55 protein-coding genes and 4 pseudogenes (1 of these 59 only partly in view) are annotated in these 55,938 nt (G+C 67.9%); 30 read left to right on the forward strand and 29 right to left on the reverse strand.

Features of this window, described 5'->3' with window-relative positions:
* Positions 1-467 carry the 5' portion of a lanthionine synthetase LanC family protein gene (locus tag F1D05_RS26175; protein WP_185443140.1) on the reverse strand. The gene continues 109 nt to the left of window position 1, outside the view, so 467 of the gene's 576 nt are visible here — the first part of the coding sequence; the start codon lies at positions 465-467; the stop codon falls past the left edge of the window.
* Between F1D05_RS26175 and F1D05_RS26180 the strand changes: the two genes are divergently transcribed.
* On the forward strand, positions 433-861 hold the full coding sequence (locus F1D05_RS26180) for a hypothetical protein (protein ID WP_185443141.1): 429 nt from the start codon (positions 433-435) through the stop codon (positions 859-861). The genes F1D05_RS26175 and F1D05_RS26180 overlap by 35 nt on opposite strands.
* Before the next feature lie 323 nt (positions 862-1,184).
* Here the strand turns inward: F1D05_RS26180 and F1D05_RS26185 are convergent, their stop codons facing one another.
* The 3 genes from F1D05_RS26185 to F1D05_RS26195 all read right to left on the reverse strand — a co-directional run bounded on the left by F1D05_RS26185 (position 1,185) and on the right by F1D05_RS26195 (position 3,791).
* The gene (locus F1D05_RS26185) at positions 1,185-1,742 is read right to left on the reverse strand and encodes a DUF6886 family protein (protein ID WP_185443142.1); all 558 of its coding nucleotides are present in this window, start codon (positions 1,740-1,742) and stop codon (positions 1,185-1,187) included.
* 55 nt (positions 1,743-1,797) lie between these two features.
* Positions 1,798-2,544 carry a M23 family metallopeptidase gene (locus F1D05_RS26190; RefSeq protein WP_185443143.1) on the reverse strand — a complete coding sequence of 249 codons (747 nt, stop codon included), beginning with the start codon at positions 2,542-2,544 and terminating at the stop codon, positions 1,798-1,800.
* A gap of 344 nt (positions 2,545-2,888) precedes the next feature.
* Positions 2,889-3,791: an esterase/lipase family protein gene (locus tag F1D05_RS26195; RefSeq protein ID WP_185443144.1), complete on the reverse strand. Its 903-nt coding sequence runs from the start codon at positions 3,789-3,791 to the stop codon at positions 2,889-2,891.
* Positions 3,792-3,963: 172 nt separating this feature from the next.
* On the opposite strand from F1D05_RS26195, the gene F1D05_RS26200 reads away from it, so the two are divergent.
* From F1D05_RS26200 to F1D05_RS42200, 5 genes are all read left to right on the forward strand, one after another.
* Positions 3,964-4,380 carry a cobalamin B12-binding domain-containing protein gene (locus tag F1D05_RS26200; protein ID WP_185443145.1) on the forward strand — a complete coding sequence of 139 codons (417 nt, stop codon included), beginning with the start codon at positions 3,964-3,966 and terminating at the stop codon, positions 4,378-4,380.
* Between the two features lie 341 nt (positions 4,381-4,721).
* Entirely contained in the window at positions 4,722-6,005 is a 1,284-nt protein-coding gene (locus tag F1D05_RS26205; RefSeq protein ID WP_246485979.1) for an ABC transporter substrate-binding protein, read from the forward strand.
* A gap of 97 nt (positions 6,006-6,102) precedes the next feature.
* Positions 6,103-7,149 (forward strand): carbohydrate ABC transporter permease, encoded by a 1,047-nt coding sequence (locus tag F1D05_RS26210; RefSeq protein ID WP_185443147.1) that lies wholly within the window; start codon positions 6,103-6,105, stop codon positions 7,147-7,149.
* An 11-nt stretch (positions 7,150-7,160) separates the two neighbouring features.
* A complete protein-coding gene (locus F1D05_RS26215; RefSeq protein WP_185449477.1) occupies positions 7,161-8,030 on the forward strand; it encodes a carbohydrate ABC transporter permease in 870 nt (289 codons plus the stop codon).
* On the forward strand, positions 8,027-8,155 hold the full coding sequence (locus F1D05_RS42200; RefSeq protein ID WP_281388754.1) for a hypothetical protein: 129 nt from the start codon (positions 8,027-8,029) through the stop codon (positions 8,153-8,155). The genes F1D05_RS26215 and F1D05_RS42200 overlap by 4 nt, the downstream gene beginning before the upstream one ends.
* Before the next feature lie 58 nt (positions 8,156-8,213).
* On the opposite strand, the gene F1D05_RS26220 is transcribed toward F1D05_RS42200, so the two are convergent.
* Positions 8,214-9,854, reverse strand: a complete 1,641-nt coding sequence (locus F1D05_RS26220) for a glycoside hydrolase family 13 protein (RefSeq protein WP_185443148.1) — start codon at positions 9,852-9,854, stop codon at positions 8,214-8,216.
* Between the two features lie 186 nt (positions 9,855-10,040).
* On the opposite strand from F1D05_RS26220, the gene sucC reads away from it, so the two are divergent.
* Both sucC and sucD read left to right on the forward strand, forming a co-directional pair.
* On the forward strand, positions 10,041-11,213 hold the full coding sequence (gene sucC, locus F1D05_RS26225; protein ID WP_185443149.1) for an ADP-forming succinate--CoA ligase subunit beta: 1,173 nt from the start codon (positions 10,041-10,043) through the stop codon (positions 11,211-11,213).
* Positions 11,214-11,225: 12 nt separating this feature from the next.
* Positions 11,226-12,116, forward strand: a complete 891-nt coding sequence (gene sucD, locus F1D05_RS26230; protein WP_185443150.1) for a succinate--CoA ligase subunit alpha — start codon at positions 11,226-11,228, stop codon at positions 12,114-12,116.
* Between the two features lie 72 nt (positions 12,117-12,188).
* Here the strand turns inward: sucD and F1D05_RS26235 are convergent, their stop codons facing one another.
* Positions 12,189-13,529, reverse strand: coding sequence for a hypothetical protein (locus tag F1D05_RS26235; protein ID WP_246485980.1), 1,341 nt, complete (start codon positions 13,527-13,529; stop codon positions 12,189-12,191).
* A gap of 142 nt (positions 13,530-13,671) precedes the next feature.
* Here F1D05_RS26235 and F1D05_RS26240 point away from each other — a divergent pair, with 142 nt between their 5' ends.
* From F1D05_RS26240 to F1D05_RS26255, 4 genes and pseudogenes are all read left to right on the forward strand, one after another.
* A complete protein-coding gene (locus F1D05_RS26240; RefSeq protein WP_185443151.1) occupies positions 13,672-14,937 on the forward strand; it encodes a cell division protein PerM in 1,266 nt (421 codons plus the stop codon).
* Between the two features lie 10 nt (positions 14,938-14,947).
* Positions 14,948-15,577 carry a phosphoribosylglycinamide formyltransferase gene (gene purN, locus F1D05_RS26245; RefSeq protein ID WP_185443152.1) on the forward strand — a complete coding sequence of 210 codons (630 nt, stop codon included), beginning with the start codon at positions 14,948-14,950 and terminating at the stop codon, positions 15,575-15,577.
* Positions 15,574-17,134: pseudogene (purH, locus tag F1D05_RS26250) on the forward strand (bifunctional phosphoribosylaminoimidazolecarboxamide formyltransferase/IMP cyclohydrolase). Before purN ends, purH begins: the two are co-directional and overlap by 4 nt.
* Positions 17,135-17,369: 235 nt before the next feature.
* Complete coding sequence (locus F1D05_RS26255; RefSeq protein WP_185443153.1) at positions 17,370-17,624, forward strand: hypothetical protein; 255 nt, start codon at positions 17,370-17,372, stop codon at positions 17,622-17,624.
* Here the strand turns inward: F1D05_RS26255 and F1D05_RS26260 are convergent.
* Positions 17,611-18,063, reverse strand: a complete 453-nt coding sequence (locus tag F1D05_RS26260; protein ID WP_185443154.1) for a GNAT family N-acetyltransferase — start codon at positions 18,061-18,063, stop codon at positions 17,611-17,613. The genes F1D05_RS26255 and F1D05_RS26260 overlap by 14 nt on opposite strands.
* A gap of 164 nt (positions 18,064-18,227) precedes the next feature.
* On the opposite strand from F1D05_RS26260, the gene F1D05_RS26265 reads away from it, so the two are divergent.
* The gene (locus F1D05_RS26265) at positions 18,228-19,508 is read left to right on the forward strand and encodes a glycoside hydrolase family 18 protein (RefSeq protein ID WP_185443155.1); all 1,281 of its coding nucleotides are present in this window, start codon (positions 18,228-18,230) and stop codon (positions 19,506-19,508) included.
* Positions 19,509-19,667: 159 nt separating this feature from the next.
* Here F1D05_RS26265 and F1D05_RS26270 read toward each other — a convergent pair whose 3' ends face one another.
* Both F1D05_RS26270 and F1D05_RS26275 read right to left on the reverse strand, forming a co-directional pair.
* Positions 19,668-20,654: a pirin family protein gene (locus tag F1D05_RS26270; RefSeq protein WP_185443156.1), complete on the reverse strand. Its 987-nt coding sequence runs from the start codon at positions 20,652-20,654 to the stop codon at positions 19,668-19,670.
* 567 nt (positions 20,655-21,221) lie between these two features.
* Positions 21,222-21,365: a hypothetical protein gene (locus F1D05_RS26275; RefSeq protein WP_185443157.1), complete on the reverse strand. Its 144-nt coding sequence runs from the start codon at positions 21,363-21,365 to the stop codon at positions 21,222-21,224.
* A 98-nt stretch (positions 21,366-21,463) separates the two neighbouring features.
* Here F1D05_RS26275 and F1D05_RS26280 point away from each other — a divergent pair, with 98 nt between their 5' ends.
* The 7 genes from F1D05_RS26280 (at position 21,464) to F1D05_RS26310 (ending at position 29,621) form a co-directional block, all read left to right on the forward strand.
* Positions 21,464-21,892, forward strand: a complete 429-nt coding sequence (locus tag F1D05_RS26280) for a hypothetical protein (protein WP_185443158.1) — start codon at positions 21,464-21,466, stop codon at positions 21,890-21,892.
* The gene (locus tag F1D05_RS26285) at positions 21,892-22,767 is read left to right on the forward strand and encodes a protein phosphatase 2C domain-containing protein (RefSeq protein ID WP_185443159.1); all 876 of its coding nucleotides are present in this window, start codon (positions 21,892-21,894) and stop codon (positions 22,765-22,767) included. Before F1D05_RS26280 ends, F1D05_RS26285 begins: the two co-directional genes overlap by 1 nt.
* Positions 22,764-24,263: a hypothetical protein gene (locus F1D05_RS26290; RefSeq protein ID WP_185443160.1), complete on the forward strand. Its 1,500-nt coding sequence runs from the start codon at positions 22,764-22,766 to the stop codon at positions 24,261-24,263. Before F1D05_RS26285 ends, F1D05_RS26290 begins: the two co-directional genes overlap by 4 nt.
* The gene (locus tag F1D05_RS26295) at positions 24,260-25,744 is read left to right on the forward strand and encodes a hypothetical protein (protein ID WP_185443161.1); all 1,485 of its coding nucleotides are present in this window, start codon (positions 24,260-24,262) and stop codon (positions 25,742-25,744) included. Before F1D05_RS26290 ends, F1D05_RS26295 begins: the two co-directional genes overlap by 4 nt.
* A 5-nt stretch (positions 25,745-25,749) precedes the next feature.
* Positions 25,750-27,312 carry a DUF4407 domain-containing protein gene (locus F1D05_RS26300; RefSeq protein ID WP_185443162.1) on the forward strand — a complete coding sequence of 521 codons (1,563 nt, stop codon included), beginning with the start codon at positions 25,750-25,752 and terminating at the stop codon, positions 27,310-27,312.
* Positions 27,313-27,348: 36 nt separating this feature from the next.
* Positions 27,349-28,794, forward strand: a complete 1,446-nt coding sequence (locus F1D05_RS26305; RefSeq protein ID WP_185443163.1) for a type IV secretory system conjugative DNA transfer family protein — start codon at positions 27,349-27,351, stop codon at positions 28,792-28,794.
* A gap of 572 nt (positions 28,795-29,366) precedes the next feature.
* Positions 29,367-29,621, forward strand: coding sequence for a hypothetical protein (locus tag F1D05_RS26310; protein ID WP_185443164.1), 255 nt, complete (start codon positions 29,367-29,369; stop codon positions 29,619-29,621).
* Positions 29,622-29,701: 80 nt separating this feature from the next.
* On the opposite strand, the gene F1D05_RS26315 is transcribed toward F1D05_RS26310, so the two are convergent.
* Both F1D05_RS26315 and F1D05_RS26320 read right to left on the reverse strand, forming a co-directional pair.
* The gene (locus F1D05_RS26315) at positions 29,702-31,870 is read right to left on the reverse strand and encodes an MMPL family transporter (protein WP_185443165.1); all 2,169 of its coding nucleotides are present in this window, start codon (positions 31,868-31,870) and stop codon (positions 29,702-29,704) included.
* 75 nt (positions 31,871-31,945) lie between these two features.
* Positions 31,946-32,500: a TetR/AcrR family transcriptional regulator gene (locus F1D05_RS26320; RefSeq protein WP_185443166.1), complete on the reverse strand. Its 555-nt coding sequence runs from the start codon at positions 32,498-32,500 to the stop codon at positions 31,946-31,948.
* 364 nt (positions 32,501-32,864) lie between these two features.
* On the opposite strand from F1D05_RS26320, the pseudogene F1D05_RS26325 reads away from it, so the two are divergent.
* Together F1D05_RS26325 and F1D05_RS26330 are read left to right on the forward strand one after the other, a co-directional pair.
* A pseudogene (locus F1D05_RS26325) lies at positions 32,865-33,723 on the forward strand (bifunctional methylenetetrahydrofolate dehydrogenase/methenyltetrahydrofolate cyclohydrolase).
* A 53-nt stretch (positions 33,724-33,776) separates the two neighbouring features.
* Positions 33,777-33,992: pseudogene (locus F1D05_RS26330) on the forward strand (DUF3017 domain-containing protein); the annotation flags it as partial.
* 157 nt (positions 33,993-34,149) lie between these two features.
* Here F1D05_RS26330 and F1D05_RS26335 read toward each other — a convergent pair.
* Positions 34,150-35,142 (reverse strand): malate dehydrogenase, encoded by a 993-nt coding sequence (locus tag F1D05_RS26335; protein ID WP_185443168.1) that lies wholly within the window; start codon positions 35,140-35,142, stop codon positions 34,150-34,152.
* Positions 35,143-35,279: 137 nt separating this feature from the next.
* Here F1D05_RS26335 and F1D05_RS26340 point away from each other — a divergent pair, with 137 nt between their 5' ends.
* Positions 35,280-36,122 carry a spermidine synthase gene (locus F1D05_RS26340; RefSeq protein ID WP_185443169.1) on the forward strand — a complete coding sequence of 281 codons (843 nt, stop codon included), beginning with the start codon at positions 35,280-35,282 and terminating at the stop codon, positions 36,120-36,122.
* Between the two features lie 83 nt (positions 36,123-36,205).
* Positions 36,206-37,063 (forward strand): MOSC domain-containing protein, encoded by an 858-nt coding sequence (locus F1D05_RS26345; protein WP_185443170.1) that lies wholly within the window; start codon positions 36,206-36,208, stop codon positions 37,061-37,063.
* 294 nt (positions 37,064-37,357) lie between these two features.
* On the opposite strand, the gene F1D05_RS39080 is transcribed toward F1D05_RS26345, so the two are convergent.
* Together F1D05_RS39080 and F1D05_RS39085 are read right to left on the reverse strand one after the other, a co-directional pair.
* On the reverse strand, positions 37,358-37,666 hold the full coding sequence (locus F1D05_RS39080) for a hypothetical protein (RefSeq protein ID WP_206685833.1): 309 nt from the start codon (positions 37,664-37,666) through the stop codon (positions 37,358-37,360).
* Positions 37,663-37,929 carry a hypothetical protein gene (locus F1D05_RS39085; protein WP_206685834.1) on the reverse strand — a complete coding sequence of 89 codons (267 nt, stop codon included), beginning with the start codon at positions 37,927-37,929 and terminating at the stop codon, positions 37,663-37,665. Before F1D05_RS39085 ends, F1D05_RS39080 begins: the two co-directional genes overlap by 4 nt.
* Between F1D05_RS39085 and F1D05_RS39090 the strand changes: the two genes are divergently transcribed.
* The gene (locus F1D05_RS39090) at positions 37,921-38,094 is read left to right on the forward strand and encodes a hypothetical protein (protein ID WP_206685835.1); all 174 of its coding nucleotides are present in this window, start codon (positions 37,921-37,923) and stop codon (positions 38,092-38,094) included. The two genes, F1D05_RS39085 and F1D05_RS39090, sit on opposite strands and share 9 nt — an antisense overlap.
* 17 nt (positions 38,095-38,111) lie before the next feature.
* Here the strand turns inward: F1D05_RS39090 and F1D05_RS26355 are convergent, their stop codons facing one another.
* Positions 38,112-38,900: an MBL fold metallo-hydrolase gene (locus F1D05_RS26355; protein WP_185443171.1), complete on the reverse strand. Its 789-nt coding sequence runs from the start codon at positions 38,898-38,900 to the stop codon at positions 38,112-38,114.
* Between the two features lie 103 nt (positions 38,901-39,003).
* Here F1D05_RS26355 and F1D05_RS40875 point away from each other — a divergent pair.
* Both F1D05_RS40875 and F1D05_RS40880 read left to right on the forward strand, forming a co-directional pair.
* Positions 39,004-39,414, forward strand: a pseudogene (locus F1D05_RS40875) (AraC family transcriptional regulator); the annotation flags it as partial.
* A 325-nt stretch (positions 39,415-39,739) separates the two neighbouring features.
* Positions 39,740-39,949, forward strand: a complete 210-nt coding sequence (locus tag F1D05_RS40880) for a helix-turn-helix domain-containing protein (RefSeq protein ID WP_246486905.1) — start codon at positions 39,740-39,742, stop codon at positions 39,947-39,949.
* On the opposite strand, the gene F1D05_RS26365 is transcribed toward F1D05_RS40880, so the two are convergent.
* From F1D05_RS26365 to F1D05_RS26390, 6 genes are all read right to left on the reverse strand, one after another.
* On the reverse strand, positions 39,935-40,195 hold the full coding sequence (locus tag F1D05_RS26365) for a hypothetical protein (protein WP_185443172.1): 261 nt from the start codon (positions 40,193-40,195) through the stop codon (positions 39,935-39,937). The genes F1D05_RS40880 and F1D05_RS26365 overlap by 15 nt on opposite strands.
* Before the next feature lie 138 nt (positions 40,196-40,333).
* On the reverse strand, positions 40,334-41,128 hold the full coding sequence (locus tag F1D05_RS26370) for a hypothetical protein (RefSeq protein WP_246485981.1): 795 nt from the start codon (positions 41,126-41,128) through the stop codon (positions 40,334-40,336).
* 107 nt (positions 41,129-41,235) lie between these two features.
* On the reverse strand, positions 41,236-42,165 hold the full coding sequence (locus F1D05_RS26375) for a CAP domain-containing protein (RefSeq protein ID WP_185443174.1): 930 nt from the start codon (positions 42,163-42,165) through the stop codon (positions 41,236-41,238).
* Positions 42,166-42,334: 169 nt separating this feature from the next.
* The gene (locus F1D05_RS42205) at positions 42,335-43,201 is read right to left on the reverse strand and encodes a CAP domain-containing protein (RefSeq protein WP_185443175.1); all 867 of its coding nucleotides are present in this window, start codon (positions 43,199-43,201) and stop codon (positions 42,335-42,337) included.
* A gap of 89 nt (positions 43,202-43,290) precedes the next feature.
* The gene (locus tag F1D05_RS26385) at positions 43,291-43,953 is read right to left on the reverse strand and encodes a GNAT family N-acetyltransferase (RefSeq protein WP_185443176.1); all 663 of its coding nucleotides are present in this window, start codon (positions 43,951-43,953) and stop codon (positions 43,291-43,293) included.
* Positions 43,954-44,123: 170 nt separating this feature from the next.
* Complete coding sequence (locus tag F1D05_RS26390; RefSeq protein ID WP_185443177.1) at positions 44,124-45,242, reverse strand: GNAT family N-acetyltransferase; 1,119 nt, start codon at positions 45,240-45,242, stop codon at positions 44,124-44,126.
* Positions 45,243-45,366: 124 nt separating this feature from the next.
* Here F1D05_RS26390 and F1D05_RS26395 point away from each other — a divergent pair, with 124 nt between their 5' ends.
* Complete coding sequence (locus tag F1D05_RS26395) at positions 45,367-46,185, forward strand: DeoR/GlpR family DNA-binding transcription regulator (protein WP_185443178.1); 819 nt, start codon at positions 45,367-45,369, stop codon at positions 46,183-46,185.
* 363 nt (positions 46,186-46,548) lie between these two features.
* Here the strand turns inward: F1D05_RS26395 and galK are convergent, their stop codons facing one another.
* Together galK and galT are read right to left on the reverse strand one after the other, a co-directional pair.
* On the reverse strand, positions 46,549-47,679 hold the full coding sequence (galK, locus tag F1D05_RS26400) for a galactokinase (protein ID WP_185443179.1): 1,131 nt from the start codon (positions 47,677-47,679) through the stop codon (positions 46,549-46,551).
* On the reverse strand, positions 47,676-48,380 hold the full coding sequence (gene galT / locus F1D05_RS26405; RefSeq protein WP_246485982.1) for a galactose-1-phosphate uridylyltransferase: 705 nt from the start codon (positions 48,378-48,380) through the stop codon (positions 47,676-47,678). The genes galK and galT overlap by 4 nt, the downstream gene beginning before the upstream one ends.
* 471 nt (positions 48,381-48,851) lie before the next feature.
* On the opposite strand from galT, the gene F1D05_RS26410 reads away from it, so the two are divergent.
* Positions 48,852-50,177 carry a hemolysin family protein gene (locus F1D05_RS26410; protein WP_185443180.1) on the forward strand — a complete coding sequence of 442 codons (1,326 nt, stop codon included), beginning with the start codon at positions 48,852-48,854 and terminating at the stop codon, positions 50,175-50,177.
* A 1-nt stretch (position 50,178) separates the two neighbouring features.
* Here F1D05_RS26410 and F1D05_RS26415 read toward each other — a convergent pair whose 3' ends face one another.
* From F1D05_RS26415 to F1D05_RS26430, 4 genes are read right to left on the reverse strand one after another with little or no spacing between them, the layout of a single operon-like run.
* The gene (locus tag F1D05_RS26415) at positions 50,179-51,468 is read right to left on the reverse strand and encodes an MFS transporter (protein ID WP_185443181.1); all 1,290 of its coding nucleotides are present in this window, start codon (positions 51,466-51,468) and stop codon (positions 50,179-50,181) included.
* Positions 51,465-52,109, reverse strand: a complete 645-nt coding sequence (locus tag F1D05_RS26420) for an ArsR/SmtB family transcription factor (RefSeq protein WP_185443182.1) — start codon at positions 52,107-52,109, stop codon at positions 51,465-51,467. Before F1D05_RS26420 ends, F1D05_RS26415 begins: the two co-directional genes overlap by 4 nt.
* Before the next feature lie 60 nt (positions 52,110-52,169).
* Complete coding sequence (locus F1D05_RS26425) at positions 52,170-53,363, reverse strand: serine/threonine-protein kinase (protein WP_185443183.1); 1,194 nt, start codon at positions 53,361-53,363, stop codon at positions 52,170-52,172.
* A gap of 60 nt (positions 53,364-53,423) precedes the next feature.
* Positions 53,424-54,263 (reverse strand): alpha/beta fold hydrolase, encoded by an 840-nt coding sequence (locus F1D05_RS26430; RefSeq protein WP_185443184.1) that lies wholly within the window; start codon positions 54,261-54,263, stop codon positions 53,424-53,426.
* Positions 54,264-54,426: 163 nt separating this feature from the next.
* Here F1D05_RS26430 and F1D05_RS26435 point away from each other — a divergent pair, with 163 nt between their 5' ends.
* The gene (locus tag F1D05_RS26435) at positions 54,427-54,810 is read left to right on the forward strand and encodes a YciI family protein (protein ID WP_185443185.1); all 384 of its coding nucleotides are present in this window, start codon (positions 54,427-54,429) and stop codon (positions 54,808-54,810) included.
* A gap of 50 nt (positions 54,811-54,860) precedes the next feature.
* On the opposite strand, the gene F1D05_RS40895 is transcribed toward F1D05_RS26435, so the two are convergent.
* Positions 54,861-55,298: a hypothetical protein gene (locus F1D05_RS40895; protein WP_246485983.1), complete on the reverse strand. Its 438-nt coding sequence runs from the start codon at positions 55,296-55,298 to the stop codon at positions 54,861-54,863.
* Positions 55,249-55,851 (reverse strand): BadF/BadG/BcrA/BcrD ATPase family protein, encoded by a 603-nt coding sequence (locus tag F1D05_RS40900; RefSeq protein WP_246485984.1) that lies wholly within the window; start codon positions 55,849-55,851, stop codon positions 55,249-55,251. The genes F1D05_RS40895 and F1D05_RS40900 overlap by 50 nt, the downstream gene beginning before the upstream one ends.
* Between the last annotated feature and the right edge of the window lie 87 nt (positions 55,852-55,938).

The raw sequence follows: 55,938 nt of genomic DNA on the forward strand, positions 1-55,938 counted from the left end.
CCCTGCATCCAGCCGATTCCCGGCGGCAGCAGCGGCTCCTCCGCCTTGTGCTCGACGAAGCGCCAATAGGCATACGGCCCGTCCCGGACGACGCGTTCGACCAACGTGTCCGCGAGCTGTAGCGCGAAGTTGAGATCGTCCTTCTCGCCCGACCGAAGCCAAGAGTCCAGGAAGATGTCGCCTACCCCCGCAGTACCGCAGCAGCGCCCGTCGTTGTCCCAGAAGCCCGGGGAGACCCGCGCCGGCAGGCCCGAAGTACGGACGCTGTGCAGGCATCGACGGTGCCAGCGCAGCGGCGATTCTCCGGCGATTTCCATCACCCCGGCGTGGTCCAGTGCGAGGAACAGCAGGGACGTCCCCGAAGCCCCGTGGCACCAGTTGTAGGTGTACTTGTCCTCGTTCGACTCCTCGTCCGGGATGTACCGCGGAACGATGAAACCCTGGCCGTCGGTTACACCGACCGACACCAGGTACTTCGCGCCGTCGGCGGCCCGCGGCCGTCAGCTCCGGGCGGTCGAGCTCAGCTCCGGCGAGAGCGAGCACGGCCGCGACGCCGGCGACGCCGTGAGACAGGTTCGGCATCTGGGTGAAGGGCCGGTCGGCCACGAAGCGGGTGGGGACGAACGGCCAGTTGGTTCCACCGGACGCGGGCTCGGCCTCGGCCAGCAGGATGTCCGCGGCCCGGTCGGCCAGCTCGCGAGCCTCCTCCACGCCATGCCGCAGCGCCCACAAGGCCCCCAGCAGGACTCCGCCGGTGCCGAGCGTGAGGTCGTTCAGCCGCGAGCCGGGGAGAGCCCGTGGCGGCTTGATGATGGTCTGTGGCCAGCCGTCAGGCTCGGCGAGTTCCGACAACCGCCGTAGGGCGTCTGCTGTGCCAGGGATCCCGAGTGCGGTGAAGACGCCGATCGCGCTGACCAGGCCGTCGAAGTAGGTGTAGCCGGTCATGGTCGGCACCTGGCAGCGCAGCCGCTCGCCGATCGCGTCGACCAACTGCTGCTCCTCGGCTGTCCATGGCCGGGAGAGCCGGATCTCGGCCAGCGCATGCACCAGGCCGCCGGTGCCGGTGTACATCCCTTCGCGGTCCTCGGGATCCGCCGATTCCGGGATCCACGGACCGTCGGCCCAGCGAACCTGGTCCAGCACCCATCGCCAGGCGGCGTCGGCGACAACGCGATGAGCTGACGTCATCGACCAATCGTGTCATCGGACGAGGACTGCGCAGGGCGCGGTACGGCGTTGCGCAGCCGGATACCGCTGAACTCCAGCGTGCTGCCGACCACGGCGTCCCAGAAGTCGTGCAGCTGCGGCAGAACGCGGAGCTGGATCCCGGCCTCGGCATGCAGCTCGAACAGGTCGCCGACCCGCTCCGGAGGCCCCAGTGGCTCCACGTCGGCGGTCGCGACGACCGCGGCGTCGGCTTCCTCGAAAGGCTCGGCCGGCAGCCGGTAGGCGTACAGCTCGACCGTCCGGATTGCCTCGAGCCAGCCGTACTCGATCGCGTGGACGCGGGTGCCGCTGCCGTCGCCGATGATGCGGAGCCGGTCGGCGTCGGTGGTCTTCGGGCCGACCCACGCCATCGCGCGGGGGCACTGCCGGGGGAACCAGTAGTCGGGCGCACGATCGTGGCCGACCGCCCAGACGTACGGGGTTGTCCTCACCGTGGTCGGGGCCAGATGTGGGCTGAACCGACGAATGGTCGGATCTTCGGAGAAATGCAGAACTTCACCAGCTGCCGGACGCATGCGCGGCAGCCTAGTCAGCGGCGGGACCCGCCCGCCAAACGTTGAGCGCTGAGGGTCAGGGCTTGAGGCCGCAGTGGTTGCGGAGCCACGGCATCGGGTCGATCGGGTCGCCACCGTCGGGGCGGACCTCGAAGTGCAGGTGCGGGCCGGTGGTGTTGCCGGTGACGCCGACCGCGCCGACCTGGTCGCCGGCGTACACGGTCTCGCCGACGGACACGCTGAACTTCGACATGTGGTTGTACCAGGTCTCGGTACCGTCCTCGTGCCGGATCCGGACCTGCCGGCCGTAGGCGCCGGCGAACTCGGCGCTCAGTACGACACCCTTCATCACCGAGCGGATCGGCGTACCGACCGGGGCGGCGAAGTCGGTGCCGGTGTGGTTGCGGGCCCAGCGGCCGCCGGCCTGACCGAAGCCTGCGGTGATGTGGTAGCCGGAGATCATCATTTCGCAGCGGGTGGCGGAGGTGCGTGCGTTCTCGGCCGCGAACTTGGCGGCGGCCAGAGCCGCGGCGCGCTTGGAGGTCAGTGCCCGGGTGGCGTCGAGCTTGGCGGCCCGGGCCTTCGCGAACCTGTCGGCCGCGGCCTGCTTCTTGTTCGAGTCGGCGCCGGTGAGTTCGACGCGGGAGGAGTCGCGGGTGGCCAGCTGGCGCCGCTCGATCCGGGCCGTGGTGACCTCGGAGAGCTGGTTGTCGCCCAGATTCAGCGCGGCGAGGTTGATCGCCGAGTTCGCCTGGGTGGGCGAGGCCAGCGAGCTGTAACTGAAGCCGACAGCTCCAGCCGCAGCTGCGAGCGCTGCGGTCAAACCGACGATCTGGGTACTACTCGGGGTGTTACGCCGGGCTACACGATGCTTTGCACTGTGACGCGCAGCGTTGGCTTTCTGCTGCGCAGCATTGCCTGGCGTGACGCGGCTGGCCGCGGCACGGTGCTGGGACACAACGTGGCCTTTCGGTCACAGGGGAGGGGCACTGTCCACTCCCGCAAGGATTTATTCCCCGTGGGAGTTCAAGCACCATAACGGACGGGTCACGAGCCCACAAACCCCGCCACCCCTTTTTCGGGGTCTCCTTCACGAAACCTTTGCATGCGCGGCTGCACGTGCATCCGCTCTGAGCGTCGAACCCGCTGCCGAGTCAGCGAAACTCGTTAGGCAACTGTGTCCTGTTCGTCGAGATGTGACAGCACGCCGGTGATCTGGTGGACGACTTCGCCGTGGAACGGCAGCGACAGGTGCCCGACGCCGTTGACCCGGATGTTGCGCGCGGTGAGATCGGGATGACTGAGCCGGGCCCGCCGCTGCGGCACGATCAGCTGGTCGACGTCGCTGTAGAACGCGACGAACCTGGTCCGGCAGCCCGGCGCCGGCTCGGCCAGCTCGGCCATCAGGTCGCTGTCCGGCCGGAGCTGCTTCACCAGCGGCCAGGGCAGCAGCCGCGCGGCCACGGTGCCCTGGTGCGGCGTCCCGAGCGTCACGCAGGTGTGCACCCGCTGATCCCCGCCGAGCCGCTGGACGTAGTACCGCGCGATCAGTCCGCCCAGGCTGTGCCCGACCACGTGGATCTGCTCGGAGCCGGTCTCCTCGCAGATCTTCTCGATCTCGGCGCCGAGGCGTTCGGCCGTACTGCGGACGTCGAGCGTCAGCGGCGAGTAGGAGAAGGTGTGGATCCGGGTGAAGCCGCGCCGGAGCAACTGGCGGCGCATCAGGGCGAACACGGTGTGGTTGTCGATGATCCCGTGCGCGAGCAGGATCGGCGTACCGGCCGCCTCGACGTCGCCGACCAGGAGACCGCGCTGGGCCGGGGTGAGTCCGGCTAGGTTGAGCCGGTCGGCCTGGTGCCGCGAGCCGCCGACCAGGCCGAGCGGGTACATCGCCAGATGGGTGGTGATCCAGCCGATCTCGACGGCGGCACCTTGGATGACTCGCGGCGACAGCGCCGAGCGCGCGCCGTACTTGAGTCCGTCGAGCGCCTCCCGGATGCTGCTCCGGGTGGCCTCTTCGGTGAGGTCAGCGGCCGGGTTCTCCGGTGGCTGGACGGCTTCGGCGCTCATCGGCGTCTCCTCAGGCAATCAGACCTCCGCGGTACTGGTCCGATCTCTTTCCACGGTAACCGGTTCCCCGTTCGCGTGGCCGGGGACACACACCACCGTGTCTTATCCGTGAGGTGCGGCTCGGATAGCCTGCGACTTGTCCTGGGCACTCAAAAAGAAGGAGCCTGCGAGCATGTCAGCCACGAGCCCTTTGAGAGTCGTCGTCGCCAAGCCGGGACTGGACGGCCATGACCGGGGCGCGAAAGTGGTCGCCCGGGCGCTCCGCGATGCCGGTATGGAGGTCATCTACACCGGGCTGCACCAGACGCCCGAGCAGATCGTCGAGACGGCGATCGCCGAGGACGCGGACGCGATCGGCATGTCCGTGCTGTCCGGCGCGCACATGACCCTGTTCAAGAAGGTCCGCGAGCTGCTCACCGAGCGGGACGCGGACGACATCGTGGTGTTCGGCGGCGGGATCATCCCGGACGCCGACCTGCAGCCGCTGGCCGAGCTCGGCGTGCACAAGATCTTCACTCCCGGCGCGACCACCACCGAGATCGTCGAGTGGGTCCGTGGCAACGTGGGCGACGCCTCAGCCACCGCCTGAGCCTCTACCGCCTGAGCCCCTACCGCCTGCCGTACCGCGGCGACTCTCCGCAGCGGTTCGGGTTAGTTACTAATCGGTAATACCGAATCGTTAAGAAATACCTGGTTGTGCGGAGTCCCGAATCGCGGTCGCATACAGGCATGCGTTCGTTTCGGGCATGACGCCCGGGTTCGATGAGGTGTGTGGCTCAGGACACATCGCCCCCGTTCTCGGTTACTGTCCGGATAGGGCGGCTCGCAGGACGGTGGGGGACTGCGACCCAACGACGCAGGACCAAGTGAGTCCCATCGGGAGAGGGCAGGTACACGATGAGGTTTGAACGATCACACACACGCCGGGCTGTGGCCTTGGGCGTCGCGGGCAGCCTGGTGTTGCTCGCGTCCGCGTGTGGCGGTGACGACGGGAGCAGCGGTGGCTCGTCCGGGGGCGCGGGCGCACTGGAGGGGCGCGGCCCGATCACCTTTGCCACCGGCAAGGACACCTCGGGATTCCTGCCGAAGCAGGTCGCGGCATGGAACTCGCAGCACCCGACCGAGAAGGTCGAGATCAAGGAACTGCCAGAAGACGCCGACGCGCAGCGCCAGCAGATGGTGCAGAACGCGCAGAACAAGTCGGACGCCTTCAGCGTTCTCAACATGGACGTCGTCTGGACGTCGGAGTTCGCGGCCAACCAGTGGATCACCCAGATCCCCGAGGACAAGGTCCCGGACCTGGGGAAGTTGATCCCGGCAACGGTCGAGACCGCGAAGTACCGCGACAAGCTGTACGCGGTGCCGATCACCTCCGACGGCGGACTGCTCTACTACCGGTCCGACCTGCTCACCAAGGCCGGCGTCGAGGCGCCGAAGACCTGGGACGAGATGCTGGCCGCCTGCCTCAAGGTCCAGGCGCTGCCTGAGGCCAAGGGGATGAGCTGCTACGCGGGCCAGTTCGAGAAGTACGAAGGCCTGACGGTGAACTTCTCCGAGGCGATCAACTCGGCGGGCGGTGTGATCGTCGACAAGGACGGCAAGCCGAACGTCGACACCCCGGAGGCACTGGCCGGACTGCAGGAGCTGACCAAGGGCTTCTCCACCGGCGCCATCCCGAAGGCCGCGGTCACCTACAAGGAAGAGGAGAGCCGCCGCGCTTTCCAGGAGGGCAAGCTGCTCTTCCTGCGCAACTGGCCGTACGTCTACGCGCTGGCCGGCAAGACCGACGGCTCGTCGAAGATCGCCGGCAAGTTCGGTGTCGCTCCGCTGCCGGGTAAGACCGGTCCGGGCGTCTCCTCGCTGGGTGGCCACGACTACGCGATCAGCCAGTTCGCCAAGAACAAGGCGACCGCGGTGGACTTCATCAACTTCATGGCCAGTGAAGAGCGCCAGAAGGCGAACATCCAGGGCACCTCGCAGGCACCGACGTACGCGTCCCTGTACGACGACCCCGAGCTGACCAAGGCGTTCCCGTACCTGGCTCCGCTGAAGGCCTCGATCCTCGGTGCGCAGCCGCGGCCGCGGGTGGTCAAGTACGGCGACGTGACGGCGGCGATCCAGACGGCGGCGTACGACGCGCTGAAGAACGGCAAGGATCCCAAGCAGGCCCTTTCCGAACTGCAGACCAAGCTGAGCACACTCATCACTCAGTGACGTAGATGGTCGGGGCCGGTGTGTAGCGATCCCGCTGCGCGCCGGCCCCGACCTGTCCCTACCCCGGGCCTGGCCCGGGAACCAAAAGGAGGCAGCGATGAGTGAGTCCGCCCCGGTCAACAACAGGACGGAATCCAAGGCCGGTAAGAGGGTCACCAGTTTCAACGAGGGCACCGGTCGGCTGGCGGCGATCCTGCTCTCACCGACATTGATCGTGCTGGCACTGGTCGTGCTCTACCCGATCGTGTCGGCGCTCCGCGAGTCGCTGTACACCAGTGGTCAGCGCCTCGACGCGAACGGCTTCATCGTCAAGGGTTCGACCTTCGTCGGGCTCGACAACTACTCGGCGATCTTCCACGGCGACACCGCCGACCGGTTCTGGACCGCCTTCTACAACACGACGTTCTTCACCGTCGTCTGCGTCGTTCTCGAGACGGTGCTGGGCGTCGCGATGGCGCTCATCATGCACAAGGCGTTCCGGGGCCGGTCCGTCGTCCGGGCCGCGATCCTGGTGCCGTGGGCGATCCCGACCGTGGTGTCGGCGCTGCTGTGGAAGTGGATCTTCCAGGCCGACGGCATCGCGAACACCTTGCTCGGATCACAGATCCTGTGGTCGACCGACGGCTGGCAGGCCAAGCTGTCGATCATCGTGGCCGATACCTGGAAGACGGCACCCTTCATCGGGCTGCTGGTGCTCGCCGGTCTGCAGACCATCCCGGCCGAGGTCTACGAGGCGGCCAAGGTGGACGGGGCGAGCGTCCTTCAGACGTTCCGCCGGATCACGTTGCCGCTGGTGAAACCGGCACTGCTGGTGGCAGTGCTGTTCCGCATCCTCGACACGCTGCGGATCTTCGACCTGCCGTTCGTCCTGGTCGGGCCGCACAAGCCTTCGGTGGAGACGTTGTCGATGCTCGGGTACGACGAAGCGTTCAACACCAGATACGGGCCGGCGGCGGCGTACGCGACTGTGCTGTTCGTGTACGTCGCGGCGGTGGCCTACGTGTTCGTGAAACTGCTCGGCGCCGACGTGATCGGCGAGGCCCGGGCGAAGAAACCGGGCGGAGGCGGTCGCGCGCAGCGTAAGCGAGATGCGGCGCTGCCCGCTCCGGCCGTCGGCGTTACCAGCGTGGGAGGTGGAATGTAATGGCCACCGATATGAAGGTGAAGCCGTTGCCGGCCGAGGCGATCAAGGCTGCTGAGGCGAGTCCCTGGCGTCGGTGGGCGCCGCTGGTCGGCGTGGCACTGATCGTCATCTACTGCCTGGCGCCGTTCTACTGGATGGTCGTCTCGGCCTTCCGGCGGCCGAGTGACCAGTTCTCCAACGCCGTCATCCCGGCACCGTTCTCGTTCCAGAACTTCAAGGACGTGTTCGGGGCCGGCAACGGGTTCGGCCGGGGCCTGCTGAACAGCCTGCTGGTGGCCGGCACCGTGACGATCCTGACCCTGCTGATCGGCATGGTCGCGGCGTACACGCTGGCCCGGCTGGACTTCAAGTTCAAGAACGCGGTGCTGGCGATCATCATCACCACCTCGATGTTCCCCGGCATCTCGCTGGTGATCCCGTTGCTGAAGCTGTTCATCAACATCAAGTGGATCAACACCTACCAGGCGATGATCGTGCCCAGCCTGTCGTTCGCGCTGCCGTTGGCGGTGTGGAACCTGACCGCGTTCTTCCGGCAGATGCCGCGGGAACTCGAGCAGGCGGCGATGGTCGACGGCTGTACGCCGGCGCAGGCGTTCCGCAAGGTGATCATCCCGCTGGCGGCACCGGGTGTGTTCACCACCGCGATCATCACCTTCATCGCGGCCTGGAACGAGTTCCTGATCGCGCTGAGCATGACCAACAAGAAGTCGGTCCAGACGGCGAACGTGATCATCTCGCAGTTCGTCGGCACGACCGGCCGGGACCAGCCCTTCGGCAGCCAGATGGCAGCCGGTGTGGTGGTCACGATTCCCCTCGTGATCGCGGTGCTGATCTTCCAGCGCCGCATCGTGGCCGGGCTGACCGCCGGAGGTGTGAAGTGAGTTCCGACGACCGGGCCCGTCGTGACCGGGAGAACCAGGACCGGCGCGACCGGGAGGAGCGGGACCGCCGGGACCGCGAGGACCGGGACCGTCGTGACCGGGAAGAGCGCGACCGGCGGCGGTAGCCGACCGTAGTACGGACGAAGGAGGCCGGAGCTGAGCTCCGGCCTCCTCTGTCGTTCGTCAGACCTTGAGCCAGGCCGTGGCGTCCACGGGGAGCTTGTTGTCGGTCAGGGATTCGCTGGCCAGCAGCACCTCGGAGTGGGCGGGGAGGTCGATCGCTTCGCCGCTGAGGTTGACCACGCAGCGGAAGCCGGGATCGCGGGTGAACGACAGCACACCCTCGGCGGCTTCCTGGTCCCACGTCAGCCTGCCTTCGCCGAGGGCCTCCTGGTCGTGGCGGATGCGCAGGGCTGCCTTGTAGAGGGCCAGGTGGCTCTCCGGGTCAGCAGCCTCGGCCTCGGCGGTCAGCGCGGCCCAGTCGGCCGGCTGCGGCAGCCACGGCTGTCCGTCGCCAGTTCCGAACCCGTACGGCGGCTCGCTGCCGCTCCACGGAATGGGCACCCGGCAACCATCGCGACCGCGCACGGTGTGGCCGGAGCGCTCCCAGGTCGGGTCGTCCAGGACCTCTTCGGGCAGGTCCTCCACCTCGGGCAGGCCGAGCTCATCACCCTGGTAGATGTACGCGCCACCAGGCAGAGCCAGTTCGAGTAGTGCGGCCGCGCGGGCCCGCCGCAGCCCCAGAGCCAGGTCCACCGGTACTACACCGGCTCCTTCCAGCGCATCCCGCTTGGCCCGTCCGTACCGGGTGCGGTGCCGGATCGTGTCGTGGTTGCTCAGCACCCACGTCGCCGGCGCACCCACCGCCCACAGGCTCTCGGTGGTGTAGTCGATCACCTCGCGCAGTTCCTTCGCGTCCCACGTACTACGCAGTACGTCGAAGTTGAAGGCGGAGTGCAGCTCGTGCGGACGGACGTACTGCGCCAGTCGCTCGGCCGGCGACAACCAGGCTTCGGCGACGAACACCCGCGGGCCTTCCGGCGTATCGGCGTACTCGTCGGCGATCGCGCGCCAGCGCTGGTGGATCGTGTGCACGCCGGGCTGGTCGTAGAACGGGTTGCCGACGTACTTGTCCCTGGTCGGCTCACCGTCATGCAGCGGTACGTCGGGCAGCGTCGCGTCCTTGGCCATCGAGTCGGCCACGTCGATCCGGAAGCCGTCGATGCCGCGGTCGAACCAGAACCGCAGGATCGAGTCGAACTCCGCGATCACGTCGGGATGGTCCCAGTTCCAGTCCGGCTGGGAGATGTCGAACAGGTGCAGGTACCACTGACCGTCGTCGATCTGCTGCCAGGCGGGACCACCGAACGCGGCCGGCCAGTTGGTCGGCGGCAGCCCACCCTCCTTGCCGTCGCGGAACCAGAACAGCTCCCGCTCCTTCGAGCCCTTGCCGGCCGCCAGCGCGGCCTTGAACCACGGGTGCTCCCAGGAGCAGTGGTTCGGCACGAGGTCGATCAGGATCCGGATCCCGAGCGCGTGCGCCTCCGCGATCAGCGCGTCGGCGTCGGCCAGCGTGCCGAACTCCGGGTTGATGTCGCGGTAGTCGGACACGTCGTAGCCGCCGTCGAGCAGCGGGGACGGGTACCACGGACTGATCCAGATCGCGTCGATGCCGAGATCGGCCAGATACGGCAGCCGGGCCCGGATCCCGTTCACATCGCCGGTACCGTCACCGTCCGCGTCGGCGAACGACCGCGGGTACACCTGGTACACGACGGCGCTGCGCCACCAGTCGTCAACTGGTCTGCTCGCTTGTTCTGTCATGGCATCCAGCCTTTCACGCGCCCGCAAGCAACCTGTGACGGTCGTCTCAGCGCGCACCCCGACTGTCGCCGCCGAGGTAAAGGTGGCTAGTCTCAGGCAACGGAACGCGCCGGCGACCGTGCCCTCTGTATGCACTCGCAGCCTGCCGCGGCCCACCCCCGAACAGGCGAGAGAGGGACCACAGTCGTGGATCTGATGGAGTACCAGGCGAAGACTGTCTTCGCCAAGCACGGTGTGCGGACGACCGTCGGTGAGGTCGTCACCACGCCGGAGGAAGCCCGCGCCGCAGCCGAGAAGATCGGCGGCAAGGTGGTCGTCAAGGCCCAGGTGCTGACCGGTGGCCGTGGAAAGGCAGGCGGCGTCAAGCTGGCCTCCTCGCCCGACGAGGCCGAAGAGCACGCGCGAGCCATCCTTGGATTGGACATCAAGGGCCACGTCGTCCGGACGCTGAACATCGTCCCGGCCGCCGCGATCGCCGAGGAGTACTACTTCTCCTTCCTGATCGACCGGGCCAACCGCAACTACCTCTGCATCGCCTCCGCAGCCGGCGGGATGGAGATCGAGGAGGTCGCGCACACGAACCCGGACGCGGTCGCCAAGATCTCGATCGACCCGGCCGCCGGTGTCGACGAGGCCAAGGCCCGCGAGATCGCCGAGGCGGCCGGCTACCCGGCCGACGTCCTCGACGCGGCGGCGGTCGAGATCGCCAAGCTGTACCAGGTCTTCGTCACCGAGGACGCCTCGCTGGTCGAGGTGAACCCGCTGGTCAAGCTGGCCGACGGCTCGATGGAGGCGCTCGACGGCAAGGTCACGCTGGACGAGAACGCGGACTTCCGGCACCCGGAGCACGCCTCCTTCGCGGACAGCTCGGCCGAGGACCCGCTGGAGGCGAAGGCCAAGGCCAAGGGCCTCAACTACGTGAAGCTCGACGGTTCCGTCGGCATCATCGGCAACGGCGCCGGCCTGGTCATGTCGACCCTCGACGTGGTCGCGTACGCCGGTGAGGAGTTCGGTGGGGTCAAGCCCGCGAACTTCCTCGACATCGGCGGCGGCGCGTCCGCCGAGGTGATGGCGAACGGGCTGGAGATCATCATCTCCGACCCGCAGGTGGAGAGCGTCTTCGTCAACGTCTTCGGCGGCATCACCGCCTGTGACGCGGTCGCGAACGGCATCGTGCAGGCCTTCGAGTTGCTGGCCGCCCGCGACGAGCACGTGAGCAAGCCGCTGGTCGTCCGGCTGGACGGCAACAACGCCGAGGAGGGTCGCCAGATCCTCGACAACGCCGGTCTGGCCGGCCTCGAGCGCGTGGACACGATGGACGGTGCGGCCAAGCGGGCCGCCGAGCTGGCAGCGAAGTAAGGGACAACGGACATGTCGATCTTCCTCACCAAGGACAGCAAGGTCATCGTCCAGGGCATGACCGGCTCCGAGGGCACCAAGCACACCACCCGGATGCTTGCCTCCGGCACCAACATCGTCGGCGGCGTGACGCCCGGCAAGGGCGGCCAGTCAGTCGAATTCGACGGTAAGGCGATCGCCGTCTTCGGCTCGGTCGCCGAGGCCGTCAAGGAGACCGGCGCGGACGTGTCGGTCGTCTTCGTGCCGCCGAAGTTCACCAAGGGCGCGGTCTTCGAAGCCATCGACGCCGGCGTCGCGCTGGTCGTCGTGATCACCGAAGGCGTCCCGGTGCACGACACCGCGGCGTTCTTCGCGCACGCCCAGGCGTCCGGCACGACCCGGATCATCGGGCCGAACTGCCCCGGCATCATCAGCCCGGGCGAGTCCAACGTCGGCATCATCCCGGCCAGCATCGCGGGCGCCGGCCGGATCGGCCTGGTCTCCAAGTCGGGCACGCTGACCTACCAGATGATGTACGAGCTGCGGGACTTCGGTTTCTCCAGCGCGATCGGCATCGGTGGCGACCCGATCATCGGGACGACCCACATCGACGCGCTGCAGGCGTTCCAGGACGACCCGGACACCGACGCGATCGTGATGATCGGTGAGATCGGTGGCGACGCCGAGGAGCGGGCGGCCGCGTTCATCAAGGAGAACGTGACCAAGCCGGTCGTCGGGTACGTCGCGGGCTTCACCGCGCCGGAGGGCAAGACGATGGGCCACGCCGGCGCGATCGTCTCCGGCTCGTCCGGTACGGCGGCCGCGAAGCAGGAGGCACTCGAGGCCGTCGGCGTCAAGGTCGGCAAGACGCCGTCCGAGACCGCCAACCTGATGCGCGACATCATGCGGGACCTGAACAAGTAGCCAAGCCGTTGCTAGCGTCCGAAGAGACGAGGGTCAGGACCCTCGGCTCTTCGGACGTTGCGGTTGGGAAGATTACTTGTACAGCGGGGCGCGTTCCGCGGCGCGGGTGAGTACGTCGGTGAAGGCCTTGTCGCTGATGTCGAGGTTCTTCAGCACCGGGAACAGCACGTAGACCGCGCTCGACCCGTTCGAGGCGATGCCGATCCTGTAGGTGGCGACCTTGCCGCCGCCGGTGTCGTACGCCGCCCGCCAGGCTTCGCCCTTGATGCTGCCGACCGTGATCGAGTCCGTCGTCTTCACCGTCACGGCGTCGCCGCTGGCCTTCGCGCAGCCGTCGACGTTCTTGCGGATCCCGGTGACGAACGCCGTCGCCGCCGCGGGGCTCGCGTACTTCGACACCGTCGCGTCCAGCCCGAACTCGGTCGGTACGTCGGCGTCCGGGGTCACGTACGTCAGCGACTTGTAGCCGATCGCCTTCGCCTTCTTCAGGTCGATCTTCTCGCAGCCGGTCCCGCTCCGGGTGGTGCTGGTCGCGCTCACCCACGGCTTGTTCACCGCCGTCAGCACGGGCAGGTCGATCGGCGCCATGAAGCCCGGCGACTCGCTGCTCGGGAGCAGGGCCGGCGTCGCCGACGGCGTACCGGTGGTGCAGCCGGCGCCCGGCTGGTCGCAGATCCGCTTCAGCCCGGCGCCCGCAGTACTGAGGACGCCGTCAGGTTTGGGGACCGCGGTGCCGGAGCTGTCGTACTCGAGCACCATCGTGGCCTGGCCGGCCGTACTGACGGAGATGGTCCGGTAGTTGCTGGTCTTCTCACCGGTGGGCTGGCCGAAGATCGCGACGATGCCGCGCTCGCCCAGCCCGGTGGTGCTGTAGCTGGCGACCAGGCGCATCTGCGGGGTGACGCAGGCGCTGAGCCAGCCGGTGATCGTGGTGTAGGTCTTGCCCGCGGCGGTCGAGTCGTTGGAGACCTCGACGTACTGGACCGCGGTGTCCCTGGTGGTCGGGTTGCGGAAGTTGCGGACCCAGGTCCGGATACCGGCCGGGTCGGCGAACCGCTGCGGCTGGCAGACGAACGACTTGTCCGGCGCGGTGCTGCCGTCGGCGGTCGCGGAGATCGCCCAGGCGCCGGCCGGTGTCAGCGACTTCACGGTGGGCGCGTCGATCAGGGCGTTGGCGTCGGCGAGCAGGTTCGCGTCGCCCTTGTGCTTGTCGTCGTCGCCGCCGTCGGTCTTGGAGCCGGCCGAATCGCCGCCGCCGAACGCGTTCACGGCCACGACGCCACCGCCGCCGACTACGAGCAGGACGGCCGCTCCGGCGCCGATCAACTGGTTACGACGGCGGGACTGAGCCCGGCGCGCCTCCCGGGCCGCGGCACGACTACCGCCGCGTGGTGCACGGTGGGAACCCGACACTCGCTCTCGACCTCCTGACTGATTCCGCCCGACGGTACCCGGTGGCCCGGCATACACCCGGAGAGCCAGCCTGCCGAAGTCTTCCATACCTCGGCGTGTCCGCACGAGCGGTCCCCTCCCGGCGGGCGACGATGGGAGTCAGATGACCGACATGCTGAGCCGCCCAGGCAGCCGTGACGGCGGTTCGCCGCAACCGTCCGACCCGTCCGTCGCCGCACCGACGAAGCCGGTGCTGCTGTCGGCCGTGATCGGCGCTGGTGCCTGCCTGCTGACCGGTCTGCTGGCCTGTGCGGCAGTCGCGGTGGTCGGCTGGCTCGCCGCGTCCTTCGGTGGCGCCTCCGGGGCGGTCCGGGCCGGTGCCGCGGTGTGGCTGGTGGCCCACAAGGCCGGAGCCACGTTCGGCGGCGGCTCTGTCACGATCGCCCCGCTCGGGCTGACCCTGTTCCTGGCCTGGTGCCTGTACCGCGGGGGCCGCTTCACAGCCCGGGTCAGCGGGGCCGATAAGAGCCGCGAACTGGCCCTGGCGTCCGGGGTGCTCGCGCTCACCTACGGCCTCGGCGCACTGATCATCGCGCTGTTCACCTCCGACGACACCGTGAAGGTCTCGCCGGCGTCGGCCTTCCTCGGCGCTGCGGTGCTGGCGCTCGTCGCCGGCACAGCAGGGGTCTTGGTGGAGTCCGGTGCCGCCCATGACATCTCCGATGCGACCCCGACCGGCCTGCGCGACGCAGTACCGGCTGCTGCCGCCGCAGTGCTGACCGTGGTGGCCATAGCCGCACTCCTGTACGCCGTGGTCCTGGCGATCCACTTCTCCCGCGTCACCTCGATGCTGGAGCTCTTGGACGCGGGCGTGGTCGGCTCTGTCGTGCTGTTCGCGATCTGCTTGATGCTGCTCCCGAACGTGCTCCTGTACGTCGTGTCGTTCCTCGCCGGACCTGGTTTCCAGCTCGGGGTGGGCACGTCGATCGCACCGACCGGTGTAGACGTGGGGAACCTGCCCGCGCTGCCGCTGCTGGCCGCAGTACCGGCTGACGGCGCTACCTCGACGTACCTGCTCGTGCTGACCGCCCTGGTCCCGCTGGCGGCGGGTGTGGTCGCTGGGCTGGTGATAGCCCGGCGTGGGCTGAAGACGGCGGAGTCGGAGGCGCTCGGCTGGGACGCGTTCGCGCTGCGGGGTGCGATCGCCGCCCTGGTCGCCGGATTCGCGCTGCTCGTCCTGATGGTGCTGGCGGGCGGTTCGGCCGGTCCGGGCCGGATGGCCGAGGTGGGGATCCCCGGCGCGGTCGCCGCCGCCGGAGTGCTCACGGCCGGGATGGCGATCGGCGCGGCGATCACGGCGGGCGTGGTGGCCGCCCGGCGTCCGGTGGTAGCAGAGGCCGACACCGGACCCGGTGACATCGAGCGATAGGGTTTGCCGGGTGACAGACCCGGTTGCGCCTCATCCCCCCGCGCGTCTGGTCGTGCTGATCTCGGGTTCCGGTTCGAACCTGCAAGCACTGCTGGACGCCTGCGAAGACCCGGCGTACGGCGCTCAGGTGGTCGCCGTCGGCGCGGATCGCGACGGCATCGCCGGGCTCGAGCGGGCGGCCGCCGCGGGTGTCCCCAGCTTCGTGCACAAGGTGAAGGACCACGCCGAACGAGCCGACTGGGATCGCGCGCTGACCGCCTCCGTCGCGCAGTACCAGCCTGATCTGGTCGTCTCGGCCGGATTCCTGAAGCTGGTCGGCGACGACTTCCTCGGCAGCTTCGGCGACCGCTACATCAACACCCACAACGCGCTGCTGCCGGCCTTCCCCGGCATCCACGGCCCCCGCGACGCGCTCGAGTACGGCGTGAAGGTGGCCGGCGCGACCCTCTTCTTCGTCGACGGCGGGGTGGACACCGGGCCGATCATCGGCCAGGTGGTCGTGCCCGTCGAGGACGACGACACCGAAGAAACCCTGACGGAGCGGATCAAGGAGGTCGAACGCCGCCAGCTGGTGGAGTGGGTCGGCCGGCTGGTCCGCAACGGCTGGACCATCACCGGACGAAAGGTCATGACGAAGTGAGCACCGACCGCAGGCCGATCCGCCGGGCGCTGATCAGCGTCTACGACAAGACCGGTCTGGAGGAGCTCGCGAAGGCCCTGTCCGACGCCGGGGTCCAGCTGGTGTCGACCGGTTCCACCGCCGCCCGGATCGCGGCGGCCGGCGTACCGGTGACCAAGGTGGAAGAGCTCACCGGGTTCCCGGAGTGCCTGGACGGGCGGGTGAAGACGCTGCACCCGAAGGTGCACGCCGGTCTGCTCGCCGACGTCCGCAAGCCCGACCACGTCGAGCAGCTCGCCGAGATGCGCGTCGAGCCGTTCGACCTGCTGGTCAGCAACCTGTACCCGTTCAGCGAGACGGTCGCCTCCGGCGCGTCGGTGGACGAATGTGTCGAGCAGATCGACATCGGTGGTCCTTCGATGGTCCGCGGTGCGGCCAAGAACCACGCGAACGTTGCTGTCGTGACCTCGCCCTCGCAGTACGAGGATCTGTACACGGTCCTCGACGAGGGTGGCTTCTCGCTGGAGGAGCGTCAGCGGCTCGCCGCTGCGGCGTTCGTGCACACGGCGGAGTACGACGTGGCCGTCGCGTCCTGGATGGGCAGTGTGCTCACCGACAGCGCCGAGGGCTCGGGCTTCCCGGCCTGGGTCGGTGCTGCTTGGGACAAGAAGGCAGTGCTGCGGTACGGCGAGAACCCGCACCAGCCGGCTGCGCTGTACAGCAACGGGCCGGAGCGGTTTGGCTTCGGCCGAGCAGCTGCACGGCAAGGAGATGTCGTACAACAACTACGTCGACGCGGACGCCGCCCGACGTACGGCGTACGACTTCAGCGGGCCTGCTGTGGCGATCATCAAGCACGCGAACCCATGTGGCATCGCTGTTGGTGCTGACATCGCGGAGGCTCACCGCCGTGCGCACGAGTGCGACCCGGTATCGGCGTACGGCGGCGTGATCGCCACCAACGCGCCTGTCTCGGTCGAGATGGCCAAGCAGGTCGCGGAGATCTTCACCGAGGTGCTGGTCGCGCCTGGCTACGAGGACGGCGCGGTCGAGATCCTGCAGGCGAAGAAGAACATCCGGCTGCTGGTCTGCGGACCGGACGAGTTCGGTCAGCCGGTCGAGTTCCGCGCGATCAGCGGAGGACTCCTGATGCAGCAGAAGGACGTCTTCCAGGCGCCCGGCGACGACCCGGCCGCGTGGCAGTTGGCCGCTGGTCCTGCAGTCTCCGACGACGTGCTCGCCGACCTCGCCTTCGCGTGGAAGGCCTGCCGGGCGGTCAAGTCCAACGCCATCCTGCTGGCTGCTGACGGCGCCTCGGTCGGTGTCGGCATGGGCCAGGTCAACCGCGTCGACTCCTGCCGCTTGGCCGTCTCCCGCGCAGGCGAGCGCGCTGCCGGATCCGTCGCCGCCTCGGACGCCTTCTTCCCGTTCCCGGACGGCCTGGAGGTCCTGATCGAGGCCGGCGTCAAGGCAGTCGTCCAGCCCGGCGGCTCCATCCGCGACGACGCCGCCATCGAAGCCGCCAACAAGGCCGGCATCACCATGTACTTCACCGGCACCCGCCACTTCTTCCACTAGTGCGAAACCACCCTCGCCTCCTCCGGCGAGGGTGGTTCTTCGTTCCCACGAGCCCACCCGGCTACGCCGCTCCCGCGTCGCGGCTAAGCCTGCAAGGTGGCGCTGTGGATGATGGCGGCCGAAGAATTCCCCGGAGCGCCTCTGTGCACTGGGTGAGCGTCTATCCGGAGACAAGCGCTCAGCTCATGCACAAAGGCCGGCGGCAGGCGCGCAGTACGGCGGCTTTGTGCTCCGGGTGAGTGCCTGGCGGCCGGTAGTTGCTCAGGTCGTGCACAAAGCGGGGTGCGCTCGACCTGACCCCTCCGGCAACAAGCAGGGCCAGGATGAAGGGCCGTACGGCGTACTGCTCGCGGATCGGCATCACCAACGAGAGCGGCGATCACCTCGGCGGTGTGGTCAAGCCGAGCTTCCAGGGGCTGACCCGATCTTCGACGACCCACCACCACGCTTCAACCAGTACTACGGCCTCGGCGACCTCATCTGGCGGTGAGTTTGGTGAAGTGGACTCGTTCGAAGCCGTGGAAGGCCTCTCGGTGGGTTTCTGTGTAGCCGTGATGGGGGTAGTAGGTGAGGTTTTCGGTCATGGCGACGTTCGTGTAGAGGGTGATCTGGTGGTGGCCGCGGGAGTGGGCCTCGGTGTCGACGAAAGCCAGTAGTGCGGAGCCGACTCCTGTGCCCTGTGCGGTGGGGGAGACGGCGATGACGTCCAGGAGGAGCGCGTCGGGCTGGTCTTCCAGCAGGACGAAGCCGATCACCGTACTGCGATCATCCGCGACCCAGACTTTGCCGGAGTCGATCGCGGCTGCGTAGTCGACCGTCATCGGGAAAGGCGGGCGGCCGATTCGGGGGATGTAGAGCTCGAAGGCCGCCTGGGCGATCGCGGTGACGGGGGTGGCGTCGGCGGGGGTGGCGGGCCGGATCTTCAGCATGGCGGTGAGCTTAGGAGACTTCGTCCAGGCGATGGGGTAAGAAAGCGCTCTCTTACCCGCGGGTCACGGTGGAAAATGTTTTAGTAGAGAGGTTGCTTAACTATTCGCGGCCTGCCTATGGTGATCCGGCTCGTTGTCCCTCGAACCGCCCGTTGGGGAGAACCATGTCGGTGAAACGTCGGAGCCTTGCGTTGCTGGTGGCAGCTGCGGTGACAGTCCCTCTGGGGCTTTCCGCGGTGCCTGCCGAGGCCCACAGTCAGAAGCGTGTTGTCGGTTACTACACCCAGTGGAGCGGTTACGACCGCAACTTCCTGGTGAGTGACCTGGTCAAGAACGGTACGGCCGCCAAACTCACCCAGCTGAACTATGCGTTCGGCTTCCTGGATCCTGCGGGCAACTGCGTCTCCAGCGACCCGTGGGCCGACTACCAGCGGCCGTTCACCGCCGAGCAGAGCGTCAGCGGCAAGGCCGACGAGGCCGGGCAGGCGTTGTCCGGCAACCTGAACCAGCTGAAGCAGCTGAAGCAGAAGTTCCCGAAGCTCCGGATCAGCATCTCGCTCGGCGGCTGGACCGGGTCGAAGTACTTCTCCGACGCCGCGCTCACCCCGGTCTCCCGGGCCGCGAGTGTGAAGTCCTGCCTGGACATGTGGCTGAAGGGCAACCTGCCGGGCGCACCGGCCGGTGCCGTGAAGGGGGTCTTCGACGGCGTCGACCTCGACTGGGAATGGCCGGCCAGCGAGGGCAACCCGGGCAACGTGATCCGTCCCGAGGACAAGGCGAACTTCGCCGCCCTGGTGCACGAGTACCGCAAGCAGCTGGACAAGGCGTCCTGGCCGTTCCGCGGCCGGTACAACCTGAGCGCGTTCCTGCCGGCGAACCCGACGATGATCGACAAGGGCTTCGACGTACCGAAGGTCTTCAAGGACCTGACCTTCGGTACGACGCAGGGCTACGACTACCACGGCACGTGGGAGCCACTGACGAACCAGCAGTCCGCGATCGACGGTCCGGCGGCTGACCCGACCACACCGGAGTTCAGCTCTCAGGTGACGATCGACTCGTACCTGTCCCGGGGCGCGCCGCGGAACAAGCTGGTGATGGGCGTGCCGTTCTACTCGCACGGCTGGACCGGCGTCACGAACGAGAATCATGGTCTGTTCCAGCCCGCGACCGGCGCCGCGCCGGCGACGTTCGAGGCCGGTACGGAGGACTACCGCTACCTCAAGGCCAAGCTGTCCACCTTCAACGTGTACCGCGACAACAAGGCCGGCTTCGCCTGGCTCTTCGACGGCACCACCTTCTGGACCTGGGACGACCCGATCGAGATGAAGCGCAAGGCCCAGTACATCTCCAACCGCAACCTCGGCGGCGCGATGATCTGGTCCCTCGACGGCGACACCCCGACCGGCGAACTCATCTCAGCCCTGCACCGCAACCTCCGCTGACCTCCGCGAGCGAGATCCTCGCCTGGGTCACCGCCAACTACACCGCTCAAACCGTCGGCAGCAGCATCGTCTACAACCTCACCAGCTGATCAACCGCGGTCCGACCGGAACGCACCAGCGGGCCCGCCTGAAGAGGCGGGCCCGCTGGTGGTGTCAGGATCAGTTGGACTCGTGCAGGTCGGTGCCGAGGCCGTGAACGGCGGGGATGGAGCCGAGCTTTCCAGCCTGGAAGTCCTCGAAGGCCTGGACCACCTCGGCGCGGGTGTTCATCACGAACGGTCCGGCCATCGCGATCGGCTCGCGGATCGGGCGGCCGCCCAGGACGAGTACGTCGAGGTTGGGCTCGGCCTGGGGCTGCGACGTTGCTGCCGCAGTACGGATCGTGTCGCCGGGGCCGAAGAGTGCCAGCTGACCCTTGCGGATCGGGCGGTGCTCGGCGCCGACCGTGCCCTGCCCGGCCAGTACGTAGACGAGCGCGTTGTAGTCCGGCTGCCAGGGCAGTACCAGCTCGGCGCCGGGGCTGACCGTGGCGTGCACCAACGTGATCGGCGTGTGGGTCGACCCGGGACCGTCATGCCCGTCGACCGAGCCTGCGATCACCCGGATCAGCGCGCCGCCGTCGGGCGTGGAGAGCAGCGCCGAGTCGCCACCGCGGATGTCCTGGTAGCGCGGGGCCGCCCACTTCTGCGCCTTCGGCAGGTTCACCCAGAGCTGGATGCCGTGGAACAGACCGCCGCTCAGCACCAGGTGCTCCGGCGGAGTCTCGATATGCAGCAATCCACTTCCGGCTGTCATCCACTGGGTGTCGCCGTTGGAGATGACGCCGCCGCCACCCTGCGAGTCCTGGTGCTCCATGATCCCGTCGAGCATGTACGTGACGGTCTCGAATCCACGGTGCGGGTGCCACGGCGTCCCCTTCGGCTCACCCGGCGCGTACTCCACCTCGCCCATCTGGTCCATATGGATGAACGGATCCAGGTCGCTCAGGTCGACGCCCGCGAACGCCCGGCGTACCGGGAAGCCCTCGCCCTCGTACCCGCTCGGCGCGGAGGTCACCGACCGAACCGCACGCTCCTTGGCCACGGCACGATCCGGCTGGTGGACACGCGGCAGCACGGTGATGTCAGAAACGGTCACGGCGGGCATGACGAACTCCTCGCTCTTGGTAGTTCAACAATAAACTACCTGCCTCAACCGTGGCAACCCCGCAGTCATTCCCGTACTGGTCGCCAATGCCGCTCCCGCGCCTCAGGCCCACTCGCCCTGGTCCCCAGCCCTACGTCGCGGTTCGCGACGCATCGCTCTGATCCAACGGGCAAGAGCTCGTCCAGCCCATCGACTTCGGTGCATCGGCGGTTACTGAGAGTTAAAAGAATTACCGCAATTCGCGGCTTTCCGTTGGAAAAGTACCTCCGGGTGAGGCTGGCATGGAAAATCGCTTGTTGCGACCGATAGGCAACGCGCGGTGATATCAAGAGCCGCGCAAAAATGCCGACTCTATAGTCCTGTCGACCTGGCTTGTCTAGGGTTCACTCTCCTGAATCGCCATTAATAAAAGTCGTTCGAAAGCGGTAACGCAACGCGGTTCACAGCGATATAGGTCGTGTGTGTCGCGAGTATTTCGCAGGCACCTCGCAAGGGGGGAAATAAAATGGAATCCGAAGTAAATGCATCCTCTTTTCCGGCAGATGAAGGTCAGCCGGTGATGCCGTTCTACATGGTGTGCGATGTCTCGTACTCGATGAAGGACGAGATGAAGGCGTTGAACGAGTCTCTGACCAGGCTGCGTGCTGAGATCATCCGGAAGCCGGCGGTCGACGATGTCGCCCGGCTGGCTGTGATCACCTTTTCGGACACGGCTGAAGTCCTGCTGCCGCTAGGACAACTGAGCGACACGGTGATGCCGCATCTCGAGGCGAAGGGCCGGTACGCAGTACGGTCCGGCCTTCCGAGCGGTGCGGCAGGCGATCGAGGCGGACCGGGACAAACTCAAGGCGGACGGCCTGAAGGTCTTCCGGCCATGCGTATTCTTCCTCACCGATGGCGAGCCGAACGACGGTGACTGGAACCAGGTGTTCAAGGATACCTTGACCTATGACGCGGCGACTGGTACTGGGATGCGCTCGTACCCGATATTCGTGCCGTTTGGTTTTCGCCAGGCCCAAGAAGAAGTGATGAAGAAACTCGCCTATCCGCGCGACCGTGGAAAGTGGTTTCTGGCCACCCGAACCGACCCCGAGAGCGCCGTCCGGGGAATTCTGGATCTCGTGCGTCGCACGGTGATGGTGAGCAGTCAGCAGGTCGGCACCGGAAAGGCGGCCAATGGTATCGCCGATCCTGAGCCGGGCAGCGGCATCGTCAGCGGCGAGTCAGAATACATCTGATGGGGGCGGTGGACGGGGCGACCCACCGCGTCGAATCATTCGTCATCGGTAACCCGGGACGGGCCGTCCTGGAGTTGGCCGACGGACCTCCGGCGGTGCCGATAGGGCGCGCAGACGTAGAACTCAGCGCGGTGTCGCTGGAGGGGCTGATCCTCCGCGCGGCGACCGTTCGCGGAGTGTCGCACCGCGAGGACCTAGAGCCACGACAGGATGCCTTCGCGCTGGCTTACGGCGAGGTCACGCAAGGCGGTCTTGTAGCAGTCGTCTGTGACGGCGTCGGCCAGTATGCGGCCTCGTTCCGAGCAGCCGACCTCGCAGCACAGCAGATTGCGGAGCTCGGCAGTAGTGGACTGGACTGGGCAACAGTGTTTCGCTCCGTCAACCAGAGTCTGCTGGACGAACTGAAAGCGGTCCGAGCAGCGGCGGACGACGAGTCGGCCGGGCTGGCTACAACGGCGGTTGCTGTACGGATCACACCCGCCGACCAGGGGTGGAACGTCTCGATGGCGTGGGCTGGAGATTCCACCGGATGGTTGCTCGACAGCCTCGGCCAGTGGAGTTGTCTCACCCGTGTGGTGGACGGACGTGACGACGACCTGTACAGCTCCTCGGCCGTCCGGGCGCTCCCGTCCGGACACGGCGCAGTCCAGACCGACGAGTTCTCGATCACCACCGGAGCAGTGTTTCTGGTCAGCGACGGTGTGGGTAATCCCTTGGCCGGCAGCGGCGAGGTGCGGGAGCAACTGGGGACCTGGTGGGCAGCTGCGCCGGATCCGTACACCTTCGCCGCACAGGTGGACTTCGCCCGCCGCGGCCACACCGACGACCGCACTGCCGTCGGCATCTGGCTGAGCGAGATCGGTGGCGCGGAATGATCGTTTCCCGCAACAAGCTCGGTCAGCTCGCTCTTATCGCGCAGGGCACGTTCGGCAAGGTCTTCCGAGTCCTGCACTTCACGTTGGACGGCGGCCGGACACCGCTGGCCTACAAGGAGTTCCTGCCCACTACCGGTTCCGAGGCCGTCGATGCGGCGCAGACTGCCGTGACGTTCAGAGCCGGCCTTTCCGCCTCTGACCAAGGCGATCTGGACAGATACGCAGCTTGGCCGCGGGCTCTGGTTGAGGACGGCCCGGGCCAGATCGTCGGCTTCCTGATGCCGCTGCTGGTGAACGACTTCTTCATCTCGTTGCCGGACCCACCGTCAACCGAAGTTCGCGATCTCAACTGGCTGATCGCGACGCCTGACCAGCTACGTGCGAACAAGGTCGAGCAGGACATCGATCATGTCGAGCGGCTGCTCCTGCTGGCCCAACTCTGTTACGCGATCGGCCGGCTGCACAAGCATGGCTGGGTCTACGGCGATCTCAGTTACATGAACGCGGCGTTCGCGCTCGACCCGCCGCGGCTCATGCTGCTCGACTGTGATGGTTCGGCGCGGCTCACCGATCCGAACCGCCAGCAGGGAACCACACCCTACTGGGAGGTGCCGGAGCTCGAGGGCAGTCCACCGGTCCAGACCCTGCAGGACTGCCAGACCGATGTCTTCAAGCTCGCCCTCGCGACATTGCGTGGTCTCACCCCCGGGCGGATGGTCTCGACAGCTCGCAACGTCAAACGACTCGACGGCATACTGCCGCCGAACGGGATCGAGCTGGTACGCCGGGCGTTGTCGCCGAACCGAAGTGAGCGGCCGACAGCCAAGGAACTGTTCGTCTATCTCGCGGACACCGTCACAGTTCTGACCAGTCCGCCGGAGATCGACGTGGCGCGAGTCGTGAACCCGGTCTGCTTCAGCGGTCAGGACGTGGTGCTGGCCTGGAAGATCCGCAGCGCGACAGAGATCGTCGTACGGGCGCTCGGCCGGCCTGAGGTCAGGCTCGATCCTGGCGCCTATCCGGACGGCTACGTGTTCAAGGCTCCGCATTCCACCGAAGTCGTGGTCGAGGCCGGCAACCGGTACGGCACCGCCCGGGCCGAGCTGGGCCTGGTCATGGTCTTCGACCTTCCGGAGGTGAAGGTCGCGCTCCCTGGTGTATCGACACCGTCGATGGCAGCCGCCGGAGCGCACCTGGCCGAGATGTCGGAACCGATCGCCCGATCCGAGTTCCCTCGGCCGGTCGTACCGGCTCTTCCCCGGCACGACCTCGAAGCGCCGTTGCGCGAAGTACTGGCCGCATCGGGAATCGGGCAGTTGCAATCGACCGCTGGTAACGGCCTGGATCAGGCGCATCGAGCAGTCGCTCGCTCCGCGTCCCAGGTCGGACGTCAGGTCACGGAGTCCGCGGATGAGCTCCGGGAACTGCTGGGAAAGGCGCTCGAGAGTGCGCTTCGGGAGAAGCTGCCTTCCGCGCTGAAGGAAGCGGACCGATGATCCTGGGCCAGGAGGTGATTCCGGAGCCTGCCGAGGGCGACGGCGTGAGTGGACTACTGATCATCTGTGTCGATTCGGCTCTCGGGGCGAAAGGGAGGGCGGTCTGCGACACCGCGGCCCAGCGCCTGCACGCCGAGCCCATCCTGGGCGGATATACCGAGGTGTGCGGCGTGGTCCTCCCGCGGACCGACGACGAATTGCTGACGGAGACCAGGCTGCTGCTGGCCGACGTCGTCGCTGGCGTGACTCCCGGAGCCGAGTTGTACTTCTGCGGCGTCCTGGTGGTCGCCAAGCTGCCCGACGACAGCCGATCGGTCGGCGAGGTGGTCGACGAGGCCGAGAGATCGGGCGTTTCGGTCAGGCTTCGGGAGGTCTTACGGTCCGGGGAGAAGCCTAGCCGCGCTGAATTCGAGCAGGCTGTGGTCGACGAGGTCCAGGCGGCTGCGCAGCAGTTGTTCGAGGACGGGGCACGCGAACCCGGCCGAGGGGCAACCCTCGCCCAGCTGAAGGCTTGGTCGAAAGCTCTGGCCCCCGCGCCGGCTGTCGCACAGCGCAAGAGCCGGCTGACGAACGGAAGGTCTGTCGAGTCCGAAGAAGCTGCGAGCATCGAGGACGAGCAGCCTGAGGACCAGTTGCCTGAGGACGAGTCGCCTGAGGACGAGTCGCCTGAGGACGAGTCGACTGAGGACGAGCAACTTGAGTACGAGCAGTCTGAGGATGGGATCCAGCAGGAGGTGGAGTCCGGGCGCAGATTTCGCTGGCCCTCGCAGTGGCGTCGGAAGTCCAAGCTCAAGTCCGCCGAGCAGGTACCTCCTTTTCCGGCAGAAGCACGGCGTGCATATCTGCTCCTGCTGGCCGACGGTACGACGACGCCGACTGCGTGGCATCGATGTCGCTCAATCGCTCGCAGCCTCGACGAAGCCATTGCCAGCGCGGGGCGGGAGCAGACCAGCAGTTACAAGGTCCGGGTGTTGGCCGGTGGCGATTCGGTTGTCGCGCAGTCGCCGCTGCGCCCCGCCGGAGAAGCCGATCGACGTGGGCTCAAGTCACCGGCCTCTTCCTACATCGATCTCGCCCGAGTCATCTCCGACGCCGAGATCACGCTTCAGAGAGACTCGGACACCCTGGGCGGTGCACGACCGGATGACGTACTGGCGTTCGTGGTGCTGGCTGCGACGACTCCGTTGCTCGACACCACCGGCGTGGCGGCGGTAGGCCGCCTGTGTCAACGCGCCCGAGTGATCTGGCTGGTTCAGGACCAGCGGGCCGAAACCATGCTGGGGAAGTTGCGCGATAGCGGAGTGATCTTGCTGCGGGACCATCCCGAGATCGTCACTGAGCTCGTCCGGGTCCTTTTCGCAGCGCAGGACGAGCCAAGGATGGTGGAGCCGTCAGCAGGTCGGCCAGAGATTCCGAACAGCAGTGAACAGGTCGTCGGCGCCGAGCCGGCTGCCGATCGAAGTACGGGGGACGAACAATGAGTTTGATGGATCGGCTGGCCGTGCTGGGCGGTGCCAATCTCGGGGTCCTGAAGAAGGTTCCGCTGGCCCAGCAGCGCTTCGTGGGGATGGGGCTGGTCTTCCTCAGTACCGCGTCACTCGCGGGACTGTCGATGTGGTTCGCCCTGTCCTCGGGGGTGAAGGTGCCTAAGCTGGCGGCCGTCCCGATTGCGCTGTTCTGGGCCGCGGTCGTGCTGGGGCTCGACCGCTTCTTGACCATGCAGATGGCATCAGCGTCCACGCTTTGGGCCAAGCTCTGGATGGCGGTCCCGCGACTGGTGATCGCCGCGGTGATCGGCGTCGTCGTGTCCCAGCCGCTGGTGTTGCGGATCTTCAGCGACGACATCTCGGCCAGCGTCCAGCGGCAGATCACCGCCACGTCCGGGACGAACAAGGCCACGCTGGCGGGCACGACCGAGCAGAAGACCGTCGTGGCGCTGACGGCCGAGATCGCGGCTCTGGAGAAGCAAGCGCGCGGCGAGGTTCCCGTGCAGCCGACGGCCGCTGTGGCGCGAGCCCGGTCTCGGGTCGCCGACCTCACTCAGCGCCGGGACACTCAGCAGGTCATCGCCGGCGAGGCGGCCAAACTGTTCATCTGTGAGCTCTACGGCGGGAACCGGGCGACTCTCAAGGATCCCAGCAAGTGCAGCCCCAAGCCTGGACGCAACGGTCCGTATCAGCAGATCGCTGCGGACAACAAAGCCCAGAACGATCTATTGGCACGGCTCAACGCCGACCTGGCCGCAGCGCAGAGGTCCCTAACTGTCGCGGAGACGAACGCCACTACCACCGATCGAAAGGCGATCGACGCGATCATTGCGAGCGCCAACAGCGCACTGCCCGGCAAACGGGCCGATCTGAAGGTCGCCGAGGCGGCACTTGCTCTGCGAACCAAAGAGCTGATCGAGAGCGGTGCCAGGGAGACCGGATTGCTGGCACAGTTGCGAGGTCTGCATACGCTCGGGCAAGAGAACTCGACGATGCGGTACGCGCACTACGCAGTCGCGCTGCTGTTCATCATGATCGAGTTGCTGCCAGTGATCGCGAAGCTCATCAGCAGCGCGGGACCGCTCAGCGCCTATGACCAGATCGTCCGGCTGATCGACGAAGAGGCGACGGACAAGGCCCAGATCCGGCGGCTCCAGCAACGCGCCATCGAACAGGGTAAGTCCGACAACGTCCAACTGGCCGAGCAGGACATGCGTGAGCACGAGTTGGAGGTGGCCAAGGCCAGCAATGTCCAGGTCGCGCGACAGATGCAGAACGTCATGAACGCCGCACTGAAGGCTTGGGGCGACGAGGTGGCGGGGCGGATCCGTACCTTCGGGCGGTCCAGCGCGGCCAATGGTGCCGCATCGGTCAATGGTGCGGGTTCGACGAACGGCGTCGGCTCGCCTACCGCCACGGCGGCAGGTTCCCCGCGCACCAGTAGCTGGTTCGGGCAGAAAGGTGTCCCAGGCCATGGCTCACCCAAGCCTGGCATGACCCACGGTGGTGGCGCGGGGTTTATCAAGCTCGGCTACGAGGTCCCTGACCGTGACCTGCTCTAGCCGCGGCCCTGGAGTCAACAGCCAAGGAGCCCAGTGATGCAGGCAGTCTTCTCGCTCTACGCCGCCGTCGTCCGGATGATCTTCCGTGTCTCGATGTCGCTGGGCCGGTCCCTGTCGACCGGGCTGATGAGCTCGTCGCTACGCCGGCGCCACGCGATGCCTGCTGTCGGTCAGCTCGACTACCGAGGGCTCCACCAGGGACGCCGCCCGCCGCCGCAGCTACTCGGGCAGGGATTTCCGATCGGCCGGTTCGTGTCCGCCGACCTACGGATCCGTGGATCGGTGGCGATTCCCGAGGAACAGATGCGGCTCAACGCCTGTGTAATCGGACCTCCGGGTGCGGGCAAGACCCGATCGGTCGTCGTTCCGTGGATCGTCGCCGCCGCAAGGTTGGGGTACAGCGTGGTCACGATCGACGTCAAGGGGGATCTGCTGGATCTGGTCCGCACCGAGGTGGCCCGGCAGGGCGCTTCGCTCGGGGTCCGGGCGAGGAGTCTGGACTACACCCGCCCGCAGCGTTCGCTCCGCTGGAACTGGCTGGAGACGATCGACTCCGACCGGGCGGTGGACAATGCCGTGCAGTCCATCATCGGTCGCCATCCGCCGCAGCACGGCGACCCGTACTTCTTCTTGCTTGACAGTCAGATCATGCGTGGCCTGCTGGAGTTGGTGATGGCCTCGTCGCGCAAACAAACGGTGACCGCCCAAAGCCTGATGAGCCTGCTGAGGGACCAGGCTGCGCTGGATCGGGCGCTCCGCAAGTACCCGCAGAGTCCAGCGGGCGCGCGCTTGCAGGACCTGACGTTGCTTTCGCAGGACGATTACTCGAAGCGGGTGACAGGTGTGCTGGTCCGTCTCGACGCCCTGGCGCGACAGACAGTTCAGGACGTCACGACGAATTCCAACTTCGCCACGGCGGACGTACTGCGTGAGCAGCAGATAGTCTCCGTCGTCGCGCCGCTGGCCGACGGGCAAATGGCTCAGACCCTGTCGAGCCTGTTCGTGAACGACCTCCTCTTCCGGGTCTACGACCGCTTCACCGGCTTCCACGGGCCTCGAGTGTTGCTCGTCCTTGACGAGGCGGCACAGTTGGCAGACCGCATCGACTACCGCAACCTGCTCAGCGTCGCTCGCTCCGCGGGGATGGCCGTGGTCTTGGCGTTGCAGGACGTTGCGCAGTTCGCCGACCCGAACGACCGCTCCGTTGCGCTAGGCAACTGCGGCACCTATGTGAGCTTCTCCGGAGTGTCACAGGAATCGGCGAAGTTCCTGTCGGAACGACTCGGTCAGCACGTGGTGCCGTCGACCTCGGTCGGTCAGGCGCCGACCGGCTACGGCTACCAGACGACGACCTCCACGACGACGGTCACAGTACCGGTCCTCGGACAGCGTGAGTTGATGACCATTCCGGTCGGGCGCCGACCAGCCACGGTTCACGTCAAGCCGTTGCTCGACTCGCCCTTCCTCGTAGAGTTGGAGTGACCAGCGATGCCACGAGACGATCCAAGGACCGGCGGCGATCGAGGGCGGGAGAACGCACGAGAGCGGCGTGAACGAGATCAACGGGACCGAGACAGGGCAAAAGCCCTTCGTGCGGACGAGCGCAAGTACGGTGGGCACGCCTTCAGCCGGCACGTCGATGTCGGTCCGGCAGACACCGCGCGGCGCGCTCAGGAATCACTGAGGTCCGCGGACGGCCGGGGCGACCATCGGCGCTCGGATTCCACCCGCTGGATCGATGACGTGTCGCTGGCACGAGCTGTCGACGGGGTCGAGCGGACCGAGGCATACCGGCTGCAGCGAGCGGCCAAGGAGGCCGAGTTGCGGCGTGGAGCCCCTCCGGAGGCCGTCCGTCTCAAGGTCCGGGCTCCGATCCAAGACGCGTTCGATGGAGAGTGGCGTCAGAAGGTCGCCGGTCACGCACCGGACACTGCAGGGGTGCGGCCGACCCGATTCACCACACAGACCGAGGTAGTGGCGATCTGGCAGGCCAGGCCAGGCGGCGGCTGGAGGCTGCACACATGCTATCCCGATCCGATGACAGGAGTTGGAGGATGATCAGCGAAGGATTGCAGGACTTCCTGACCTCGTACTGCGGGGCAGACGAGGACATGGCTGAAACCCGTCGCATCATGCAGGGGGAGGCCGGCGCATACTTCGCGCCCTGGCTCAAGCCAGAGCTGGACGCCGCGATCGCTGACCAATCGGTGTCCCCCGAGCAGGCGCGGTACCTGATGTCTCGTCGCTTCGGCAACGCCGAGGAGGTCGCCGAATGGCTTGCCGGATTAAGGCGTGAATGGTTCGGCTGATCGTGATGTTCGAGCCTCCGCTCATCGCGTACGGGCCCGGCAGAATCGCTCTGCCGGACCCTACGTGACGGAGGTGGTTGTCAGTCGACGGTGACGAGGTCCTTTTCCGGGGTGGTGGGGACTCGGAGGGTTTCGCCTTCGATGTCGACCTTGGGGGTGATGCGGTCGAGCCACTTGGGGAAGAACCAGGCGCGGTTGCCGAGCAGGGTCAGTACCGCGGGGACCAGGGTCATCCGGACCACGAAGGCGTCGATCAGTACGCCGATGGTGAGGCCGAAGCCGATGGTCTTGATGATCGGGTCCTCGGCGAACATGAACCCGGCGAACACCGCGGCCATGATCAGCGCCGCCGCCGTCACCACGCGCGCCCCGTGCCCGACACCCTCGATGGTCGCCTCGGTCGCGGGCCGGCCGTGCACGAACTCCTCCCGGACGCGGGACACGATGAACACCTCGTAGTCCATCGCCAGCCCGAACAGGATGCCCATCATGATGATCGGCAGGAAGCTGACCAGCGGCCCGGGGCTGTCGACGCCGAGCAGCGATGCGCCCCAGCCCTTCTGGAACACCGCGACAGTGATCCCGAAGGTCGCGCCGATCGTCAGCAAGAATCCGAGGGTCGCCTTCAACGGCACCAGGACCGACCGGAATGCGAGCATCAGCAGCAGGAACGACAGCCCGATCACCACCAGCAGATAAAGCGGCAACGCTTTGGTCAGCTTGTTGGACACGTCCACACCCACGGCCGTATTGCCCGTCACGGAGATCGAGTCGTCCCCGCCGGCCAGCGGATGTACTGCGGACCGCAGGTTCTTCACCAGGTCTGCAGTCTGCTCACTGGCAGGCCCGCCGGCCGGGATCACGGTCACCAGCCGTGTCGTCCCGTTGGCATTCGCCGGCCCGGGCTGAACCGCGACGACATCCTTGAGTCCCTTCGTCTTCCCGAGCACCTGCTCCACCAGTGCGCCGGTGGTCGCCGCGTTGTCGGTTTTCACCACAACCACCAGCGGCCCGTTGGATCCCGGCCCGAACGCACCCGCCGCAAGGTCATAAGCCACCCGCTGATTGGTCCCGGCCGCAGCCGAAGCGCCATCCGGGAGCGCCAGCCGCATGTCCTGCGTGGGAATCGCCAGTACGCCGAGTCCAATGATGCCTACGGCAACGATCGGCACCCGGAAGCGCGTCACCAGCCGAGCCCACCGGAATCCGAAGCCAGGAGCCTTCGTGGTCACGCCGGTCTTCCGCACCTTCCGCGGCAACACCCGCTGCCCGACAAACCCGAGCAACGCCGGCACCAAGGTCAGCGCAACCAGTACTGCGGTAAGCACCGTCGCCGCCGCGGCCAATCCCATCGCGGTGAGGAACGGCACTCCCACCAAGCTCAAGCCGGCAAGGGCAATGACCACAGTCGCGCCCGCGAACAACACGGCTGAGCCGGCGGTCGCGACAGCTCGCGCGACCGACTCCTCCTCGTCCATTCCCTCCGCAAGCTGCGACCGATGCCGTGAGCTGATGAACAAGGCGTAGTCGATCCCGACAGCAAGTCCGAGCATCAACGCCAGGATCGGCGCCGTCGACGACACATCCACCACGGACGTGACCAGGAACAACCCAGCCATACCGGCGAGCACGCTGACGAGCGCGGTCAGCAACGTCATCCCGGCAGCGACCAGGGATCCGAAGGTGACGACCAGTACTACGGCCGCGATCACTACACCGATCACCTCGGTGGCGCCGAGTGGGGGCGCGCCGCCGACGATCTGGCCGCCCGGGACCACCTGCAGGTCGCCGGAGCTCAAGCCGCTCAGTTCGTCGTACGCCGTGGTCGTGGTCTTCGCCAGTTCGTCCGCGGGCTTGCTGAACTGGACGCTGATCAGACCCGTCGTGCCGTCCGGGCTGATCGCCTTGCTGGTAAAGGGATCCACCGCGCCGACGATCTCGGGAAGCTGGTTGGCCTTGGCGACGGTCGCACCGACGGCGGCCTTCACGGCGGGCGTAGTCAGCGTCTGCCCGGCCGGTGCCTTCACCACGATGGTGGCGGAAGCTCCGCTAGCGGCAGGCAGCTCCGTCTTCAGGGCGTCCAGTGCGCGCTGCGACTCGGTGCCGGGGATCGAGAAGGTGTTCGCCGTCTTCCCGCCGAGTGTCAGCGCACCGACACCGAGCACGACGAGCACGAACACCCAGATCGCGGTGACGATCCGGCGCCGTTGGTAGGAGAACCGGCCGAGCCGGTACAGGAGGTTGGCCATCGCAAATGCGTCCGTTCGCTGGTAAGGCGGTTGTCGGTCCGGATCGGCCCGCCGTCGCTGAAGACGGCGGGAAGGTCAGGGGGTCAGTCGGAGGATGCGGCGCAGGGCTGTGTCGCAGAGGGTGTGCAATTCGGCATCGGTGCGTTCGCCGGGATGCCGGCACTCGCCGAGCAGTCCGTTGATGGCGAACTTCGCCAGGTCGGCCTCGAGCTGGTCGTCGGTGCCGCCGGCCAGCAGTTCGGTCATCCGGATCCCGTCCGTGATCAGTTCGGTGAACTCCGGGTACTGCTCGATCGTCGGCAGCAGGTCCTGCAGGACATTGATCAGCCCACGGAACTCCACCGCCAGATCGATGAACCGGGTCAGGGTGAACTCCTGCGCCTCGGCTGCGGGCAGCCCGGCGGCCTCGGTGACCAGCTTGTTCAGCGCGATCCGGGAGGGCTCGAGTACTGCGGCGAGCACCGCCGGCTTGCCGTTGAAGTGGTAGAGCACCGTCGCCTTCGAGCACCCAGCCGCGGTCGCGATGTCCTGCAGCGAGGTCGCGTCGTACCCCCGGCTGACGAACAGCGTCATCGCCTGCTGCTCGATCTCTCGCCGGGTCCGTTCCCGCGCTGGAGTGGTGGTCGCCATGAACCCCACTATCCTGACCGATCGGCCAGGATTCAACCGATCGGTCAGGAAAGTGTCCCAACTCACCCGGTTGGGAGGGCGCTGGGCCGCCCCGGCAAGGCAGACCTGCCGAGCCGATCTGACAGGCGCAGATCCGGTGAGGAGGGGAGTCTGGCGGGCGGGGCTGGTGGGGTGGGTCTGGTGAGGAGGGGAGTCTGGCGGGCGGGGCTGGTGGGGTGGGTCTGGTGAGGAGGGGAGTCTGGCGGGCGGGGCTGGTGGGGTGGGTCTGGTGAGGAGGGGAGTCTGGCGGGCGGGGCTGGTGGGGTGGGTCTGGTGAGGAGGGGAGGCTGCTGGGTCGGTCTGACGGGCGTGGGAGGATCGGGGCGTGACGGCGGAGATTCTGGATGGCAAGGCGACCGCGGCGGCGATCAAGAGCGAGCTGGGGGTGCGGGTGGCGAAACTGGCCGAGCAGGGCGTGGTGCCCGGGCTCGGCACGATCCTGGTCGGCGACGACCCGGGCAGCCGGGCGTACGTCGCGGGCAAGCACCGCGACTGTGCGGCGGTCGGGATCTCCTCGATCCAGGTCGAGCTGCCGGACACGGCGACCCAGGACGAGATCGCGGCCAAGGTGATCGAGCTGAACGAGAACCCGGACTGCACCGGCTTCATCGTCCAGCTGCCGTTGCCGAAGCACGTCGACACCAACGAGATCCTCGGCCTGATCGACCCGCTGAAGGACGCGGACGGTCTGCATCCGGTGAGCCTCGGCAAGCTGGTCCTCGGCCAGGACGGACCGCTGCCCTGTACGCCGAAGGGCTGCGTGGAGCTCCTCCGCCGGTACGACGTACCGATTGCCGGCGCGCACGTGGTCGTCATCGGGCGCGGCGTCACCGCGGGTCGGCCGATGGGCCTGCTGTTCACCCGGAAGTCGGAGAACGCGACCGTCACCCAGTGCCACACCGGTACCGAGGACCTGGCTTCGGTCGTCCGCACCGGTGACATCGTGATCGCCGCGGGCCGGTTCGGCCGGCCTGATCACGGCAGACATGATCAAGCCCGGCGCCGTACTCCTCGACGTCGGCACCAGCCGGAGCGCGGAAGGCAAGATCGTCGGCGACATCGACCCAGCCGCCCGCGAGGCGGCAAGCTGGATCGCGCCGATGCCCGGCGGGATCGGCCCGATGACCCGCGCGATGCTGCTCACCAACGTGGTGGAAGCGGCCGAAGCGGCCGTCGCCGGCTGATGGCAGGCGAGGCGCAGCGCCGCGGTGAATGGCCGTTGGCCTTGTCGGGACTCGTCTCCGCGGCCGGCCTGGTGATCCTCACCTTCTACGACTGGCGCAACGGCATCCTGCTCTTCGCCGGCGGCGTCCTCCTCGCCGGCCTACTCCGCGCCGCCCTCGGCGACGACGCGGCCGGCCTGCTCCACGTCCGCAGCCGCATGTTCGACACCGCCCTCCTCCTCGGCGTCGGCGCCGCCATCCTGCTGCTGGGCTTGATCGTCCCTAGCTAGCCGGAGCCGGATCGACTGACTGGTTCTTCGCCGGATAGCGCGAATAAAGCCCGCCAGCGGACGAACAACGCGCCTGTCGCCGAAGATGGTGACAAGCGAAACGCCCGGCCTGCTGGAACCCAAGGGATCCAGGCCGGGCGTTCTTCGGTGTTCGTGATCAGCCGAGCAGGTTCAGTGCCTTGACCGCGTCGCGCTCCTCGCCGAGCTCCTTGGTGCTGGCGTCGATCTTGCCGCGGGAGAACTCGTTGATCTCCAGGCCCTGGACGATCTCCCAGTTGCCGTCCTTGGTGGTCACCGGGAACGACGAGATGATGCCCTCGGGTACGCCGTACGAGCCGTCGGAGACGACCGCCATCGACAACCAGTCGCCGTCGGCCGAGCCGCGCAGCCAGTCGCGGGTGTGGTCGATCGTGGCAGCCGCGGCCGATGCCGCGGAGGAAGCGCCGCGGGCCTCGATGATCGCCGCGCCACGCTTCTGCACGGTCGGCAGGAAGTCGTTCTCGATCCACGCCTGGTCGTTCACGACCTCGGCGGCGTTCTTGCCGGCCACCTCCGCGTGGAAGATGTCCGGGTACTGCGTGGCGCTGTGGTTGCCCCAGATCGTCAGCTTCTTCAGCTCGGTGACGTGGGTGCCGGTCTTGCGCGCGAGCTGGGCCAGCGCGCGGTTGTGGTCGAGCCGGGTCAGCGCGGAGAAGCGCTCGGCCGGGATGTCCGGCGCGTTGCTCTTCGCGATCAGCGCGTTGGTGTTGGCCGGGTTGCCGGTCACGGTGATCCGGATGTCGTCGGCGGCGTGGTCGTTCAGCGCCTTGCCCTGAACGGTGAAGATCGCGCCGTTCGCCTCGAGCAGGTCACCGCGCTCCATCCCCTTGGTGCGGGGGCGGGCGCCGACCAGCAGGGCCACGTTGGCGCCGTCGAAGATCGTGTTGGCGTCGTCGCCGATCTCGATCCCGGCCAGCGTCGGGAACGCCGAGTCCTCGAGCTCCATCACGACACCCTCGAGTGCCTTCAGTGCCGGCGTGATCTCCAGCAACCGGAGCTGAACCGGGGTGTCCGGCCCGAGCAGGGCACCGCTGGCGATGCGGAACAGCAGGCTGTAGCCGATCTGGCCGGCGGCGCCGGTGACGGCGACCTTCACGGGTGTAGTGCTCACGACATCGCTCCTCAGAGGGTTTTCGACGGACTTGCCTTCGGACGCTAGCAAGTCGCCCGCCCGTAGGCGACGGTGGGTCCAGTGATCCGCACCACCCGGCCACGCTCCGTGTTCCGTCCTACTGCGAAACTCGTGCCATGGAACGCAAGGTCGGTAGTGGGGTCGCGACGGTCGAGGCCGATGCCGACGGGACATTCGTACTGCGGGTCGACGGATCGCTGCAGTCGCAGGTCGACCTGGCCGATCCGACGCATCTCTCGTTCGAGTACGTCCGGCGGATCGGCGACGTGCTCGACGCCGTCGCCGAGCGCAGGCAGCCGATCTCGGTGCTGCACGTCGGTGGCGCGGGGCTCACGCTGGCGCGGTACGTCGCTGCCACCCGGCCGAGGTCGCGGCAGATCGTGCTCGAACCGGACGAGGACCTGACCGAGTTCGTCCGGGAGACGCTGCCGTTGCCGAAGCGGGCCGGGATCAAGGTCCGCCCGGTCACCGGTCGGGCGGGGATCGCCGAGGTCTACCCGGATTCGGTCGACGTCGTCATCGTCGACGCGTTCGTCCGCGAGGCGGTGCCTGCGAACCTCGTCACCGCCGAGTTCGTCGCCGAGTGTTCCCGCGTACTCCGCCCCACCGGCCTCCTCGTCCTCAACCTGATCGACGGCTCCGCCGGCCTCACCTTCGTCCGCCGCGTAGCCGCAACGCTCCACACCCATCTCGCACCAGCCGGGCCCGCCGGCGCGAGTGGTCGGGTGGGGCATGGGGTGGTGCTCGCCGAGCGGAAGGTGTTGCGGGGGAAGTCGTTCGGGAATGTGGTGCTGGTGGGGTCGGCGCAGCCGGTACCGGAGTTGGCCGACGCCGGGCGGCGGGCGCAACCGCCGTACGAGGTGCTGCCGCTGGCGGAGCTTGCCGGTAAAGCTGAGCCGCTCACCGATGCCGACGGGTTCGCCTCGCCGGCCGCGCCCGCGGGGACCTTCGGTCGCTAAACCGTCCGGGGAAACTGACAAAGCTCTGTGAGCTTCTGGGCCCGCGAATCAAGCCTGCGCCCGTGCCGGGGTAATTTTGCGCAGTGTCCACAGCCAAGGTCTCCGAGCTGCGCTACTACCCCGTGAAAGGCCTGGCCGGGATCTCGGTCGAGCAGGCCGTGGTGACGCCGGCCGGGCTCCTGCACGACCGCAACTTCATGCTGGTCAATCCCGACGGCACCTTCCTGAGCCAGCGGACCGACCCGGCGATGGCCCCGCTCCGGGTCGCCGTCCTGGCCGACTCGCTGCAGTTCTCCGCCGACGGCGCCGACACCCTCGAAGTACCGATCCGGTACGACGGGAAGCGGCGCGACGTGAGTCTCTTCAACCACTGGTTCGGCACCGGAGTGGCGCAGGATCCGGCCGCGGACAAATGGTTCTCCGAGCGGCTCGGCCGACCCGCGGCCCTGGTCCGGGTGACGCCCGAGCACGACCGGCCCGGATGGGGCGTGCACAAGGGCCAGACCGGTTTCGGCGACGCCCACGCGCTGATGATCACCTCGCTGTCGTCCCTGGACGGCCTGAACGAAAGGATCGTCGACCGCGGCGGCGACGCCATCCCGATGAACCGCTTCCGCCCGAACATCGTCATCGCCGGCTGGGACGAGCCGCACACCGAGGACCGCGTACTGCGTGCCTCGGCCGGCGAACTGGAGTTCGGCTACGCGGCCCGCTCGATCCGCTGCGCCGTCCCGACCGTCGACCAGGCGACCGGCCGGAAGACGGGCCCGGAGCCGACGCGCACGCTCGCGACGTACCGGCGGCAGCCCGACTACGGCGGCGGCGTGAGTTTCGGGATGAAGGCGTCGGTGCTCGCGGCCGGCACGATCCACGTCGGCGATGAGATCTTGGTACACGATTGGTTGCCGGAAGGCGACGATCCAGCGCCGTCGGCTCGGTAGTCTGCGACAGCCCGTCCCGGGCTGAAGGTCCACCGAGCTCGTGGAGTCGCCGTGCGCCGGATCGTTCTGCTGCTCGTGCTTTCCTTGCTCTCGGCCCCTTTGTCGTCCGCCGTTGCTGTAGGCAACGAGGGGCGTGGGCCCGGCAGTCCGCAGTACGACGTGCGACTCAGCACCGACGCGAGTGGTGCGACCTGGACCAGGCATGAGCGCGTGACGTTCACGAACACGTCGGATGCCCCGCTGGCTGAAATCTATCTGAGGCTCTGGGGCAATGCCTGGGATGGATGCCTCTCATCACCCGTGAAGGTCAGCCGCTTCTCCGGTGGCACACCCGGTACGCCGACGGTCTCGTGCACCGCGTTGCGAGTAGCGCTCACGAATCCTTTGGCGCAAGGTGAACAGGCGTCCATCGCCTTCGACCTCACCGTCACCGCGCCGAACCGGGCCGAGAAGTTCGGCCGCTCGGGCGCCTACAGCTACTTCGGCAACGCCCTGCCGGTACTCGCGATCCACGACGCCGCCGGCTGGCATCTCGAACCGGACGTCGGCATCGGCGAGAGCTACCACGCACTTGCTGCCGACTTCGCCGTACGGCTGAATCACCCTGCGACGGTGAAGGTCCCCGCGACCGGGACCTTGTCGGCCGGTCTGATCACCGCCAAGCAGGTCCGCGACTTCGCCTGGGCCGCCGGACCGTTCCAGCAGTCGGAGGTCACCTCACCGGGCGGCGTGAAGGTGCGCACCTGGTGGACCTCGGTGGTGACGCCTGGCGCCGTCGCCGGCGCGCGGACCGACGCCGTCGCCGCGGTCGACGACTTCAGTCGCCGGTTCGGGGCCTCTAAATCAACGGCGCCTGCATGCTCCACGATCTGGAGCGCCTCATCGGCCCCGCCACCATGGCCGCCCTACTGCGCTCCTACGCCAAAGCCAACTGGTACTCCGTCGCCACCCGGACCTCCTTCAAGTCCGCCGCCCAAACCTCCACCGCCATCGACCTGGGCGAGTTCTGGACCACCCACACCATTCCCTGACAGGGAGAATCGATGGGCTAGATCGACAGGGCGGCCCCTGCTACCGGGACATGGAGTTGGCCGGTGAGGCCGGCTGCGGTGAACGTCTTGGCCAGGTGGTCGGGGCCCTCGCTGAAGTGGGCCCAGCCTTCGGTGTGGACCGGGACGATGACGGCGGGGGACAGGAGCCGGGCGGCTTCGACAGCGGCTTCTGAGGTGAGGGTCAGGGGAGCGCCGTCGAGGAGCGGGGTTCGGGCGGCACCCGCGAAGAGCAGGGCTACGTCGACCTTGCGAGCTGTGACACCGGGGATCGTGCCTGCCTTGAGGCGTGCCACCAGCTCCTCGACGAGCTCTACCGAAGCGTTGTCGCCGGAGACATAGACAGTGGGCAGATCTTCGCCGGAGAGAAGGAAGCCGGTGACGATTCCGGTCACCGATTCGCAGCCCTCCGGACCGTGGCGAGCCGGGAGACCGGTCACAGTGACAGTGCCGCCGTCCGGGCGAGGCAGCGCGACGGACTCCCAGTTCTCCAGTCCGTGAACACCTGCGATCCGTTCAGCAGCGTCCGGAGTCGACAACACCAGCGGAACGGTCGGCAGGAGCTCACGACCGGAGTCGTCGAGGTTGTCCTTGTGCTGGTCGTGCGAAAGCAGGACGGCATCGATCGGGCCAAGGTCCTCGATCGACACCGCGGGGCCGGTCAGCTTCGTCATCACGCGCCCCGGCAGCTGATAGTCGCGGGGCTGGTCGAACGCGGGATCGGTCAGGAACGAAAGGCCGCCGAGCGTGAGCAGCGCGGTCGGTCCGCCGACGTGAGTGATCTTCATGCCCCCATCCTTCAGCGCGGCGGCAGAACAGACCATTGGCCCGTGGGACACACTTCATTAAGATCGGGCCATGCGCAAAGTGGCCCTGCTCGCGTACGACGGGATGAGCCCGTTCCACCTCTCCGTGCCCTGCCTGGTGCTCGGCGACAGGCTAGGCGGCGAGCGGCAGTACGACGTACAGGTGTGTGCCGAGAAGCCTGGGCGCCTCGGCACCAATGCGGGTTTCGGCCTGCACGTCGAGCACGATCTCGCGGTGATGGAGCAGGCGGACGTGGTGATCCTGCCGAGCTGGGACCCGGAGGCCGAGCCGTCCGGCCTGCTGATCGAGGCGATCCGGGCCGCGCATGCGCGAGGCGCGACCGTGGTCGGGCTGTGCATCGGCGCATTCCTCGTCGCGGCGAGCGGGATCGCGGACGGGCGGGAGGTGGTGACGCACTGGCGCTGGGCGGAGCGCCTGGCCGCGCAGTACCCGAAGGTCGACGTCCGTGCCGATGTGCTCTGGTCGGACCTCGGCGACCTGGTGACCTCAGCCGGTACTGCGGCCTCGCTCGACTGCTGCTTGCATCTGGTCCGCACCCACCACGGTGTCGAGCTAGCGGAACGGCTGGCCAGGTCGATCGTCGTGGCGCCGCATCGGAGTGGATCGCAGGCGCAGTACATCCCTGTCCCGGTGCCGCCCGATCCCACCGACGACGTGATCGAGCGCGCGATGGTGTGGGCCCGGTCCCGCCTCGACCACCCCGTTTCCCTGGACGAATGGGCGGCGGCGGTCGCCCTGTCCCGGCGTACGTTCACGCGACAGTTCCGGGCCAGGACGGGGATCAGCGGGCAGGGCCTGGTTGCTCCGGCAGCGGCTGGATCGGGCCCGGCTGCTGCTGGAGACCACCGATCACCCGGTCGAGCGAGTCGCAACCCAGAGCGGATTCGGGACCGGCGCCGCGCTCCGGCACCACTTCCACCTGGTCCTCGGCACCACGCCGCAACGCCACCGCCAGGAGTTCGGACCTGTACTGCGTACTCCGGGTGGCCGTCGGTCAGAGCAGGAGTAGAAGGGTGTAGAGCGCCGGGGCCGCGAAGGTGATGAGGAGGATCCAGGCCATCATCTTGTGGCCGGGTTTGGCGCCGTCCAGCGACGAGGCGAAGTGGACGACCGCGCCTTCCTCGGTATGGCGACTGAGACCGATCCGGCGGGCATCCTCCGGGCGACGGTCGGGACGCTCGTCCGCCAGGGCATCCGGCGGAATGCCGTAGAGCGCAGGCCGGGCCGAATCGAGATCGTCGCGCTCGCCGTACATCCGGCCTCCCGCAAGGTGGATGGAGGCTCAAGCTAACCCCCAACCGGCGGCCGTCTCAAGCAACTTGCTCCATCGTCCCACCAAACACCAGAACAGCGGCCGGATGTCGCCGAGCCGCTGTTCTGCGTAGTTCTGTCGCTACTGGAAGTCAGCTACCCAAGCGACTCTGGTGTGGTTGCTGCAGATCAGCACGCAGGTCCTGTAGGTCGTCGTGCCTCGGCCGGCGCCGAGTTCATGCAGCCCGCAGTTCATCAGCGTGCCCGAACTCTCGTTCTTCAGTCGGTCGAAGGCAGCCTGGGCGGACATGTCCTCGCTACCAGTGGACGCCTTGGACGCACCGGTCGACGACATGTCGTTGCTCTTGGCCCGGCCGCCCGCCTCAGTTCGGGCTCCGCCGGTCAGGTTGCTGTCGCGTCGCAGCGGCGCGCAGCCGTTCTGGACCCGGGCGTCGTCGATCAGCGAGAACAACTGCTGCTCGTCGCCGTTCATGCTGCCGTCGTCGGCCGGCGGCTGCGTCGACGGGGGCGTCGCCGGGGGCTTGCTGGGGACAGCGGTCGGCTTCGGTCCGTGGGACTCACCGGACCGGGTCGGCTCGTCGGTCGGGGTGGACGTCTCGTCGCCGGGGCCGTCCGTCGGCACGGTCGTCGGGTGGACCGAGGGCGTCCGCGTCGGGTCGTCGCCCGGGGTGGGCGTGGCGGACGGCGTACGGGTCGGCTTCGTCGGCGTCGCGCCCGGAGTCGGCTTGGTCGTCGACCGTGGGCCGGTGGTCGCGACGACCGGCTCGTTGGACGCGGTGATGTAGGTGTCGTCGTCCCTGGTGATGTAAGGGATCGAGGCGTCCGCCTGGTCCGACTGCGGTTCGTGCAGCAGGATCCAGGAGATCGGGGTGATCACCAACATGACCGTGCCGATCGCGACCATCGTCCGCTTCACCCGCGAGGGCGATTCAGCGGCTCTGCGGCCGCGCCGGGCTCGTGTGGCGCCGGGTTCTGACATTGCTTGCTAGTCCCTTCACGGTCGCCGCCCCCGAGGCGAAGAGGTCAGTTGCGGCCGAAGTCCTGGACCCAGCTGCCTGGGCCCCAATCGGACTTGACCTGGCCTGGGTCGTACCCGATGCCGATCTTGTTGAACTTGCAGTTCAGGATGTTCGCCCGGTGCCCGTCGCTGTTCATCCAGGCGTTGAACACCTTCTGGGCGGTGCTGTAGCCGGCGGCGATGTTCTCGCCCCAGCTCGAGCCGTGCCAGCCGGCCGCGGCCATCCGGTCGCCCGGGTCCTGGCCGTCAGGGTTCGTGTGGTCCATGTAGTGCCTGCGGACCATGTCCGACGCGTGGCTGCCGGCTGCCTCGACCAGGCTGTCGTCCAGCGCCAGCGGTCCGCAGCCCTCGTCCCGCCGGGCCGCGTTGGTCAGATCGAGCACCTCGCGCTCCTGGGAGCTGGTGCCGCCACCACCCGAGGGCGGGGGCGGCGGGTCGTCCGGAGTCGTGGTGACCGTCTTCGTCGGAGTCCTGGTCGGCTTGGGGGTCGGCTTGCCGCCGTCGATGGTCCGCGGCGCCTTCGGCGTAACGGTCACCGTGGTGACATCACCCGGTGTCGAGGCGGTCGACGGTCCCGACGGCGTGTTGCTCGCGGTGGACTCGGCCGACCCGAGCTGCGGCGTACCGGTCGGAGTGATCGTCGTGGTGACACCGTTCGGCAATTTGGCGGTGACGGTGACCTGCTTGCCGGGCTTCTTGCCGTCGGCGGTGCTGGTGTCGTCGACCGCGGCCGGGCCGGAGTCGTCCTGGGAGATGTTCAGGACCTTGGCGTCGTCGGCAACGGCCGAGCCGTCGTGCGAGGTGACCAGCCAGACGACCGGTCCGATGGCCAGCAACACCGACAGCGCACTGACGATCGGGCCGATCAGGCCTCTTCGTTTCTTCGGCGCAGCTCGTCTGCCGCGGTGTCGCCCAGGGGCTGGCGATTCCGTCATGGGTGGGCGGGTCCTCTTGTTTTGTCGTACCGGAAAGTCCGTCGTTCCCCGCGCGTTCGTTGCCAGGCCCCCCTGGTTGCCGAACAGTGACTCTAACTGATCCGCGAGGTCACCGTTACAGCTCTGTGAACGGTCTTAACCTTCATCGAAGGTTGCGGTCGGCAAGGCCTCAGCCGCCGAAGTCCTGGACCCAGCTTCCGTTGCCCCACTCGGGCTTGACCTGGCCGCTGTCGTAGCCGATCCCGATCATCGTGTACGAGCAGTTCAGGATGTTGCGACGGTGTCCCTCGCTGTGCATCCAGCCGTCCAGCACGGCCGCCGCGGAGCTGTAGCCGACGGCGATGTTCTCGGCCATCGAGCCGCCCTTGAAGCCGGCCGTCTTCATCCGGTCGAACGGGCTGCGGCCGTCCTGGCTGTTGTGGTCGAAGAAGTGGTGCACGACCATGTCGGTCGCGTGCAGATCGGCAGCCTTGGTGAGCGCGCTGTTCGTCCGCAGCGGTCCGCAACCGGCCTTCGCCCGCTCGTTGTTCGTGAGCTGCAGGACCTGGGCCTCCTTGGAACCACTCGGCGCCGGTGGCTTCGTCGTCGGCTTGGTCGGCGTCGTGGTGTGGCTGGTCGGTGTCGGTGTCGGTGTCGGCCTGGGGGTCCGGGTGGCGTTCCGGCTCGGCGCTGTCGTCGAACGCGTCGGTGTCGGTGTCGCGCTGGGGGTCTTACTGGGCGTCTTCGACGGTGTCTTGCCCGGCGTCGGGGTCGGTGTCGGAGACGCGTCGTCGACCGGGGGACTCGTCACCTCATCGGTCACCGAGGTCAGCGGTTCGTGCTGCCCGGTGGCGACCGAGTCCTTGGTGTCGCGAGTCACGTACCAAGCTCCGCCGGCGACCAAGCTCAACACCGCCAGAGCTCCGACGATCGGTCCGGCCACGCCGCGCTTACGCCGCCGATGACTTCTCGACTCACCACCATCGAAGTCGTCAGGGCCTTGGGGCCCGTTATTTCCATGGAGAAAGGGATTCTGGCCGTTGGGTGCGTCCGTCACGCGACGGACCGTAGCGGATCCCACCCCCGACCACGAGGGGTAAGCCGTTACCCGATCCCCGCATTGACGAACCTTTGACGTACGCCTGACTACGCGGAGCGGGCGATGACTATGTCGGCTACGACCTTCCAGCCGAGGCTGCGGTAGAGGCGCAGGCCGTCGATGGAGGCGATCAGGATGCCGCGTTTGGCGCCCTGGGCTGCCGCGGTCTCGACCAGGGAGGCCATCACCGCGCTGCCCAGTCCGTGTCTTCGGTGTGCCGGATCGGTCTCGATCCGGTCCGCGACCGCGTCCTCGCCGACCACGGCCATCCGGCCGCTCGACACCACGCCACCGTGCAGCGTGGCCCGGGTGACGATCAGGTCGGACTCGAGTTCGGTGTGCAGCGCGTAGCGGTCGTTCAAGGTCAGCGCGGGCTGCTCGGACAGCTGAATGGTCATCAGCCAGTCCTGCTCGCGTTGCACCTCGAGCCCGAGGTCCTCGAGCTGTTCGACCCGCGCCTCACGGTCGTCGGTGGCCAGCGTGATCCAGCCGGCGCCCCGGCCACCGCCGGTATTCAGCGCCAGCTCTGCTGCCCGCTCCACCCGCTCGGGTTTGTCGTCCGCGTCCAGTACGACGTACTCCATCGCCCGGTTGTCCTCACCCGCGCGAACGGTCAGGATCCCGTCGTTGTCGTCGTCGACCTTGGTCCAGCCCCGCGATACAGACCACCCGGCCTGCCAGCGGCGGACGAGTTCCTCACGATCTCTCACTAGTCGATTCAACCAGCCAGAGCGCGCCACGGCGAGGGGAAGAAGTGTCGTCTGACACCAATTAGTCGCATACCGCGACGAATCGCGCCACAGATCGTTGCCCTCTCCTCACTTTCCGTGCTCATCGCCGTACTCTTCGCGAGGTCCGGTTCAGCGTCAGGTCCGGCCGCTCAGTCGGTCGCGAGCAGGTCGAAACAGAGCAGGTTGTCGTAGCTGCCGTCGCGCCGCGGGCTGGCCTCGCGGGCCGTACCGGTGAGAGTGAAACCGTTGGCGACGGCCACCTGTGCGGAGGCGGTGTTGCCTTCGGCAGCGAAAAGCATCAGCCGCCGCCGGCCCAGGCCGCCCTCGTCGATCGGCTTGAAGGCGTGCTTCGCCGCGAGGCCGACGGCAGCCGACATCACCGCGCGACCGCGCGCGTCCGGGTGCAGCCAGTAACCGACCTCGCCGCTGCTCGCGTCGATCCGGTTCTTCAGATCGAACACGCTGACGTTGCCGAGCAGTTCGTCTGTCACCAGGTCCGCGATCCCCCAGGTGACCCCTTCGCCGCTCGCCAGCAGCTCCGTTCGGCTGTCGACGAAGCCCTCGGCGTCCTCCAACTGGTACGGCGACGGCATGCCGACCAGCCAGTGCTGGGTCCGCTCGTCGTTGCAGGCTTCCATGATCCGCTTGGCGTCCGTACTCCGGAGCGCCCGCAACCGCAGCCCGCCGCCTTCCAGCGTCGGCACCTGCCACCAGTTCCCCTGCGGCTCGGTTGAGTCCTCCCGGCTCCGGGTGGCGATCCACTCGTCCTTCCGTACGCCGCGCGCGACACCACCGTCCGGCACCTTCACCAAGCCGCGGAAACCCGCCTTCCAGGCGACCCGGCGGGATCCCCAGTTGCCGACGTGGGCACGCCAGATCACCCGGCTCCAGCCCTGCTGTTCGAACACGTAGCCGACCGCGAGGTTCAGCGCCCGGGTCATCACCCCGTGCCCCCGAGCCCACGGCGCCACGGCGAACCCGACCTCGCCGACACCCCCGTCACCAGGTCGCAGGTCGATCGTGCCGGCGTACCGGCCGTCGTACTCGATCGCCCAGGCCCACGAACTGCCGTCCCGCCAGCCGCCGGGGACGAACTCGGTCAGGTAGTGGACCGCGTTCTCCCGCTCGTACGGCACCGGGATGGTGGTCCAGTGCTGCATCTCCGGGTCCTGGCAGACTTCGTACGCCGGCTCGATGTCGTCGCTGCTGTGAGCCCGCAGCTTGACCACGTCATCAGTCAGCACCGGAACGTCTTCAGGGAATCGCATACGTCACCCTCCCAAGCCCCCAACCCCCGCGGCAATCTCATTTCCACCACGCAACTGGGGTGCACGGCACAGAAATCAACGTTTTCGCACTGCAAAGGGTGACCACAGCGCTTAGGCTGTCGCTGTGAGTGCAGCCGGAGTGAATGCCGAACCGTCCCGTGGCCGGGGCGGTCAGCTCGCTGCCCAGCGGCAGGCCACGATCGTTGCCGAGGTCAACAGCCGGGGCGCGATCACGGTGGCCGAGCTGGTCGAGCGGTTCGGCGTCTCGGACATGACGATCCGCCGCGACCTGGACGCGCTCGACTCCAGCGGCCTGCTGCACAAGGTGCACGGCGGCGCCACCTCGGTCGGCCTGCGCAGCGCGCACGAGCCCGGGTTCGACGCCAAGCTCACCCAGGAGTCGGGCGCCAAACACGCGATCGCCGCCGAGGCCGCGCGCCGGGTCCAGCCCGACAGCGCGATCGGCATCGGCGCCGGTACGACGACGTACGCGCTGGCCCGGCAACTGCTCCGCGTCGAGAACCTCACCGTCGTGACGAACTCGGCCCGGATCGCCGACGTCTTCCACGGCAACGGCCGGTCGGACCGGACCGTCGTCCTGATCGGCGGCATCCGGACGCCGTCGGACGCGCTGGTCGGCCCGATCGCGACCGCCGCACTGCAATCGCTGCACCTCGACCTGCTCTTCCTCGGCGCGCACGGCGTGGACGCCGAGCACGGCCTGAGTACGCCGAACCTGATGGAGGCCGAGACGAACCGGTCCTTCATCGCCGCCAGCCGCGAGGTCGTCGTGGTCGCGGACCACACCAAGTGGGGCACGGTCGGCCTGAGCACCTTCGCCGGCTGGGGCGACCTCGACCTGGTCGTCACCGACTCCGGCCTCTCGACCGCGGCCCGCAAGGCCATGCGCGACACCAACTGCGAACTGATCATCGCCTCTTGACCACCCGGCCTCCTGAAGGCCCCGCCTCCTGAACCGACCGCCGTCAGATCGGCTGGTTCAGGAGGTCGTGACCACAGGCCACTAGGCGTGGTCGCGGACGACGTACTTCGCCGTGAACAGCTTCCGGGCCTGCTTGGGACCGATGGTGCAGTCGGCGCCGACGCTCCCGGGCGGCGTGCAGTCCTCCCTTGGAGTACCGCCACCGGGTTCCGACCGTCAACTGCCCAGCAGGCAAGGGCCTGGCCATGCCCCCCAACCTCTTCCCCCTTGTTACGTACTTCCCCTTGATTCCGAAAGTACGCCGGAGGTCTGTATCTGCCCAGACCTCGGCGCCCCCAGTTCACCGGGGCGCCGGCCCGCGGGTCAGGAGAGTCGGGACGCTCCCGGCGAAGGGGTAGCGGCCAGTGAGCTGGGTGCACTGAATCCGTGCTCGGCGAAGGCCTTCTCGATGGCGGCGAGGGTGGACTCCGCGGCGTCGGCCTCGACCAGGGCGATGATGCAGCCGCCGAAACCGCCGCCGGTCATCCGCGCGCCAAGGGCGCCTGCCGCGAGGGCGGTGTCGACGGCGACGTCGAGCTCGGGCACGGTGATCTCGAAGTCGTCGCGCAGCGACACGTGCGACGCCGTGAACAGCGGGCCCACGTCGCGCAGCCGCCCGGCGTGCATCAGCTCGACGGCCTCCTCGACCCGGCGGATCTCCGTCACCACGTGCCGCACCCGGCGGCGGACGACGTCGTCCGTCAACCGCGCCAGCGCGTCGTCCAGCTGATCGAAGTCCACCGACCGCAGCGCCGGTACGCCGAGTTCGGCCGCGGCCTGCTCGCAACTCTTCCGCCGGGCGGCGTACTCGCCGTCGACGTGCCGGTGCGGTGCCTTCACATCGACCACCAGTAAGGCGAGTCCGTCGGCCGCGGGGTCGAAGGGGATCTGGTCGGTCGACATCGCGCGGATGTCGAAGTACAGGGCGTGCCCGGCTGTGCAGCACATCGAGGCCATCTGGTCCATCAGGCCGACCGGCGCCCCGACGTACTGGTTCTCCGCCTTCTGGGCGAGCCGGGCGACCTCGGCCGGGTCGACCGTGATGCCCTGCAATCCCAGCAGCGCAACGGATGTCGCGCACAGCAGAGCAGCCGAGGAAGACAGCCCGGCGCCCGACGGCAGGTCGGATTCGACCAGCAGGTTGGCGCCGCCGATCGCGTAGCCGGCCTCACGCAGTACCCAGGCCGCGCCCGCCGGGTACGCCGCCCAGTCCTGCACCGAGTGGGGTTCGAGCTCGTCCAGTGCGAATTCGGTGCTGCCGGGCTGGCCCTTCGTCGCCACCGCGAACCGGCCGTCGGTGCGCGCGGACGCGGTCACCACGATCTGGTTGGGGAGGGCGATCGGCATCACCAGGCCGTCGTTGTAGTCGGTGTGCTCGCCGATCAGGTTGACCCGGCCGGGCGCGCGCCAGGAGCCGTCAGGGGCGGTGGAGAAGAGCTCCTCGAACGTGCTCACGAACCAACCTTCCGCAGTGTCTCGGCGACGTCCTCGGGCCGGGTGTCGCTGATGAACGCGCCCATCCCGGACTCCGAACCCGCAAGGTACTTGATCTTGTCCGCGGTCCGCCGGATCGACAACACCTCCAGGTGCAGGTAGCCGAGTTCGCGGTCGATCCGGACCGGCGCCTGGTGCCACGCGGCGATGTAGGGCAGCGGATCGCCGTACAGGCCGTCCAGCCGGCCCAGTACGTCGAGGTAGAGCTGGGCGAAATCGTCGCGCTCGGGGCCGGACAGCTCGGCGATGTCGGCCACCTTGCGGTGCGGGTAGAGGTGCACCTCGACCGGCCAGCGGGCGGCCTCGGGGACGAAGGCGGTCCAGTTGTCGTTCTCGGCGACGACCCGGGTGCCCTCTTTCCGTTCAGCGGCCAGGATGTCGGCGAAGAGGTTGCTACCGGCAACTGCCTGGTACTCGCGGGCCCGGTCGATCAGGGTCCGCATCCGCGGCGGCAGGAACGGGTAGGCGTAGATCTGGCCGTGCGGGTGGCTCAGGGTCACGCCGATCTCGCGGCCACGGTTCTCGAACGGGAACACGTGCTCGACGTCCGGCCGGGCGCTCAGCTCGGCGGTCCGGTCCGCCCAGGTGTCGACGACCAGCCGGGCCTGGCCCTGCGAGAGCTTGGTGAACGGCTGGTTGTGGTCGCTGGTGAAGCAGACCACCTCGGCCCGGGCCCGGTCCGGCGAAGGACGGGAAGCGGTTCTCGAACACGGCGACGTTGTAGTCGTGGTCCGGGATCTCGGTCGGGTTGCCGGGCTTGCTCGCGCACAGCGGACACTGGTCGGCCGGCGGCAGGTAGGTCCGGGTGTTGCGGTGCGTCGCGTAGGTGATCACGTCACCGGTCAGCGGATCGGTGCGCAGCTCGACCTGCGGTTTCGGCGCCGGCAGGCCGCGGCTGTCCTCCAGCGGCACCCGGGGCGGCGCGTCAGCCGGGTCGTAGTAGATCAGGTCCCGGCCGTCGGACAGCTTGGTATCTGTCCGCCGCGCGCCACGAATCGTCATGGAATGATCATAAACCAACAGATTCAAACATGCACCAAAGGACCTCTCGCCGCTACTCTTGATCGATGGACGTCGCCCTACTCCCGCGTCCTCTCCCGTTATCCCGGAGAGGACGCTAGGAACTCCCAGCTATGAACGAGACCCTGCTCAACATCGTTCTGATCTTCATCTTCGTGCTGATCGGTGGCGTCTTCGCCGCCGCCGAGATGGCCCTGGTCTCTCTTCGCGAGAGCCAGCTCAAATCGATCGCCCAGCGCGGCAAACGGGGCGAGACGGTGGCCCGGGTGGCCGCCAACCCGAACCGGTTCCTGTCCGCCGTGCAGATCGGCGTCACCCTGATGGGCTTCCTGTCGGCCGCCTTCGGTGGCGCGACACTGGCCGACGGGCTCGCGCCGAAGCTGGAGGAGCTCGGCCTGCCCGAGTCCTTGGCCGGCACGGTCGCCCTGATCCTGATCACCGTCGCGATCTCGTACGTCTCGATCGTCCTCGGCGAGCTGGCGGCCAAGCGGCTCGCGCTGCAGCGGGCGGAGACGTTCGCGCTCGGCCTGGCGCCGCTGGTGGACCGGATCGCTTCGATCGCCCGGCCGGTGATCTGGCTGCTGTCCAGGTCGACCGACCTGGTCGTCCGCGCCCTCGGTGGCGACCCGAACGCCAATCGCGAGGTGATGTCGGACGAGGAGCTCCGCGACCTCGTCTCCGGCCACGAGTCGCTCGGCGAGGAGGAACGCCGGATCGTCGACGACGTGTTCGAGGCCGGTGGCCGGCAACTCCGCGAGCTGATGCTGCCGCGGACCGAGGTGGACTTCGTCGACGCCGAGATGCCGGCGTACAAGGCGGTGAAGTTCGCGGCTGAACGGCCGCACTCGCGCTATCCGGTCATGAACGGGTCCGCCGACGACATCGTCGGCTTCGTGCACGTCCGCGACCTCTTCGATCCCGCGGTCGCCACCAGGTCGGTCCGGGTCGGCGACCTGGCGCGCGACGTACTGATGCTGCCCGACACCGCGAAGCTGCTGCCGACGCTGACCGAGATGCGGCGCCGGAGTACGCATCTGGCGATCGTGCTGGACGAGTACGGCGGCACCGCGGGCATCGTCACGATGGAGGACCTGGTCGAGGAGCTCATCGGCGATATCAAGGACGAGTACGACGAGGACGCCACCGAGACGACCCGGCTGCGCAGCGGTGACGTCGAGGTGGACGGCCTGCTCAACCTGGACGACTTCGCCGACGAGACCGGGGTGGAGTTGCCGGACGGCCCGTACGAGACGGTCGCCGGCTTCCTGGCCGCCCAGCTGGGCAAGGTCCCGTCGGTCGGTGAGGAAGGCGTGGTCGACGGCTACAAGATCACCGTCCTCGAGATGGACGGCCGCCGGGTCGCCCGGGTCCGGGTTCACCGTGTCGCCGACACCGACACCGACACCGACACCGACGAGACGACGCCACCAGCCGAGTAACTCAGGTACTTTCCGGGACCCCTGGCTGTGCGACCGCGGCCAGGGGTTCTACTTTCTCGGTCATCGTGTCGATCAGGAGGCGCCGGCGGGCCAGCACGGCCAGGCCGCCGAGGAAGAAGCCGAGCCCCTGGAAGATGAGGACGGGGATGACTCCGACAAGGTCGCCGAGGACGCCGGCCGCCACCGTGCCGACGAGCACCGCGAGCCCCTCCGTGGCGAACAGCGCACCGAATACCCGGCCGCGCGAGGTGTCGTCGGTCAGCCGCTGGAGCACCGTCATCATGCCGGCGATCAGGAAGGCGCCGGGCACCCCGACGAGGATCATGCAGACGAACGCGGGCGTGACGCTGTGCCAGGCCAGCGGGTAGCAGAACATCACCAGGTCGATCAGTCCGAACAGCACCGCCCCGACGCCCCACATCTTCGCCGCCGAGAACCGCGATCCGACGGCCGCCGCGATCAGTCCGCCGACGATCCCGCCGACCGCCTGCGACGACGAGATCAACCCGTACGTCGTGCCGTTACCGCCCAGCTCGGTGCTCACGAACGGCGCGAACAAGGTGCTCATCGCCCCTTCGCCGACACCGGTGACGAGTCCGAAGACGAAGACGAGCCGCAACGCCGGACCGTCTACGCAGATCCGCAGCCCCTCCAACCATTCGGTCTTGAGCCGCCGGATGGCGCCGGTGGTCTGCTCGACCACGATCTTGTTGCCCCGATGCCGTACGCCGATCAGCAGCCCCATCGCGGCCAGGTAGGTGACCGCGTCCACCAGCGCGAGCAGGGGAATCCCGCCGAACGCGGCCAGGACGCCACCCATCGCCGCACCGATCAACCGGGCGATGTCGCCGGACTGGCTGTTCAGCGCGTTCGCGGTGACGAGCTGGCGCGACTCGACCAGGAGTGGCACCAGCGACTGCTCGGCCGGCCGGAAAAATTGCTGTAGGCAACTTTGTGTGAGTACGACCAGGTAGACGACCCAGATCGTGCTGCCGTCGTGCACCAGCAGCAACGGCAGCAGCACGAACGCGTGCACCAGGTTCGTGACGATCATCGTGCGGCGCCGGTCCCACCGGTCGACGAAGACACCGGCCAGCGAGCCGAGCAGGAACAGCGGCAGGAAAGAGGAGAGCAGGAGCCCGCCGGAGGCCAAGGTCGATCCGGTCAGGTCGTAGACGTAGTACGCCAAGCCGATCCGCAGGATCCAGTCGCCGGTCAGCGACACCAGTCCGGCCCCGAGTACCAGCCGATAGTCCCGCTGCCGAGCCAGCACTTCCCACAGGTTCCTCATCGCTCGTCCTTCCCCGCGGGGGACTCGTCCTCTTTCGCGGCGGACTCGTTGTCAGGCAGGACGACGATGATCCGGGTGATGTCGACGAGACGGCTGCCCGGCGGCCGGGTCGACTTGTCATCCATCGGCCGGGCGGCGACGTACCGCTGGATCGCATCGCTGACCTCCTGCTCGAGCGCCGCCAGTTCCTCGCCGGTGAGGTAGACGCCGGAGTGGCCGATACCGGCGTTCCGTCGCCAGATCTCGTCCTCGTCCGGCCGGCGCTGCTGCCACTCCGCGAGCTGACCGAGCGCTCGCTCCGCCAGCAACTGCTCCAGTACGTCGGCTGCGGCCATGCCCTCGGGGGTCAGCTCCGCATCGCTCCAGGACTGCGAGATGGAGACCAGTCGCCAGGGGCGTTCGCGGTTGTCCTTCCCGGGTGCCGGTTCGACGAAGTCGTACTTCGCCAGCTGCCGCAGGTGGTGCGAAGCCAGTGCCTGACTGATCCCGAGCCGGCGGGCCGCGTCCGCGGCGGTTAGCGGCCCTTCGCGCCCGAGCAGTGCCTGCAGGTCCAGCCGGACCGGGTGCGCCAATGCGCGGATCGCCAACGGGTCGTCGAGCAGCCTGCGGCGGCGGGGGTCTTCCGCAGATTCCAAAGACATGCTTGGAATATGCGGCAGCGCTCGACTCGATGTCAAGCCTTTGCTTGGAATAGCCCGGCGTCAGGAGTTCTTGGTGGCCTTCGGGGGCTTCGTGGATTTCGGCTGGGGGGTCTTCGCGTGCCCCTTGGTGTGGCTGCTCGAGGGTTGCGGGGATTTGCCGGTCGTCGACGGCTTGTTCGTCCGGGTGCCGGCCACCACCGTCGACGGCGGCCGCGTAGTACGGGCAACCGGCGGCGGTGTCGTGCGGGCAGTCGATGGAGGTGTCGACACCGCCGGAGGCTTCGACGGCAGCAGATCCGTGGTCGGCAGCCTGCCGGGGTCAGACCTGATCAGTACTGCGAGCGCAACCGCCACCGCGATGGCGACGACAGCCGCGGCACCGGCCAATACGGCTCGCTTGGGCCGCAGCGCGGGTATCTGAGCTGTTGGCGCCTCGTTCTGCGGCCGGGCCAACGGGACGAGCGGCGCGCCGGTGGCGACCTCGGCCGCGGTCGGTCGATCGGCCGGATCCTTGGCGAGCATCCGGAACATCAGCGTCTCGCAGGCGCCGGCCAGTTCCGGGCGAAGATCGCTCGGCGGTACAGGGGCGACCGCGACGTGCTGGTACATGATCGAAGCCGGCTGGTCGCCCTGGAAGGGCGGGTGGCCGGTGACCAGTTGATAGAGAACGCAGCCGAGGGCGTAGACGTCCGACGAGGTCTCGGCCGGGCCGCCCTCCGCCTGTTCCGGAGACATGTAGAAGCTGGTTCCCAGCACCTGGCCGGTGGCGGTCAGGGTGGTCGTCGTGTCGGCGACGAAGCGGGCGATGCCGAAGTCGGCGACCTTGACGGCTCCATCGACGCCCAGCAGCAGGTTTCCCGGTTTGATGTCGCGGTGGACGATGTCCTCGCGATGCGCGGCCGCGAGCCCGGCCGCCGCCTGACGGACGATGTCGAGAGCCCGTTCCCCGGGCAGTGGACCGTTCGTCTTGAGTTCCTCGGCGACAGAACGGCCCTCGACCAGTTCCATCACCAGGAAGTAGCCGTCCTCGTGCCGGCCGAAGTCGAACGCGGCGACCACGTGCTGGTCGTTCAGTAGAGCGGCGGCCCGGGCCTCGCGATGGAACCGGGCCGCGGCCAGCTCGTCGTGGCGGGTCGGCAGCAGGAACTTGATCGCGACCGCACGGCCGAGCAACTCGTCCGTGCCGCGGTAGACCTCGCCCATCCCACCCCGGCCGAGGGAGGCACCCACCCTGTACCGCTCCGCAACCAGCATCCGCTCTCGGTACCCACTACGGCCGCGGCCAAGCAGGTACCGAGGCCGCGGCGGAGCGGATCAGGTGTGGTCGGCGAGCCAGGGGAGGATGGATCCGGCCTGGTTCATGACCGTGAAGTGGCTGGCTCCGGGGGTGAGGCGGAGCTCCGCGGTTGGGCAGTGAGTCGCCAGCCAGGAGCCGTGGGAAGAGGGGATGATCCCGTCCCGGTCGCCCTGCAGGAGCAGGATCGGGGCCTTGATCGTGGTCGGGTCGCACCCCCACGGAGTCACGTAGGAGACGTCGTCGTCGATCAGGCCGTACGGACCCGCGTCGAGGCCATGACTCGCCACTGAGCCGAGCCAGCCCCATTCACCCTCGAAGAGCGCGTAGTCGGTCTCGGTGAACTCCGGGTCGTACTCGACTCCCGATGCCTCGTGGGTGGCCTTCGCCTCGCGTCCTTGGAGCGCCGCTCGCAGCGAGGCGACGCCCGAAGGGACCATCCCGTCGAACCAGTCGAGGCCCTCGGCGCCGTACGGAGCTATTGCCGCCAGGGTCGCCACCGCGCTGACGCGATCCCCGAGAGTGGCGGCGCAGCCGAGCGCGTACGACCCACCGCCGGAGTACCCGGCGACGGCGAACCGGTCGATCCCCAGCTCATCGGCGACGGCCGCCGCGTCGTACGCGACCGAACTCATCGTCCGGCCGGGCGCAACGGACGAACCGCCGTACCCGGGCCGGTCGAAGGAGAGCCAGCGGATGCCGAGCTCGTCGCTGGCCGCGAGCAGGGGAGCGGGCGGCGTGCCGAGGTTGGGGGTGCCGTGGTTCCAGAAGACTGGCCTTGTCTCTGCGCCGGCCCCGCTGCCGGTGTCGTAGACGTGCAGGGTACGGCCGTCGCTCAGCTGGAGGTCGGTCTCTTTCATGGTGCTCACCTTAGGTTCGGTCCGGTGTGTCAGCCCGTACGTCGGAGGCGCGGGTGACCGGTCGACATTTCGCCCGGAACTGCCGGAACGGCCGAAATGTCGAGGAGGCGGGCAGGCCTCCGACCTCAGCTGCGAGGATCGTTCGACGACGAAAGGAACTGCCGTGAAGTACCTGTTGTTGGTCCACAGCAACCCGGTGACCTGGGGACATCCCTCCTTCCTGCACACCGAGGAAGGGATCAAGCTGCCGAAAGCCGCGCGCGAAGTGCTGTCGGCACAGCTGGACACGCTGATCAGCGAGCTGAAGGGATCCGGCGAGCTCGTCGCGCTGGAACCGCTCGGCGCCCCCCGCGACACGAAGGTGGTCCGGGTCCGCGAAGGCGTTCGCGCGGTCACCGACGGCCCGTACTCCGAGGCGAAGGAGCAGCTCGCCGGCTTCTTCCTGATCGACGTCGCCAGCCCGGAGCGGGCCGAGGAGATCGCCGCCCGCATCCCCGAGGCCCAGTTCTACGCCGTGGAACTCCGCCCGATCGACAATCTGAACTAACACCCCGTACTGCGCCCAGGCGGATCGCTGCCCGGGCGCAGTACGGAGCGTCAGCTGACCAGCCTGGTGTGGTTGGAGCGGGTGGCGAGGGCGGGGTCGAGGACGCCGAGCGCGAGCCAGGTCGCGCCGCCGACGCCGTCGCGGGCGGTCAGCACCTCGCCGTCGAAGTGTTCGTGAATGGTTTGCCGGAGCAACCGGCCGACCGGTGACGATTCCCCGGCCACACTGCCGGCCAGCACCAACGGGCCGTTGTCCGACGTTGTCCGGAGCCGGCTGACCGTTTCTGTGAGCAGTTCGGCTGCGCGTTTCACCAGCGCATGGGCGGTCTTGTCGTTCTGGTCGTACGCCATCACGACCGTCCGGGCTAGTTCGGCCAGCAGGACCGGCGGACGGGCATTCACGGTGCGAATCAGGTCGTCACGGAGCCGGTCGTAGCCCTCACGCTCCGCATTCGCGTGTTCGTCGTGGTCCGGCAGCAGGGCTTTCACCACGGCCTCGCCGAGCAGTCCGATCGGCTCGCCCAGATCGAGAGCGCGCAACAGACTGCGCATCGCTTCGCGGCCGAGCCAGAATCCGGACCCGTCGTCGCCGAGCAGCCAGCCGTGCCCGTCGGCGGTGTGGACCAGTCGGTGGTCGCGGACCAGGCCGGGCCGCGCTGCCGGTGCCGGCGATCAGCACGGTGCCGGCAGGCTCCGGCGTACCGGAGGCGAAGGCGACCTCCAGGTCGCCGATGAAGTCCGGCTCGCAGACCAGTCCGGCCCCGCTCCAGGCGGCGTCGAACTGGGCCTTGACGCCCGGATTGGACAGCGCGGAGCCGCCGGCCGCGCCGATCACCGCCGTACTGACCAGGGTCGGATCGATACCGTCCAGGGCCTGGTGAATGGCCTGTCCGAAGTTGGCCGCGGCGCTCGCGGGGTGGCTGGTCGGGTTTCCGCCGGCAGCGGCCCCGCGGCCGATTACGTTGCCTTCATGGTCCGCGATCACGATCCGGGTGGAGGTACCGCCGAGGTCGCCGCCCAGGACCAGTGCGGAAGCCGGCATCAAGACCACTGGATCCCCAGGTTCGGGGAGCGGGCGTTCGAGCGACATAGGCGATGCTCCAAACTGCTCAGAAGTGACTAGTTGTGA

Origin of the sequence: Kribbella qitaiheensis, from assembly GCF_014217565.1 — a bacterium.
Lineage (GTDB): Bacteria > Actinomycetota > Actinomycetes > Propionibacteriales > Kribbellaceae > Kribbella > Kribbella qitaiheensis_A.

Coding starts and splice junctions, on each gene's coding strand:
- F1D05_RS26180 (WP_185443141.1), top strand. CDS start 433: ATGAAACCCTGGCCGTCGGTTACACCGACCGACACCAGGTACTTCGCG.
- F1D05_RS26185 (WP_185443142.1), bottom strand. CDS start 1,742: ATGCGTCCGGCAGCTGGTGAAGTTCTGCATTTCTCCGAAGATCCGACC.
- F1D05_RS26195 (WP_185443144.1), bottom strand. CDS start 3,791: ATGAGCGCCGAAGCCGTCCAGCCACCGGAGAACCCGGCCGCTGACCTC.
- F1D05_RS26200 (WP_185443145.1), top strand. CDS start 3,964: ATGTCAGCCACGAGCCCTTTGAGAGTCGTCGTCGCCAAGCCGGGACTG.
- F1D05_RS26210 (WP_185443147.1), top strand. CDS start 6,103: ATGAGTGAGTCCGCCCCGGTCAACAACAGGACGGAATCCAAGGCCGGT.
- F1D05_RS26215 (WP_185449477.1), top strand. CDS start 7,161: ATGAAGGTGAAGCCGTTGCCGGCCGAGGCGATCAAGGCTGCTGAGGCG.
- F1D05_RS26220 (WP_185443148.1), bottom strand. CDS start 9,854: ATGACAGAACAAGCGAGCAGACCAGTTGACGACTGGTGGCGCAGCGCC.
- sucD (WP_185443150.1), top strand. CDS start 11,226: ATGTCGATCTTCCTCACCAAGGACAGCAAGGTCATCGTCCAGGGCATG.
- F1D05_RS26240 (WP_185443151.1), top strand. CDS start 13,672: ATGACCGACATGCTGAGCCGCCCAGGCAGCCGTGACGGCGGTTCGCCG.
- F1D05_RS26260 (WP_185443154.1), bottom strand. CDS start 18,063: ATGCTGAAGATCCGGCCCGCCACCCCCGCCGACGCCACCCCCGTCACC.
- F1D05_RS26265 (WP_185443155.1), top strand. CDS start 18,228: ATGTCGGTGAAACGTCGGAGCCTTGCGTTGCTGGTGGCAGCTGCGGTG.
- F1D05_RS26270 (WP_185443156.1), bottom strand. CDS start 20,654: ATGCCCGCCGTGACCGTTTCTGACATCACCGTGCTGCCGCGTGTCCAC.
- F1D05_RS26285 (WP_185443159.1), top strand. CDS start 21,892: ATGGGGGCGGTGGACGGGGCGACCCACCGCGTCGAATCATTCGTCATC.
- F1D05_RS26290 (WP_185443160.1), top strand. CDS start 22,764: ATGATCGTTTCCCGCAACAAGCTCGGTCAGCTCGCTCTTATCGCGCAG.
- F1D05_RS26295 (WP_185443161.1), top strand. CDS start 24,260: ATGATCCTGGGCCAGGAGGTGATTCCGGAGCCTGCCGAGGGCGACGGC.
- F1D05_RS26300 (WP_185443162.1), top strand. CDS start 25,750: ATGGATCGGCTGGCCGTGCTGGGCGGTGCCAATCTCGGGGTCCTGAAG.
- F1D05_RS26305 (WP_185443163.1), top strand. CDS start 27,349: ATGCAGGCAGTCTTCTCGCTCTACGCCGCCGTCGTCCGGATGATCTTC.
- F1D05_RS26310 (WP_185443164.1), top strand. CDS start 29,367: ATGATCAGCGAAGGATTGCAGGACTTCCTGACCTCGTACTGCGGGGCA.
- F1D05_RS26315 (WP_185443165.1), bottom strand. CDS start 31,870: ATGGCCAACCTCCTGTACCGGCTCGGCCGGTTCTCCTACCAACGGCGC.
- F1D05_RS26320 (WP_185443166.1), bottom strand. CDS start 32,500: ATGGCGACCACCACTCCAGCGCGGGAACGGACCCGGCGAGAGATCGAG.
- F1D05_RS26340 (WP_185443169.1), top strand. CDS start 35,280: ATGGAACGCAAGGTCGGTAGTGGGGTCGCGACGGTCGAGGCCGATGCC.
- F1D05_RS39090 (WP_206685835.1), top strand. CDS start 37,921: ATGCTCCACGATCTGGAGCGCCTCATCGGCCCCGCCACCATGGCCGCC.
- F1D05_RS26355 (WP_185443171.1), bottom strand. CDS start 38,900: ATGAAGATCACTCACGTCGGCGGACCGACCGCGCTGCTCACGCTCGGC.
- F1D05_RS26365 (WP_185443172.1), bottom strand. CDS start 40,195: ATGTACGGCGAGCGCGACGATCTCGATTCGGCCCGGCCTGCGCTCTAC.
- F1D05_RS26375 (WP_185443174.1), bottom strand. CDS start 42,165: ATGACGGAATCGCCAGCCCCTGGGCGACACCGCGGCAGACGAGCTGCG.
- F1D05_RS26390 (WP_185443177.1), bottom strand. CDS start 45,242: ATGCGATTCCCTGAAGACGTTCCGGTGCTGACTGATGACGTGGTCAAG.
- F1D05_RS26410 (WP_185443180.1), top strand. CDS start 48,852: ATGAACGAGACCCTGCTCAACATCGTTCTGATCTTCATCTTCGTGCTG.
- F1D05_RS26415 (WP_185443181.1), bottom strand. CDS start 51,468: ATGAGGAACCTGTGGGAAGTGCTGGCTCGGCAGCGGGACTATCGGCTG.
- F1D05_RS26420 (WP_185443182.1), bottom strand. CDS start 52,109: ATGTCTTTGGAATCTGCGGAAGACCCCCGCCGCCGCAGGCTGCTCGAC.
- F1D05_RS26425 (WP_185443183.1), bottom strand. CDS start 53,363: ATGCTGGTTGCGGAGCGGTACAGGGTGGGTGCCTCCCTCGGCCGGGGT.
- F1D05_RS26430 (WP_185443184.1), bottom strand. CDS start 54,263: ATGAAAGAGACCGACCTCCAGCTGAGCGACGGCCGTACCCTGCACGTC.
- F1D05_RS40900 (WP_246485984.1), bottom strand. CDS start 55,851: ATGCCGGCTTCCGCACTGGTCCTGGGCGGCGACCTCGGCGGTACCTCC.